Origin of the sequence: Phenylobacterium sp. NIBR 498073, from assembly GCF_027286305.1 — a bacterium.
In the GTDB taxonomy this organism is placed as follows: Bacteria; Pseudomonadota; Alphaproteobacteria; order Caulobacterales; family Caulobacteraceae; genus Phenylobacterium.
Window position 1 is genome coordinate 3870233 of the sequence record NZ_CP114599.1, and the last position, 53782, is coordinate 3924014.

Consider the following 53782-nt stretch of genomic DNA (forward strand, 5'->3'; position numbering starts at 1 on the left):
GGTCCGCGACGCCGTCGCGGCGATGGGCGAGATCGAGCAGAGCTCGGGCCAGATCACCCAGATCATCGGGGTGATCGACGAGATCGCCTTCCAGACCAACCTGCTGGCGCTGAACGCCGGGGTCGAAGCCGCCCGCGCCGGGGAAGCGGGCCGCGGCTTCGCGGTCGTCGCCTCCGAGGTCCGGGCCCTGGCCCAACGCTCGGCCGACGCCGCCAAGGAGATCAAGGCCCTGATCTCCTCCTCGACCGAACAGGTCTCGCGCGGGGTCAAGCTGGTCGGCGCGACCGGCGAGGCCCTGACCGGCATCGTCTCCAAGGTCACCGAGATCGACGGCCTGATCTCCGAGATCGCCATGTCCTCGAACGAGCAGGCGGTCAGCCTCAACGAGGTCAACAGCGCCGTGAACCAGATGGACGAGGTGACCCAGCAGAACGCCGCCATGGTCGAAGAGGTCACCGCCGCGGCCGCCAGCCTCAAGGGCGAAGGCGTCGAGCTGGCCCGCCTGGTCACCCGCTTCCGGACCGGCGCGGAAGCCGCCCGTCCCGCGCCGGAGGCCGCGCGCGAAGGCCGCCACCAGCCGGCCCGCAACCCGGTCCGCCGGGCCCAGGCCCAGATCGCCGCCGCCGCCCAGCAGTGGGAGGAGTTCTGATGACCTCCGCCGGCCTCGAACACGGCGACCGCAAGTTCACCGACGCCCGCTGGACGGCCGGATGCTGAGCCGGCTGGTCGTCACCGCCTAGCGCGCGGCCGCCGCGAAATCGGGGCCGGCCCGCCTTGGCGAGCGCCGGCGGCGGCCCCTGATCCCGGTGGCGTCGGGGGGCGCCCCGGGACATTTCGTTTCCGGCGAAACGTTCCGAAAACAAGCGTGTTTGGCCTAGGCTCCCGACGCGTGCCATGAAGCGCGCCGCTTCGTTTCGCGAGATGCCGACATGCCGATCCCCTTCATCGACCTGCAAGCCCAACGCGCGCGCCTCGGCCAGCCGCTGGAGGACGCGATCCTCAAGGTCGTCCGGTCCGGCGCCTACATCATGGGACCGGAGATCGCCCAGTTCGAAAAGGAGCTCGGCGCCTTCGGCGACGCGCCGTTCGTGCTGTCCTGCGGCTCGGGCACCGAGGCGCTGCAACTGCCGCTGATGGCCTGGGGCGTCGGGCCGGGCGACGCGGTGTTCTGCCCGTCCTTCACCTTCGCGGCCACGGCCGAGGTCATGCCGCTGGTCGGCGCCTCGCCGGTGTTCGTCGATATCCTCGACGACACCTACAACCTCGATCCCGCCGCCCTCGACGCCGCCATCGAAGCGGTGAAGGCGCAAGGCAAGCTGACCCCCAAGGCGGTGATCGCCGTCGACCTGTTCGGCCAGCCGGCCGACTATCCGGCGATCTCGGCGGTCGCCAAGAAGCACGGCCTGAAGCTGATCTCCGACAGCGCCCAGGGCTTCGGCTGCACCCTCGCCGGCCAGCACCCGATCCATTGGGCCGACGTCACCACCACCAGCTTCTTTCCGGCCAAGCCGCTCGGCTGCTACGGCGACGGCGGGGCGGTGCTGTGCAAGGACGAACGCCTGCACGACCTGCTGGTCAGCTTGCGCGTCCACGGCCAGGCGGTGAAATCCGACCTCGAGGGCAAGACCTTCGACCATGACCCCAAGTACCTGAACCTGCGCATCGGCATGAACAGCCGCATGGACACCATCCAGGCCGCGGTGCTGCTGCAGAAGCTGACCATCTTCGCCGACGAGATCGAGGCCCGGAATCGCGTCGCTGACCGCTACGCCGCCGGCCTCGGCGACGTCGTCAAGATTCCGAAGGTGATCGACGGCGGGGTCAGCGTCTGGGCCCAGTACACCATCGAGGTGGACGACCGCGACGGCCTGATCGCCCACCTGAAGGGCCAGGACGTGCCGACCGCCGTCTACTACCCGATCCCGATCCATCGCCAGGACGTCTATTCGGCCTATCCGGCCCCCGGCGGCCTGCCGGTCACCGACGCCAAGTCCAAGGTGGTGATGAGCCTGCCGATGCACCCCTACCTGACGCAGGACGATCAGGACCGGGTCATCGCCGCCATCCGCGCCTATGTGAAGCGCAACGGCTGAGCCGCCGTTAAGATGGCGGACGCGGTTCCTTCGGGACCGCATCCGCCGCCTCGGAGGCCTGGGCCGACCTCCCCCGAAGCCGGCCCAGCGCGCCCGGAGCGCCGCAAGACGCCCCTGACGACCTCGCTCCCGCCCACGGCGCTCGGCCGTGGCCACGCCAGGGGACCGGGACGTTGATCCCTGGCGAAGGACCCTCGACGGTCGCGGCGTCAGACCGCCGCCGTCGAAATCCAGAATCTGATGGGCGAGCCACCCGCTCAGCCTGACCCGCCGCCCTAGCAGACCCTGCGTCGCGACCGCCTTGCATGACGCAAATGCACTATGCGCGCGTCACCGAACGCCGGCGCCGCCCGCCATCTCGCGCAGGATCTCGTCCCAATGCCGCAGGGCCAGGAAATGGCCGACGCCCGGCCGCATGCGCACCTCGCTCACGTGCGAGCCGAGGAACGCCAGCAGCTGCGGCAGCGGCGCCAGGCGATCCTGCTCGCCGTGCCAGACGACCAACGGCGCCATCAGCCCGCTGACGCTCATGTTGCGCCCCCGCCGGAAGGCCCGCAGCTCGTCCGCGGGCCCGCGACTGGAACAGGCCAGCGCCTCGGTCATATAGGCCGCGACATAGGTCGCCGCCTCCGGGTGGGCGGCCAGATAGGCCAGGTCCCCGGGCGACTGGGCGCTGGAGCGTTGCATCACCCGGATCATCATCGCCTGCGACAGCCGCAGCCGCAGCACCGCCAGGAAACTCTCGACCAACCACGGATTGGCTTCGATGCGGCTACGCATCATGGTCAGCGGATTGCGCGCCGGGTCGGGCTGGGCCCGCGGCGGGCGGCCGGAAAAAATCTGCACGCGTGTCACCCGCTCGCCCAGGGCGATGGCGGTCTGGATCGCCGACGGCGTTCCCGACAGCACCGCGGCGATCTGCAGGCGCTCCAGGCCGACCTGGTCGCACAGCTCGACCATGTCCTGGGCCACCCCGTCGAAGCTGTAGTCCGGCCGCGGGTCGGACTGTCCGAAGCCGGGTCGCTCGGCGCAGACCACCCGCAGGCCCAGCCGTCGCGCCGCAGAGTCGGTGCCGGGCGGCAACAGGCTCGAGCCGAGCCCCTCGTGGAAGGTCAGCACCGCCCGTCCGCCGCGATCGCCGTACTCGCGATAGGCCAGCCTGCGCCCGTCGGCCAGGGTGACGAAGCGCACCGGCGGGGCCTCGGCGATCGTCTCCTGCTGGGCGCGGACCGGATCGTCCGCTTCGATCAATCCGGCCAGGGACGACAGTTCGGTCAGGGCCCGGATCAGGTCGCTCTGCCGCTTCAGCCCCATCTTGTCGAAGACCGCCCGCAACTGGTTGCGCACGGTGTTGACGCTGACCGACAGTTCGTCGGCCGCCTCCTGCAGCGAGCGGCCGTCCCGCAGCTTGCGCGCCAGCCGCACCTCGGCCGGCGTCAGGCCGAAGCTCTCCGACAGCGAACTCCACAGTCGCCCGGCCTCGGTCGCGGCCGGGAACATCACTGCGAAGCAGTCCTCCTCGAGCGCCATCACCGGCAGGTCGGCGAGCCCCGGCAAGGACCTCGCCGGCATGACATAGGCGAAGCCCGGGCCCTCCTCGCGGCCGCGTTCCAGTTTCAGGATCACCTGACCGCCCGCGCGTCCGCGCGTCCGCGCCAAGGCGCCGGCCAGGGCCTCGGCGTTGTCGGGATTGGAGAAGGCCACCGCCTGCCCGATCACGAGCCCCGCCACCGCCTCGCCCAGCGCGGTCAGGGCCGCGCCGTTGTGCGCCATCACCTTGCCGCGGCTGCTGAGCAGCAGCCACCCGATGTCCGGGCGGGCGCTGGTCGCCGGCCCCTCGTCGGGGCGGCTGGCCAAGCGGGCGATGTCCTCGCTGAGCGCCAGGCCGCGCAGAATCTCGGGGCCCGGCTCGCGGCCCAGCCCGTCATCTTCGAGCACGTCGATCAGCCGCTCCCATGCCTCGGGATTTGCGGCGACCTGGTACATGGTCTCGATCACCAGCCGCGAGCCGTCCGGCGGCGGCGGGTCGTCTACGCGTTCCTGACTATCGAGCAGGGCCATTGGGATTAACGCCGCGGGCTGAACTGGGTGTGCCGTTCTGGCACAGAAGAACGGGGTTCGCCCTAGCTCCGCAAGCGCGACGCCACGGCATGCACGTCACAGCCTCGTGTGATGGCGGGGATGGCGACCGGACGGCCATGCTTTCCCTTGCGTCGCCCCCCTGGTCTTGGCTAGCGTCCTCAAACAATTGTTTAAAGTCATTTGGAGGAAGCACATGAAGGCGGCGGTCTATTACGAGAACGGCGGCCCCGAGGTCCTGAAATACGAGGACTTCCCCGATCCCGACCTGCATCCGCGCGGCGTGATCATCAAGGTCGAGGCGATCGCCATCGAAGGCGGCGACACCCTCAACCGCTGGCGCGGCCCGCTGATGACCAACCCGCACGTGGTCGGCTACCAGGCCGCCGGCGAGATCGTCGCGGTCGGCGCCGAGGTCACCCATCTGAAGCTCGGCCAGAAGGTCGCCACCGTGAACAACTGGGGCAGCCACGCCGAACTGCGCTCGGTGCCGGCCCGCAACTGCTGGGTCATTCCGGACGGCTTCGACGTCAAGAAGGCCGCCGCGATCCCGGTCACCTTCGGCACCGCCGACGACTGCCTGTTCGAGGCCGGCCGCCTGAAGGCCGGCGAGACCGTCCTGGTCCAGGCCGGGGCCTCGGGCGTCGGCGTGGCCGCCATCCAGCTCGCCAAGCGCGCCGGCGCCACCGTCCTGGCCACCGCCTCGTCGGACGAGCGCCTGGAACGCCTCAAGCCGCTCGGTCTCGACCACGGCATCAACTACGCCCGCGAGGACGTGGTGAAGGAGGTCATGCGCCTGACCGACAAGAAGGGCGTCGATGTGGTCGTTGATTCCGTCGGCGGCCCGACCCTGCAGGGTTCTATCAACGCCCTGGCCTATCGCGGTCGCGTCTCGATGGTCGGCGCCGCCGGCCGCGAGCCGATGGTCGTCGACGTCGGCGCGATGATGGGCGGCAACCGCCAGCTGCGCGGCGTCTTCCTCGGCGCCGAGATCATGACCGACCGGGTGCACGACAACATCCAGCGCCTGATCGACGAGGCCGCCCGCGGCGAGCTGGAAGTCCTGATCGACAAGGTCTTCCCGCTGTCCGACGCCGCCGGCGCCCACGCCTACATCGAAAGCCGCGCCGCCGTCGGCCGCGTGGTGCTGGTTCCGTAAGCCAACAACGGGTGTCATCCCGGAAAGCGCGCAGCGCTTGTCCGGGATGACACTGTAGGTTCGCCCTCGCCCTCCGAGAGAGAAACCCCATGCCCCGCGCCCAGAACGGATCGGTCGAACTCGAGTACGAAACCTTCGGCGCCGAGACGGCGCCGGCCGTCGTGGTGATCAGCGGCCTCGGCTCGCAGATGACCCGCTGGCCGGTCGACTTCTGCGAAAAGCTCGCCGCCCGCGGCTATCGCGTGATCCGCATGGACAACCGCGACACCGGCCTGTCGACCTGGTTCAAGCCGGGCGAGACCTACAGCCTCTCCGACATGGCCGCCGATGTGGTCGCCGTGCTTGACGCAGCCGGCGCGGCCAAGGCCCACGTGGCCGGCGTCTCGATGGGCGGCATGATCGCCCAGGCCGTCGCGATCGATCATCCCGGGCGCGTGCTGTCGATGACCTCGATCATGTCGGCCACCGGCGCGCCGGGCACCCTGGATCCGACTCCCGAAGCCGGCGCCGTGCTGACCGTGGCGCCGCCCGATCCCGCCACCGACTACGAGGCCTTCCTCGCCAACGCCGTGAAGAATTCCGAGATCATCGGCAGCCCGTCCTATCCCTGGCCGCCCGGCGCCCTGCGCCAGCGCGCCGTCGACGAGCACGCCCGCGCCTTCAACCCGACCGGCTCGGTCCGCCAGATGGGCGCCATCCGCGGCGACGGCGACCGCACCGAGCGGCTCGGCAAGCTCAAGGTTCCCGCCGTCGTGCTGCACGGGGCCGACGATCCGCTGGTGCGGCTGGTCGGCGGCGAGGCCACCGCCGCGGCCATTCCCGGTGCAGAGCTTCGGGTCGTCCCTGGCATGGGCCACGACCTGCCGCCGGCCCTGCACGACACCTTCATCGACGCCATCCTCGCCGCCGCCGCGCGCGCCTGACACTTGAGTACAAAGGACACTTCCATGGGACGTCTCTCGGGCAAGACCGCCGTCATCACCGGCGCCGGCTCCGGCATCGGCCGCGCCGCCTCGCTGCTGTTCGCGGCCGAGGGCGCCAAGCTCGTCATCGCCGACAAGACCGACGGCGCGGTCGAGACCGCCCGCCTGGTGGCCGAGGCCGGCGGCAAGGCAGTGGCCCTGACCGGCGACGCCGGCGACGAGGCCTTCGTCGAGAGCCTGGTCAAGACCGCGACCGCCGAGTTCGGCGGCCTCGACGTCGCCTGGGCCAACGCCGGCATCTCCGGCGGCTGGACCGGCTTCGACGAGCAGGACGGCGCCTTCTGGGCCGAGATCCTGCGGGTCAACCTGATCGGGGCCTTCCTGCTGGTGAAGCACGCCTCGCGGGTGATGATCCCGACCGGCAAGGGCTCGATCATCTGCACCGCCTCGGTGGCGGGCATCCGCTCGGGCGCCGGCGGCTCTCCCTACTCGGCCTCCAAGGCCGGGGTGATCAACCTCGCCCAGACCTCGGCCAACGAGTTCTACGGCACCGGCGTGCGCGTCAACGCCATCTGCCCCGGCCTGATCGAGACCGGCATGACCCAGGCGATCTTCGACGGCGCCCGGGCCCGCGGCAACGAGGACAAGATCGGCCAGCTCAACCCTATGACCCGCGGCGGCGTGCCGATCGAGATCGCCAACGCCGCCCTGTTCCTGGCCTCGGACGAAAGCTCCTACGTCAACGGCCAGGCGATCGTGGTCGACGGCGGCCTGTCGTCCTCGCATCCGGTGGTGCGTCGCAAGAAATGATCTACCTGCTGCGTCACGGCCAGACCGACTACAACCGCGACGGCCGCCTCCAGGGCCAGACCGACTCCCAGCTGACCTCGCTGGGCATGGCCCAGGTCCAGGCCATGGCCAACGTCCTGGCCGACCAGATCGGCGACACCGAGGGCTGGCGCATCCTCGCCAGCCCGCTGCGCCGCACCCGCCAGTCGGCGGCCATCGTCTCGCGCACCCTGCGCCTGCCGGTGGAGATCGATCCGGCCCTGATCGAGGTCGGCTGCGGCTCGTGGGAGAACCGCATGTACGCGGACCTGCGCCTTGAGCATCCGGAGACCTTCGCCGGGCGCGAATGGGTGTTCGGCAGCCCGGACGGCGAGCGGTTCGAGGACGTCGACGCCCGGGTCCGCCCCTGGCTGGCCGCCCTGCCGCCGGAGCCGGACCGCAAGATCATCGCTGTCAGCCACGGCATCGCCGGGGTGCTGATGCGCGGCGCCTATCAGGGGCTCTCGCGCGAGGCGACCATGCAGCAGGACACCCCGCAGGACGCGCTGTTCCGCCTCTGGGATGGAACGGTGGAACGCCTGGCCTGCGCGCCGGTGGCCGCGTGATCTACCTCGTCCGTCACGGTGAAACGGCGTTCAACGCCGAGCGGCGTCAGCAGGGGCATCTCGATTCCCCGCTGACGACGCTCGGCCGCGCGCAGGGCGCGGCCATCGGCCGGTTGCTGCGGGACCTGATCGACGAACCTGACGGTTGGCGGCTGATTTCCAGCCCGCTCGGTCGCGCCCAGGCCACCGCCGGCCTGATCGCCGAGGCCCTCGGCCTGCCCATCGAAACCGACCGCCGGGTCATCGAGGTGTCGTTCGGGGAGTGGGACGGGCGCCTGCGCGACGAACTCGCCGCCGAGCACCCGGAGACCTTCGGCCGCGGCGGCTGGCAGTTCGCAGCCCCCGGCGGCGAGAGCTACGAAAGCGTCGAGGCCCGCGTCGGAGACTGGCTGGCCAGCTTGCCGCCGGAACCGCAGCGCAAGGTGATCGTGGTCAGCCACGGCGGCTCGGGCCGCGTCGTCCGCGGCACCTATCTCGGCCTCCCGCGGGCCGAGACCCTGGCGCAGGAGGTGCCGCAGGACGCCGTGTTCCGGCTGGCTAGTGGAGCAGTCGAGAGAATTGATTGCGAAGTCGCGGCTCAATAGTCGTCCGGCGGCTCAGCATTACGAGGCCCAGCGCCGCGACCGCGCCCAGCAGGAAAGCTCCGGCCACCGCCCCGGACAGCGCCGCGGCGCCCACCTGCATCGGCGGACGGTCCATCCAGCGCACCAGGGATCCGGTGGGTTCTTCGTCAATCACGTCGTCGAAGTAGTCGGTCATCGGCTAGGCTCCGGTGTCTGCGCAGGCCTAACCCCTGTGCGGCAAGCAGGTTCCGGCCCCGCTGGCGTTCAAACGCCTCTGGCGCTAGAAGCCGCCCACTGACCTTTCAGAGAAACACATGGCCGGACATTCCAAGTTCAAGAACATCATGCACCGCAAAGGCCGCGCCGACGCGGCGCGGTCCAAGCTGTTCTCCAAGCTGTCGCGTGAAATCACCGTCGCCGCCAAGTCGGGCATGCCCGACCCGGCGATGAACCCCCGCCTGCGCCTGGCCGTGACCAACGCGCGGGCCGAGTCCATGCCCAAGGACAACATCGAGCGGGCCATCAAGAAGGGCGCCGGCGGCGACGGCGAGAACTACGAGGAAGTCCGCTACGAAGGCTTCGGCCCGGGCGGCGTCAACATCATCGTCGAAGGCCTGACCGACAACCGCAACCGCGCGGCCTCGAACATCCGCACGATCTTTTCGAAGAACGGCGGCAACCTCGGCGCCTCGGGTTCGGTGACCTTCCAGTTCGACCGCCTGGGCGAGTTGACCTATCCGGCCAGCGTCGGTTCGGAAGACAAGGTGATGGAAGCGGCCATTGAGGCCGGGGCCCAGGACGTCGAGTCCGACGAAGAAGCCCACATCGTCTACACCGCCTTCGAGGACTTCGCCGAAGTGGCCGCGGCGCTGGAAGGCGTGCTGGGCGAGGCCAAGACCAGCAAGATCGTCTGGCGGCCGAAGACCTACGTCAATGTCGACGCCGAGGCCGTGCCGACCCTGCTCAAGCTGATCGACGCCCTGGACGACGACGACGACGTCCAGAACGTCTACGGCGACTACGACATCTCCGACGAGGACATGGAGAAGTTCGGCTAGGCCGAACCTCTCCGCCGCGGACGGCCCTAGTTGTCCGCGGCCTTGCTCACCACCACGCCGACCCCGGCCCCGACCGCCGCGCCCACCGGCCCGCCGACGATCAGTCCGGCGGCCGCGCCGGTGGCGGCGCGCTGCTCGACATTGTGCCCGCACGCGGCGAGCCCCAGCGCCATGCCGGCGACGGCGAGTACCAAGACGATCTTGCGCACGATTTCTCCAATCCCCCAGCCGCGCTGCGCCCAACGGCGCCGCCTCACGCGGCCATTGCCCTTCGATAACAGGATGTTGGCTGATTTGCGGCGTGGTTTTCACCCCCTGCGAAGCTTAACCGCACCTCGCGCGTTCTGACGTCCATGGACTGGGTGATCGAGTATTTCGCGCCGCTGGCCGGGGCGGTCGCCGCCGGCGGGCTGATCGGCTTCGAGCGCGAGTATCGCGGCCGCGCCGCGGGCGTGCGCACGCACATCCTGCTGTGCCTGGCCTCGGCCTTGCTGATGCTGGCCGCGGTGCACCAGTTCCGCTGGATGGAGGGCACCCCGCACGACGTCATCCGCATTGATCCGGTGCGCATGGCGCATGGCGTCCTGACCGGCATCGGCTTCCTGTGCGGCGGGGTGATCTTCAAGGAGGGATTTTCGGTCCGCGGCCTGACCAGCGCCGCCTCGCTGTGGACCACCGCCGTCCTCGGCGTGCTCTACGGCATCAGCTTCTTCAGCCTGGCGATCGCCGGCACGGTGCTGACCCTGCTGGTCCTGGTCGGCTTCCGGCTGCTGGAGGTGAAGCTCCCGCAGTACCACCACGTCGATCTGGTCATCCGCTACGCCCCCACCGATTACGCGACCGAGGACGAGCTGGTCGCCCTGCTGGGCCGCCACGACCTGGCGCCCGACGTCGTCACCCACCGGCTGCTGGCGAACGGCGAGGGCTTCGAGTTCGCCGCCACCTTCCGCCGCCGAGGCCCCGTCCCCGGCCAGGCGATCGCTGCCGAACTCTGCGCCGACCCGCGGGTCACGGCCTTCGAGCTGGCCCCCCGCCACGAATAGCCGTGCCTCTGCGGGTTTCACCCGATGGCCGAAACTCCGGCGACAAGCTGCGCATTGTCCTCAGTGGGAGTTCTGGAGGGCAGCATGCAAGACGCCGGCGATCGGCCGAAACTGAACCGCCGCCACCTGCTGGCGCTCGGCCTCGTGGTTCCTGCAGCGGGCGCGGCCGGCCAGGCGGCCGCCTGGCCTCGCCGTAAACCCAAGACGCCCGCCCCGCCCGCGCCCGCGCCCGCGCCCGCGCCCGCGCCGGCGCCGGCGCCGGCGGCGACCGCCGCGCCATCGCTGCAGACGCCCTCGGCCGAGTTCGACGACGAGCCGCCGCTGCCGGAAGCTGCGCCCCCGCCGGCGCCGGGAACGCGCCCGCCGCCCGACTGGGGCCGGCTGCGCGCCCAGTGGGACCTCGACTGGAGCGAGGTCGACCTCTCGGCCATGCTGTTCGCCGCCAATCCCCGGCCGGTGCGCGAGGCCATCGCCCGCCACCGCGCCGCGCTCGACCGCAACCCGGTCACCTACCTGGAGCACAACAACAAGCGCGGCCAGAACCTCTCGCGCGCCGCCGCCGGCGCCTATTTCGGCGTGCCGACCGATCACGTGGCCCTGTGCGAAAGCACCACCTCCGGGATCGGCCTGCTCTATGGCGGCCTGACCGTGCGCTACGGTCAGGAAGTGCTGACCAGCGTCCACGACTACTACGTCACCCACGAGTCGCTGCGCCTCTCGGCCATGCGCAACGGCTTCTCGGTGCGCAAGATCACCCTGCACGACGGGGCCGAGACCGCCTCGACGCTCGATATCGTCTCGCGCATCACCCGTGCGATCACCCCGGCCACCCGGGTGCTGGCCCTGACCTGGGTCCACTCCTCGACGGGATTGAAGCTGCCGATCCGCGCCATCGCCGACGCCCTGAGGCCGATCAACGCGACCCGCCAGCCGGCCGACCAGGTCATCTTCTGCGTCGACGGGGTGCACGGCTTCGGGGTCGAGAACACCACACTGCCCGAGCTCGGCTGCGACGTGCTGGTCGCCGGCTGCCACAAATGGCTGTTCGGGCCGCGCGGCACCGGCGTGGTGTTCTTCTCGCCCCAGGCCCTGCAGAAGCTGTCGCCGGTGATCCCCAGCTTCCTGGCCTCGAACGCCTATTCTGCCTGGATCGGCGGTTTCGACCCCGGTCCGACCACCGCCGCGCGGATGACCCCCGGCGGCTTCAAGGCCTTCGAACACGTCTGGGCCCTGGCGGACGCCTTCCAGTTCCATCAAGGGATCGGCAAGGAGCACGTGGCCCGGCGCACCCACGACCTGGCCAGCCAGCTGAAGAGCGGCCTGGCCGCCATGCCCCACGTCCGGGTCCGCACGCCGATCAGCCCGACCATGTCCGCCGGCATCGTCAGCTTCGACGTCGCCGGCATGTCGGCCCGCGGCGTCGTCTCGCGGCTGCGGCAATGGCGGATCATCGGCTCGGACGCGCCCTACGGCGTGTCCCACGCCCGGCTGACCCCCAGCATCCGCAATACGCCCGAGGACGTCGCCTTCGCGCTCAAGGCGGTCGCCGCCCTGGGCTGAGGCCGACCCCGCCCAGCGTCAGGCGCGCGGATAGAGGATGATCTGGGTGCAGCGGAACGCCGCCATCAGCTTGCCGGTGGCCGCGTCCTCGACGGTGGCGTCCCAGACCTGGGTGGTGCGCCCGCCGTGCAGCAGTTGGGCCGTGCAGATCGCCTCGCCCTCGCGCAGGGTGCCGACGAAGTTGGCCTTCACCTCCGCCGTCGTGAAGCCGTTCGCCCCCTCCGGCCAAGCGGTCGAGACGCCATAGGCGCAGAGGATGTCGGCGACCGACAGCACCGCCCCGGCCAGCAGGTAGCCGGTGTGCGCCACCAGGTCCTGGCGCACCTTCAGCCGGCCCACGACCTTGCCGTCGGCGACCTCGGTGATGACCAGGCCCAGGTGCCCGGGCAGCTTGCCCTCGTTGGCCTGGTTCAGCTTTTCAACGCTGGTGTGATTGGTGGTGGCGGGCATGACTTACTCTCTCTGGTCGAGCGATCATGCATGGGTTCGCGCAAACTGCTAGAGCCGGGCCATGAGCACCGCGATCTGGATCCAGACCAGCTACCATCAGGCCTTCAAGTGCGGCGGCTGGGCCTATGTCCGCAGCCACGACAAGGCCGCCTCGGGCCAGGCCGGCGGCGACCGCTACACCACCCCCGAGCGAATGGCCCTGATCGCGCTGCTGGCGGCGCTGAAGGATTTGCCGAAGGGAGTGGCTTCCATCCAGATCGACAACGCCGCGGTCGCCCGCACCGCCGCCCTGATCGCCGCCGGCCGACCGCCGCAGGGCGAAGCGGCGCCGACCGAGAACCTCGACCTCTGGGCCGCGCTCACCGCCGCCCTCGCCGGCCGCCAGCCGACCTTCGCCATCGCCGGCCCCAGCAAGGCCAGCCCCACCGGCTTCGCCGCCGCCTGGGCCGAACTCGCCCGCGACAAGGCCAACGCCCAGGGAGCCTTCGTCTCGGCGATCCCCAAGCCCAACCTCGCCAAGGTCGCGGGCCTGCCACTATAGTCGCGCTCCACAATCGCGAGCCGCCCGTGAGCCTGCCCCGCATTCTCGACCTGCTGGCCCCGCTGCGTCCGGCGGCCGGGCCGTTCATCGTCGGCGTCACCGGCTCGGTGGCCGTCGGCAAGAGCACCTTCGCCCAGGACCTGGCCGACCACCTGGCGGCCGCGGGCTCGGCGCCGGTCGAGATCGCCTGCACCGACGGCTTCCTGCATCCCAACGCGGTGCTGGAGGCGCGCGGCCGGCTCGGCGCCAAGGGCGCGCCCGACACCTACGACCACGCCGCCCTGCGCGCCGCGCTGAGCGCCATCCGCAGCGGCCCCGCCGAGTTCCCGGCCTATTCCCACGTCGTCTACGACATCGACCCGGCCCTGACCCGGCGGCTCGACCCGCCCGACGTGCTGGTCATCGAGGGGCTGACTCTGCGCCATCCCGACACCGGGCCGGCCGGCCTGCTCGACGCCCTGATCTACCTGGAAGCCGACGAGGCCGACCTCGAGCGCTGGTACGTCGCCCGCTTCCTCGAGCTCTGGGAGGCGGCCGAGCATGACCCGTCCTCGTTCTACGCCCGCTTCCGCCACATGACCCGCGAGCAGACCGACGGCCTGGCCCGCATGGTCTGGCGCGACGTGAACCTGAAGAACCTGCACGACCACATCATCCACGCCCGGGCCCGCGCCGACCTCGTGGTCGCCAAGGGGCCGGACCACGCCATCGCCTCGCTGAGCGGCCCGGCCGCCCGGAATCCATGACCCAGGACCAGACCCTCGAACCCCGCCCGGGCGTCAGCCCCAACGCCCTGATCCTGCTGGCCGCTTGGCTGGCCTCGGGCGCCTTCCTGGTCTACGCGCCCAGCGAGCTGGCCGCGCGGCTGGCGACCTTCGTCTTCGTGATCCTCGGATGGATCCTGGCGGTCATGGCCCACGAGTTCGGCCACGCCTTCATCGCCCACAAGGCCGGCGACCACACCATCCGCGCCAAGGGCTACCTGACCCTCGACCCGCTGAAGTACGTCGACGTCGGCGTCTCGATCGTCATCCCGATCCTGGCCGTGGTGCTCGGCGGCATCGGCTTTCCGGGCGGCGCGGTCTATCTGCGCGAGGACCTGATGCGCAATCGCTGGTGGCGGGCCCTGGCCTCGCTGGCCGGGCCGCTGGGCACGCTGCTGGTGCTGATCGTGCTGGTGGCGGCGATCTGGGCCGTGGCGCTCTCGCCGCTCGCCACGACCGGCGCGCGCATGCTCTGCGACGCCCTCGCCTTCCTCGCCTTCCTGCAGGCGACCGCCTTCGTGCTCAACCTGCTGCCGGTCCCGGGCCTCGACGGCTACGGCGTCATCCGCCCGTTCCTGCCCGCCTCGATCCGCCAGGGCCTGCGCAAATTCGAGGGCCTGGCCATGGTTGGGCTGTTCCTGCTGATCTTCCTCGTCCCGGGGGCCTCGGCGATCATCTTCGCGCCCGCCCTGATGCTCACCGACATCGCCGGCCTGCCCCGCGAATTGATCCAGGCCGGTTGGGACGCCTTCCGCGTCTGGCGGTCCTAGGCTGCCCGGTCCCCCGCCCCGGCCGTGATCGGCCCGGCGAAGGTGCTCAGGTGGCGCTTGCCTTGCCAGAGTTCGGCCCCGAAGGCGTGGCGGTTGTGCGCCGCCTTTTCCAGCGCCTCCTCGTCGGAGGCGCACTCCCATTCTTCGACGTCAGCGAACTTGCCGGCCGAGTTCAGCACAAAGAGTCGATAGTCCATGCCGCATCCTTCCTTGCACGAAAGAGGCAACCCTCTGGTCGCATGGACGGTTCCTTCAACTCTCGGCGCCTCAGGCCCCTCCCTCAACGTTTGCTTAACCCTGGCGACGTCCTGTATCCCTCGTTGGAACAGATGACGAACGCGCCGATTCCCATGCCCGCTCCCTTGCGTATCCTCGGCCTCGATCCCGGCCTGCGCCGCACCGGCTGGGGCGTGATCACGGTCGACGGCGCGCGCCTGGCCCATGTCGCCCATGGGGTGATCGCCCCCAAGGAATCCCTGCCGTTCTCCGAGCGGTTGCTGACGCTGTTCGAGGCCATCACCGAGGTGGTCGCCGCCCACGCCCCGCACGAGGCTGCGGTCGAGGAGACCTTCATGAACAACAACGCCGCCTCGGCCCTGAAGCTCGGCCACGCCCGCGCCATGGCGATGATCGTGCCGGCCAGAGCCGGCCTGCCGGTCGCCGAATACGCCGCCACCGTGGTCAAGAAGTCCGTGGTCGGCACCGGCGCGGCCGAGAAGGACCAGGTCGGCTTCATGATCGCCCGCCTGCTGCCCACCGCCGGCAAGACCACCGCCGACGCCGCCGACGCCCTGGCCGTGGCCATCGCCCACGCTCACCATCGCAAGCTGCGCCGCATCGGAGCGGCCGCATGATCGGGCGTCTGCGCGGACTGGTCGCCGAGGTCGGCGAGGAAGAGGCCCTGATCGACGTAGCGGGCGTCGGCTATGTCGTGCGCTGCGGCTCGCGCACCCTCGGCCACCTGCCGGCGCTGGGCGAGGAGACCGTCCTGCACGTCGAGAGCATCTGGTCCGAAGCCCAGGGCATGAAACTCTACGGTTTCCTCGGCCGCGACGAGCGCCGCGCCTTCGTGGTCATGCTGGCGATCCAGGGCGTCGGCCCCAAGGCGGCCCTGGCCGTGCTCGACGTGCTGGCCCCGCCCGACCTCGCCGCCGCTGTGGCCCGCGAGGACAAGGCCGCCCTCGGCCGCGCCAACGGCGTCGGCCCCAAGCTCGCCCTGCGCCTGATCACCGAGCTGAAGGACAAGCAGCTGACCGACGGGCCGGTCGCGGCCTTCCACGCCCAGATTCACGCCCCGGCCGCCCCGCCGCCGCCCAGCGCGGTGGGCGAGGCGGTCGCCGCCCTGCTCGGCCTCGGCGTCGCCGAGGTCAACGCCCGCCGCGTCGTCGAACAGGCCGCCCTGCGGCTCGGCGAAGACGCCGACATCCCCGCCCTGATCAAGGCCGGCCTGCAGGAGCTGGGACGTTGAGGGGAAATCAGTTTCCCTCCCCCCTCCCCCGCTTCGCAGGGGCGGAAAATTCATGACCCGCATCGTCTCGCCCGACGCCCAGCCCTTCGAAACCGGGGTCGTCCACGACAAGGCCCTGCGCCCGCAAACCCTCGCCGAATTCGTCGGCCAGGAGCAGGCCAAGGGCAATCTCAAGGTCTTCATCGAAGCGGCCAAGGCCCGTGAGGAAGCCCTCGACCACGTGCTGCTGTTCGGCCCGCCGGGCCTGGGCAAGACCACGCTCGCCCAGATCGTCGCCCGCGAGCTCGGCGTGAACTTCCGCGCAACGAGCGGCCCGGTGCTGGCCAAGGCCGGCGACCTGGCCGCCATCCTGACCAACCTCGAACCGCGCGACGTCCTGTTCATCGACGAGATCCATCGCCTCTCGGCCAATGTCGAGGAGATCCTCTATCCGGCCATGGAGGACCACGTCCTCGACCTGGTGATCGGCGAGGGCCCGTCCGCCCGCTCGATCCGCATCGACCTGGCGCCCTTCACCCTGGTCGCGGCCACCACCCGCGCCGGCCTGCTGGCCACGCCCCTGCGCGACCGCTTCGGCATCCCGCTGCGGCTGGAGTTCTACACCCACGCCGAGCTCTCCAAGGTGCTGGCCGGGGCGGCCGGCAAGATGGGCCTCAGCCTCGCGCCCGACGGCGCCGGCGAGATCGCCGCCCGCTCGCGCGGCACCCCGCGCGTCGCCGGCCGGCTGCTGCGCCGGGTCCGCGACTTCGCCGCCGCCGACGGGGTCGAGGTGATCGACGGCAAGGCCGCCGCCCGCGCCCTGGCCCGGCTCGACGTCGACCAGGCCGGCTTGGATGCGCTCGACCGCCGCTATCTCCAGGCGATGATCGACAACTACGGCGGCGGCCCGGTCGGGGTCGAGACCATCGCCTACGCCATCGCCGAAGCCCGCGACGCGGTCGAGGACGTCATCGAGCCGTTCCTGATGCAGCAGGGCTTCATCCAGCGCACCCCGCGCGGCCGCGTCGCCTGCGCCAAGGCCTACGCCCACCTCGGCCTGACCCCGCCGCCGCAACCGACCCCCGGCGGCCAGCCGACCCTGTTCGACGAGTAGGGGCCCGGCTCCCCCCACGTGTCATCCCGGTTTGCGAAGCAAGACCGGGACCCATTCGCGCTGGAGCCTCAAGACTTGGCGAGGCTGCGCCGTATCGTGATCCATCCGGTGTTCATGGGGCCCGGACAGCCGCTGCGCGCCTTCCGGGACGACATCTGTAGGAAAACTCACGCCAGCGGCTGCAACGCCACGTCCAGGAACCGCCGCAGCGTCGGCGTCGCGTCGTCCGCCCGCCAGACCAGGCCGCTCTCCAGATAGGGCCCCTCGCCCGGCAGGCTCATGTAGCGCACGCCGGTCCGCGCCAGATGGCGCAGCGAGGCCGGGACCAGCGCCACCCCGATCCCCGCCGAGACCAGGGCGATGATGGTCTGCATCTGGATCGCCTCCTGGACGATCCGCGCCCCGCCGGTCAGCGACTTCAGCGTCTCTATGGCCAGGTCGTAGAACGCCGGCGCCACCCGCCGTGGGAAGATCACGCCCGCGGCCCCGATCAGGGCGCCCGGCGCCAGCCGCCCGTCTTCGTGCGCCAATCGCCCCTCCTCGACCCAACTCTGCGGCACGGCCGCCACCAGCGGCTCGACCAGCAGCCGCCGATAGCTGAGCTGGGCCGGCAGGCCGCCCGGCGGCGGAATGACGATGCCGGCGTGGCCGTGCCCCTCCAGCAGGGCGGCGATCTGCACGTCGCTGGTCGCTTCGCTCAGCGCGATCTCGACCTCGGGGTGCAGAGCCGAATAGCGCCGCACCAGGGTCGGCAGGATGCTGTAGTCGGCAGTGCTGACGAACGACAGCTCCAGCCGTCCGGTCTGGCCGTCGCGCAGCTGGCGGGCGATCTCCAGCAGGCCCTCCAGCTCCTCCAGCGCCGTCTTCACATGCGCCAGCCACTGCTCGCCGAACGGGGTCAGCGCCACCTGCCGCTTGGTGCGCACAAACAGCGGCGCGCCGAGCTCGCGCTCCAGCGCGATGATCGACTGGCTGAGCGGCGGCTGGGTCATGCCGAGCTGCTCGGCCGCCCTGCCGAAATGCAGCGTCTCGGCCACCGCTCGGAAATGTCGAAGCTGGCGGGTGTCCACGCCTGATATCCCACACGACCTAATGGGGTCTGCTTAATATATTTCACGAACTGGTCGCGATTGGCTACGGGTGGGGCGCGCAAACTCGTCAGGACCGACCCCGATGCCGACCTATCGCTCCCGCACCACCACCCACGGCCGCAACATGGCCGGCGCCCGCGGCCTGTGGCGCGCCACCGGCATGAAGGACTCGGACTTCGGCAAGCCGATCATCGCGGTGGTCAACTCGTTCACCCAGTTCGTGCCGGGCCACGTCCACCTGAAGGACCTCGGCCAGCTGGTCGCCCGCGAGATCGAGCGCGCCGGCGGCGTGGCGAAGGAGTTCAACACCATCGCGGTCGACGATGGCATCGCCATGGGCCACGACGGCATGCTCTACAGCCTGCCCTCGCGCGAACTGATCGCCGACAGCGTCGAGTACATGGTCAACGCCCACTGCGCCGACGCCATGGTCTGCATCTCGAACTGCGACAAGATCACGCCGGGCATGCTGATGGCCTCGCTGCGGGTCAACATCCCGACGGTGTTCGTCTCCGGCGGTCCGATGGAGGCCGGCAAGGTGATCCTGAAGGGCAAGGAGGTCGCCCTCGACCTGGTCGACGCCATGGTCGCGGCCGCCGACGACAAGATCTCCGACGAGGAAGTCGCCGTCATCGAACGTTCGGCCTGCCCGACCTGCGGCTCCTGCTCGGGCATGTTCACCGCCAACTCGATGAACTGCCTGACCGAGGCCCTGGGCCTGTCGCTGCCCGGCAACGGCTCGGTCCTGGCCACCCACGCCGACCGCGAGCGCCTGTTCCTCGAAGCCGGCCACCTGATCGTCGACATCACCCGCCGCTACTACGAACAGGACGACGCCTCGGTGCTGCCGCGCTCGGTCGCCTCGTTCAAGGCGTTCGAGAACGCCATGAGCCTCGACATCGCCATGGGCGGCTCGACCAACACCGTGCTGCACCTGCTGGCCGCCGCCTACGAGGCCGGCGTCGACTTCACCATGGAGGACATCGACCGCCTGTCGCGCAAGGTGCCGTGCCTCAGCAAGGTCGCCCCGGCCAAGGCCGACGTCCACATGGAGGACGTCCACCGCGCCGGCGGCATCATGGCCATTCTCGGCGAACTCGACCGCGCCGGCCTGCTGCACACCGACCTGCCGACCGTTCACTCGAAGTCGATGGGCGAGGCGCTCGACCGCTGGGACATCAAGCGCACCAACAGCGAGACGGTGCAGACCTTCTTCAAGGCCGCGCCGGGCGGGGTGCCGACCCAGACCGCGTTCAGCCAGAACCGCCGCTGGGCGGAACTCGATCTCGACCGCCAGGGCGGCGTCATCCGCGAAGCCCAGCACGCCTTCTCGCAGGACGGCGGCCTGGCCGTGCTGTCGGGCAACCTCGCGCAGGACGGCTGCATCGTGAAGACCGCCGGGGTCGACGAGGAGATCCTGAAGTTCAAGGGCACGGCCCGCGTCTTCGAAAGCCAGGACGCGGCGGTCAGCGCCATCCTCACCGGCAAGATCGTCGCCGGCGACGTGGTGGTCATCCGCTACGAAGGCCCCAAGGGCGGCCCGGGCATGCAGGAGATGCTCTATCCGACCAGCTACCTGAAATCGAAGGGGCTGGGCAAAGCTTGCGCGCTGATCACCGACGGCCGCTTCTCGGGCGGCACCTCGGGCCTCTCGATCGGTCACGTCTCGCCCGAGGCGGCCGAGGGCGGGGTGATCGGCCTGGTCGAGGACGGCGACGCCATCACCATCGACATCCCCGAGCGGATCATCCGGCTGGACGTCTCCGACGCCGTGCTCGCCGAGCGCCGCGCCGCGATGACCGCCAAGGGCGCCGCCGCCTGGAAGCCGGCCGAACGCCAGCGCCTCGTCTCCCCGGCCCTGCGCGCCTACGCCGCCATGACCACCAACGCCGCCCGCGGCGCGGTCCGCGACGTCAGCCAGGTCGAGTAGGGAATTCGGTGTCATCCCGGTTTCGGCGCAGCCGAAGACCGGGCCCCATTGTCGCCTGATCGTGCAGAATGGGTGCCGTCCAGCCGCATCCTGACCCATCTGGTGTTCATGGGTCCCGGTCTTGCTGCGCAAACCGGGATGACACGGATTGAGGCTAGGCCCTAAACCTAGGCCCATGCAGACCCCGCTCCCCTCCGCCGGCGTCCTCGACGGGCGCGAACACGTCCTGCCCGTCCGCGTCTATTACGAGGACACTGACTTCACCGGGGTGGTCTACCACGCCAACTACGTCCGCTATTTCGAGCGCGGCCGGTCCGACTTCCTGCGCCTCGCCGGTGTTCATCACGCCGAATTGCTGGACCGCGACGATCCGGCCGCCTTCGCCATCGTGCGCATGGAGCTCGACTTCAAGCGCGCCGCCCGCATCGACGACGCCCTGGCCGTCCGCACCACCTACGATTCCGCCCGCGGCCCGCGGCTCTTTGTCAGCCAGCGGATTACGCGCGGCGAGGAGCTGATCTGCGCGGCCCAGGTCGAGGCCGCCTGCATCGACCTGGCCGGCCGCCCGCGCAAGCCGCCGGCCGGCATGCTCGACATCCTGCGCCCGCTCTTCGCGTAAGGTTTTCGTAAAACCGCCTTCACCATTTCGGCGTTAGACGTCGGTTAACCAGAAGGCATGGCCTTAAGTTCGCCACCGCGGGCGGCTTGAAGTCGTGCGCCCGCCATTCTTACGGAGCCCTACGAGCGCATGGACCCCGCTGCGATCACCGCCGACAGCTTCAGCTTCATCAATCTGTTCATTCGCGCCGACTGGGTCGTGAAGGCGGTGATGATCGGATTGATCCTGGCCTCGCTGTGGTCCTGGACGGTGATCATCGACAAGTCCGTCCGACTGACCAAGCTCAACAAGCAGGCCAGCGACTTCGAAGACCAGGTCTCCTCGGGCCGCTCGCTCGAGGACATCGCCGCCGAGGCCGGCGAGCGCCCGACCCAGGCGCTGCCGCGCATGCTGCAGGGCGCGCTCAAGGAATGGCGCGACGCCCGCGCCCGGGGGCTGGTCTCCGAAAGCCAGACCGCCTTCCTGATCCAGCGCATCGACCGCGCCCTCGACACCACCATCGCCCGCGAGAGCGCGCGGGTTGAGAACGGCCTCGGCTCGCTGGCCATCGTCGCCACCGCCTCGCCGTTCGTCGGCCTGTTCGGCACCGTCTGGGGGATCATGAAGGCCTTCCAGGCGATCGCCGTGGAAAAGTCGACCAACCTGGCGGTCGTCGCCCCCTCGATCGCCGAGGCGCTGTTCGCCACCGCCATCGGCCTGATCGCCGCGATCCCGGCCTACATCGCCTACAACAAGTTCTCGACCGACGCCGGCAAGTACGCCGGCCGGCTCGAAGGCTTCGCCGACGACCTCTCCACCGCCATCCAGCGCCGCCTGGCCGAGCGGGGCTAAGGGTCATGGCGCTTTCCTCCCACGACGCCTTCTCCGCCTCCGGCGGGTCGCGGCGCCGGCGCGGCCGCCGCTCGCGCGGGGCGCTGTCCGAGATCAACGTCACGCCGCTGGTCGACGTGATGCTCGTGCTGCTGATCATCTTCATGGTCTCGGCCCCGCTGCTGACCAGCGGCGTCGAGGTCGAGCTGCCCAAGACCGAGGCCGGCGCCATGGAGGATCCCAAGGAACCGCTGACCGTCTCCATCCGCCAGGACGGCGCAGTGTTCATCCAGGAAGACGCGGTGCCGTTCTCCAGTCTGGCCCCGCGCCTGCGGGCCATGGCGGGCGATGACCATGCCAAGCCGATCTATGTGCGCGCCGACGGCCGCGCCTCCTACCAGATCGTCGCCCAGGTGATGGCCGCGCTGTCGACCTCCGGCTTCACCAGCATCAACCTCATCACCGACACCGGCGGACCGTCTTCGGGCGGCGAGCCGCGCTGAGGCGTCGATGGCCCGCGAACGGTCCGAATTCTCCGGCGCGATGCTCGCCTCCACCCTGCTCCACGCAGGGGTGATCGCGGCCGCCCTGATTTCATGGCCCTGGGCGCGCCAGCTGCCGATGGGCGCAGCCGTGCCGGTCAACATCGTGGCCAACGCCCCGTCGACCAACCTCGCCCCCGCCGAGCAGGGCCCCGAGGAGCTGCCCGCCCAGACCGAGGCGCCGGTTCCCGACGCGCCAGCGCCGCCGGCCGCGCCCGAGCCGACCCCGCAGCCGGTCCCCGTCCCGCCCAAGCCGGCGCCGAAGACCGCGCCCGCCCCGGCTCCGGCCAAGCCGGTCCCCACGCCGAAGCCCGCGCCGGCGCCCGCCGCCCCTGCCCAGAAGGCCCCGGCCAAGCCCGCGCCCAAGGCCGAAAAGGGTCTCGATCTCGACGCCCTGGCCGCCAGCGTGGCCAAGAGCTCGGGCGCCCAACGCTCGTCCGCCGCGCAAGGGCCGTCCCGCGCCGCCACCTCGCAGCAGGCCCGCCCCGACCTCGGGACCGGCCAGGCCGCCGCGGCGCTGGCCGGCATGTCCGAAGAGCTGCAGCGCCGCTGGAACCCGAACTGCGACGTGGAGGGCGGTCGCGACGTCCGCATCCGCGTGGTCTTCACCCTCGGCTCCGGCGGTCAGGTGGTCGGCCAGGTCGACGCCGGCGGCGCCGAGCGCTCCAGTAACCCCGTCGTCCAGACCGCGGCCGAACGCGCGATCCGCGCGGTCTATGCGGCCGCGCCGTTCCGCACCCTGCCGCGGCAGTTCTACGGCGACCGCATCGCGGTCAACTTCAACGCCCGCGAAGCCTGTTCCTAGAGGAGAGACCCCAGACCATGCGCCTGAAGACCCTGGCCCTGGCCGTCGTCGCCGCCCTCATTTCGTCGGCCGCCCTGACGGTTCCGGCCCGCGCCCAGATCGAGGTCGACGTCAACCGCGGCGACATCAAGCCGCTGCCGATCGCCATCCCGGCCTTCGGCGGCCAGCAGGGCGCCGAGATCGCCCAGGTCATCACCGGCAACCTGGAGCGCTCGGGCCTGTTCGCCCCGATCCCGCCCGCCGCGCACATTGAGAAGACTCTGGACGTCAACGTCCAGCCGCGCTTCCCCGACTGGAAGGTGCTCAACGCCCAGGCGCTGGTGAACGGCCAGGTGACCGTCGAGGGCGGCCGGCTGACCGTCAACTTCCGGCTCTGGGACGTCTATTCGGAACAGCAGCTGCTCGGCCTGCAGTTCACCTCCACCCCCGACAACTGGCGGCGCGTGGCGCACAAGATCTCGGACGCGGTCTATGAGCGCCTGACCGGCGAGAAGGGCTATTTCGACACCCGCGTGGTGTTCGTCTCCGAGAGCGGCGACCGCCTGAACCGCCGCAAGCAGCTGGCCATCATGGACCAGGACGGCGCCAACCCGTCCTACCTGACCGACGGCTCCTACATCGTCATGACCCCGCGGTTCTCCTCGACCAGCCAGGAGATTACCTACATGGCCCTGCGGCCGGAGGGCTCGTCGATCTACCTGTTCAACCTGGAGAGCGGCCGTCGCGAGACCCTCGGCAACTTCCCGGGCATGGTCTTCGCCCCGCGCTTCTCGCCGGACGGCGGCCGCGTCGCCTTCTCGGTCGAACGGGCCGGCAACACCGACATCTACGTGATGGACCTGCGCAGCCGCTCGACCAACCGCCTGACCTCCGACCCGTCGATCGAGACCTCGCCGTCGTTCTCCCCGGACGGCTCGCGCATCGTCTACAACTCCGACCGCGGCGGTAGCGCCCAGCTCTACATCATGGACACCAGCGGCGGCGGCGCGCGGCGCATCTCCTTCGGCTCCGGACGCTACACCACCCCGGTCTGGAGCCCGACCGGCGAGTACATCGCCTTCACCAAGCAGGCCGGCGGCCAGTTCCACATCGGCATCATGAAGCCCGACGGCTCGGACGAGCGCATCCTGACCACCAGCTATCTCGACGAGGGCCCGACCTGGGCGCCCAACGGCCGGGTGCTGATGTTCAGCCGCGAAACCCCCGGCGGCGCCCCGCGCCTGTGGACCGTAGACGTCACCGGCCGGATCGAGCGCGCTGCGCCCTATCCGGGCTCCGGGTCCGACCCCGCCTGGTCGCCGCTGCTGAATTAACCAGTGTTTTCAGGTTCAAAATCCCCCCCAACGGACTTTTGAAATGTCCGCCCATGGCAAAGCCGGGTAGAACGAGGAACTGGCTGTGGGGACCGCCGTCGTCGTAACTTATTAATTGGAGAAGCAAACGTGCAAAGCTTCAGTATCAAGCACGCCCTGCGACTGAGCCTGGTTGCAGCCGCCGCCATCTCGGTCACGGCCTGCGCCTCGCGCCCGAAGCCGGCCCCCGCGCCGGAACCGACGCCCGCGCCGGCCCCTGCGCCCGCCCCGGAGCCGGCCCCCGCGCCGCCGCCGACCTCGTCGGTGATCCCCGGTTCGGTACAGGACTTCACGGTCAACGTCGGCGACCGCGTCTATTTCGACCTCGACAGCTACAGCGTCCGCGCCGACGCCGGCCCGCTGCTCGACGCCCAGGCCGCCTGGCTGGTGCGCTATCCGAACGTCCAGATCCGCATCGAAGGCAACGCCGACGAACGCGGCACCCGTGAGTACAACCTCGCCCTCGGCTCGCGCCGCGCCAACTCGGTGCGCGAGTACCTGGTCCAGCGCGGCGTCCAGCCGTCGCGGATCTCGACGGTCTCGTACGGCAAGGAAAAGCCGATCGACGCCGGCGCCAACGAGGAAGCCTACCAGCGCAACCGGAACGCCCACACGGCGATCACCTCGGGCGCTCAGTAAGCGACGTTGCTGAACGTTTGCGGGAGGGGGCCTTCGGGTCCCCTCTTTGCATTTGCGCTCTACTTTACGCCTCCCACCGAACAGCCCCATTTTGGCCGTCCGTTCCTGCAGATGATGTCGACTATGAAGCTTGCCCGTCTCGCCCTGCCGCTCGCCCTCGCCCTGATCGCCTCCACCGCCGTGGCCCAGGTCCCGATGGATCCGCTGGACGCCCGCGACGCCCGCCGCCTCGACCGCATGGAACAGGTGATGCGGGAGCTGCGGGCCATCGTCTTCCAGGGCCGCGACACCGGAAAGCCGGTCGTCGTGCAGCCGGCCGAGACCGACTACCAGCTCCAGGAGGTCAGCCGCCGCCTGGCCGACATGGAACAGACCATGACCCGGATGACCGGCGACCTGGAGAACGCCGGCCGCCAGGCCGAGCTCGCCAAGCGCGAGGCCGAGGCCCTGCGCGCCGAGAACAAGTCGCTTTCCGACCGCATCGCCAATCTTGAGAGCGGGGCGCTGGCGGCGACCGGCTCCGCGCCGGCAGACGGCGGCCTGGCCGGCGGCCCGGCGCCGAACACGGGCCTGTCGGCCGGCGAGGCCTTCAGCCAGTCGCGCCAGGCGATGCTGGCCGGTGACTACGCCGTCGCCGAGGCCGGCTTCCGCGACTATGTCTCGGCCTATGGCGACAGCGCCAAGGCGCCCGAGGCCCGCTACTGGCTGGGCAAGACCCTGACCGCCCGGGGCGCCCACGCCGACGCCGCCGGCTCCTACATCGCGGCCATCCGCGGCTGGCCGCAGACCAGCTGGGCGCCCGACGCGGTGCTGGAGCTCTCGCGCGCCCTGATCGCCCTCAAGAAGCCGGCCGACGCCTGCCAGACCCTGGCCGAGCTGGCCCGGCGTTATCCGAAGGCCTCGACCACCGTGCAGACCCGCGCGGCCCAGGCCCGCACCCAGGCCAAGTGCTCGGGCTGAACGACCTCGCCGCGGTCGTCGGCGCCGTCCTCGACCGCCGGCTCGACCCCGGCTCCGCCGCGCCGATCGCCGTCGCTCTCTCTGGCGGCGGCGATTCCCGCGCCCTGACCCTGATCGCCGCCGACTGGGCCCAGGCCCGCGGTCGCCGGCTGGCGATCCTCACCGTCGATCATGGCCTCAATCCCGACAGCGCCGGCTGGACCGCCGACTGCGCCGCGCTCGCGGTGCGGCTGGACGCCAGCTTCCACCCGCTGTCCTGGACCGGCGAGAAGCCCGCCCAGGGCCTGCCGGCCGCCGCCCGCGCCGCCCGCCACCGGCTGCTGGCCGACGCCGCCCGCGCGATCGGGGCGTCCGTCATCCTGATGGGCCACACGGCGAGCGACCTGGCCGAGGCGGCCGCCATGCGCGCCGAGGGCTCGACTACCCCCTCGCCGCGCGAGTGGGCCCCTTCGCCGGTCTGGCCCGAAGGCCGCGGCGTCTTCCTGCTGCGCCCGATGCTGGCGGTCTCCCGCCAGCAGGTCCGCGACTGGCTGGGCGAGCACGGCGAGAGCTGGATCGACGATCCGGCCAATGACGATCCGCGCTTCGCCCGCGCACGCGCCCGTCTCGCCGGCGCCGAAGCTCCCGCCCCGCCCGAACCGCCGGCGCCGCAGCTGGCCGCCCTCGCCACCGCCGCCGAGGTCGACGCCGCCGGCGTCGTCACCCTGCCCCGCGGCGACCTGCCGCCCCGGCTGGTCGCCGCCGCCGCCCTCTGTGCGGCCGGAACCGCCCGGCCGCCGCGCACCGACCGGCTGGCGCGGATCATCGAGCATCTGGCCCGCGAGGAGCCGTTCATCGCCACTCTCGGCGGCGCGCGGATCCAGGCCAAGGAGGGCAGGGTGCTGTTCATGCGCGAGCCGGGAGAGCTGCTGCGCGCGGGGCTCGCCGGCGAGATGCTGGCGCCGGGCGAGCAGCTGGTCTGGGATGGCCGCTTCGAAATCACCACCGAGCGGGTGGCGGTGATCGCCCCCCTGGCAGGCCACGCGGCCCAGTTGCCGCCCGCTCAGCGCGCGGCCCTGCGCGCAATCCCGGCCCGCGCCCGCGCCGCCCTGCCGGTCGTGCTCGACGGCGCGGCGGTCGCCTGTCCGCTGCTGGAAGAAGCACCGGGCCTGACGATCCGCAGCCTGGTGCGCGAACGACTGCTCGCCGCCTGCGGCGTGGTGGTGCGCGAGCGCTAACGCCCCACCGTCGTCAACACGTGCTCAATCCCGGCGACAATCGGGTCGGCGAACGCCTTGCCCAGCAGGTTGGCGTGGTTGGCGCCGCTGACGTGCTCGACATAGCCGTGCTGCGACAGTTCGGCGGGCACGACCTGCAGCGCCTTCAACCGCGCCTGGGTGCTCGCGCCGCCCGCCGTCACCACCGCCACCGGCAGCTCGGGGGCGAAGCGGCCGGCCTCGCGCCCCTGGCCTGAGGTGCGCGGCCAGTTCTGCACTTCCTCGGCGGCCCAGCGGGTGTGGGCGGCCGAGCCGTAGACCCGGCGCTTTTCCTTGCGCGCCTCGCCCTCCAGCCCGATCAGGTCGCCGATCACCAGCGAGACCGGCCGCATGAAGCCCGCCCCCGACCAGGCGCCGACCAGCTTCATCGCCCCGCGATAGGCATGGATGCCGGCCGCCGCACGGCGAACTTCCAGCATCTCCGGCGTCACTGCGTCGACCAGCACCACGCCCAGCACGCGCTCGCGGTTGCGCGGCACGAACACCCGCGCCATCAGCCCGGCCATCGAGTGGCCGGTGTAGACCACGGGCCCGCCCTCCCCCAGATGCGCCAGCAGCGCCTCCAGGTCGGCGGCGATGGCGCGGCCGTCGCGCGGCTCAGGTCCGGGGTCGGAATAGCCCAGGCCCGCGCGGTCGTAGGCCAAGCTGCGCAGGCCCTTGGCGGCCAGCTTCTCCTGCACCACCGCCCAGTCGGCGGCGCAGCCGAAGGCGCCGCATTCCAGCACGATCAGGGGGCGATCGGTCTGCGGTCCGGCCGGCGTGGCGCGGATCCGCCGTCCGCCAATGTCCACCAACCGGCCCCGGGACGGGTGAAAACGCTGGGCCGTCATCTGCATACCTTGAGCATCCCCCCAATCTAGTCGAGGTTGCCGGCCAAACTAGGAGTCGGAGGGAATGTTGAAGGCGATCTTGCGAACGGCCGTGGGCGTCGTGCTGGGCCTGATCGTCGGCCTGCTGATTATTCTGGCGGTCGAGGGCGTCGGCCACACCATCTTCCCGCCGCCGCCGGGCGTGAACCTGACCGATCCGGCCCAGCTCGACACCGCCATGGCCAGGATCCCGACGCCTGCCAAGTTCGCCGTGCTGCTCGCCTGGTTCCTCGGCACGCTCGGCGGCGCCTCGGCGGCCAACCTGATCGCCGGACGCCGCGCCTGGGCCGGGCGCATCGTCGCCCTGATCGTCCTGGCCCTGTCGATCTTCAACATGACCAGCATCCACCACCCGGTCTGGATGGCGGGTGGGGCGCTCGCGGCGATCCTGTTCGGCGGCTTCGTGGCCGACCGCGCGTTCGGCCGGCGGCGCTAGAGCCCCTTACGATGGACCATCGCGGGACAGGGCCTAGCCGGCGACCCGCACCTTCTTCGGATAGTAGGCCGCCGTCTTCATCGGCAGCTGCTCGGCGGTGGCGAACTCGCGGCCGATGAAGGCCGTCGGATTGAGCGGCGTCTCGCCGCGGCGGATCTCGAAGTGAAGGTGCGGCCCGGTCGAGATCCCGCTCGACCCGATGCGGCCGATGATCGTCCCGCCGCTCACCTGTGTCCCGGCCTTGGCCCCGCGCTCGATGCGCCCGAGGTGAGCGTAGAAGCTGGTCAGCCCGCCCTCGTGCTTGACCTCGACGAAGCGGCCGTAGGACGCGCTGGTCCCGGCCCGCACGATCACGCCGTCCTCGACCGCGGCGACCGGCGTGCCCGACGGCGCAGCGATGTCGACCCCGCGATGCAGTCGCCCGTGGCGCTCCCAGGGCATGCGGCGCAGGCCGAACGGCGAGTTGACCTGGTGGCCGGCCACCGGCTCGCCGAATGTGAACTCCGGCGGCGGGGGCGGCGGCGGCGGAACCTCGGCGATCGCCTTGGCGTAGGCCGGCGGCGGCGGCGCGCGCGGCGTAATCAGCGTGGTCGCATAGGCCGCGGTGACGACGCTCAGGGTCAGGGCGACCGCAAGCAGGCCCTCGACCCAAAAGTGGCGCATGCCGCCATGCGCGGCCAAGCTCATCGAATTCAAGAAGCGACCTCTTCCAGTACAGTCGAGCTATACGAACGGCCACTAGAGGTTATGTGGCCCAGCTGCGACGACGCCCCACGCTGCAGGGAAGCTGATATGCCGCCCTTGTATCCTAAAACTCATCACGCCGATGAACTTCATGTGGCGCACATTGTCGCGCCACGGAACCTTCCACGGATTGCTGCCACACCTATAGGCGATGCTTTTGGACTACTCAGCTTGACTTTAGCGCGCGCCACCCAACGAAAAGGGCGCGCCCATCGCTGGGCGCGCCCCTCCGCAAGGACCTTGATGCTCGACGATCAAAGGCCCTTCAGGATCCCCTCGACCATCTTCTTGGCGTCGCCGAACAGCATCATCGTGTTGTCGCGGAAGAAGAGCTCGTTCTCGACGCCGGCATAGCCCGAAGACATGCCGCGCTTCACGAACAGGACGGTGCGGGCCTTTTCGACGTCCAGGATTGGCATGCCGAAGATCGCCGAAGTCGGATCGGTCTTGGCCGCCGGGTTTGTGACGTCGTTGGCCCCGATCACGAAGGCGACGTCCGCGGTCGAGAACTCGGAGTTGATATCCTCCAGCTCGAAGACCTCGTCATACGGCACGTTGGCCTCGGCCAGCAGCACGTTCATGTGGCCCGGCATCCGGCCCGCGACCGGGTGGATGGCGTACTTCACGTCGACGCCTTCCTCCTTCAGCTTGTCGGCCATTTCGCGCAGGGCATGCTGCGCCTGGGAGACGGCCATGCCGTAGCCCGGGACGATGATCACCTTGGACGCGTTCTTCATGATGAAGGCCGCATCGTCGGCCGACCCTTGCTTGACCGGCCGGGTCTCGACCTTGCCGCCGGCGCCGGCCGCGGCGCTGTCGTCGGCCCCGAAGCCGCCGAGGATCACCGAGATGAAGCTGCGGTTCATCCCCTTGCACATGATGTAGCTGAGGATCGCGCCGGACGAGCCGACCAGGGCCCCGGTGATGATCAGGGTGACGTTCTCAAGCGTGAAGCCCAGCGCCGCCGCGGCCCAGCCGGAATAGCTGTTCAGCATCGACACCACGACCGGCATGTCCGCGCCGCCGATCGGGATGATCAGGGTGACGCCGATCAGCAGCGCCAGGGCGAAGATGCCCCAGAACGCCCAGATCGCCGTGCCGCCGCTCATCACCAGCACCACGATCAGGCCGACGATGGCGAGCGCGATGAGGATGTTCAGCAGGTGGCGGGCCGGCAGCAGGATCGGCGCGCCGCTCATGTTGCCGTTCAGCTTGGCGAAGGCGATCACCGAGCCGGTGAAGGTGATGGCGCCGATGGCCAGGCCGAGGCTCAGCTCGATCAGCGAGGTCATGTGGACGTGGCCGTCGGGCGTGGCGATGCCATAGGCCTGCGGCGTGTGGATGGCGGCGACCGCCACCAGACAGGCGGCCATGCCGACCAGGCTGTGGAAGGCGGCGACCAGCTGCGGCATCGAGGTCATGGCGACCTTGCGGGCGATGACCGCCCCGACCGCGCCGCCGATGGCGACCCCGCCGAGGATCAGGCCCAGGGTCAGTCCGTCCAGCTTGCCCTGCCCCCAGAGGGTGGCGAGCGCGGTGCCGACGGCGATGGCCATGCCGATCATGCCGTTGCGGTTGCCCGCCTGGCTGGTGGTCGGCGACGACAGGCCCCGCAGGGCCAGGATGAAGAGGACGCCTGAGACGATGTAGGCGATGGCGGCGAAGTTAGCGTTCATATCCCCCCGCTCCCCTTACTTTTGCTTCTTCTTGTACATGGCCAGCATGCGCTGGGTGACGAGGAACCCGCCGAAGATGTTGACCGCCGCGAAGGCCGCGGCGACGGCGCCGGCTCCCTTGGAGATCAGCACGTTCTGGGTCAGCTCGCCGTCGGTTCCGCTGGCCGCGGCGGCCAGCAGGGCGCCGACGATGATCACGGACGAAATGGCGTTGGTCACCGCCATCAGCGGCGTGTGCAGGGCGGGCGTCACGCTCCAGACGACGTAGTAGCCCACGAAGATCGCCAGGACGAAGATCGCCAGGCGGAAGACGGTAGGATCGACAGCTTCCATCGGTGCGGCTCCGGTCAGGCGGTCAGGTTGGGATGGACGATCGCGCCGCCCTGGGTGACGAGCGCGGCCTTCAGGATTTCGTCCTCGTAGTCGGGGGCGAACTTGCCCTCCTTGTCGAGGAACAGCCCGGAGAAGGCGAACAGGTTACGGGCGTAGAGCGCGCTGGCGTCGGCGGCGATGCGGCCCGGCAGATTGGGCTTGCCGAGGATCTTGGCGCCGTTGGCCGTGGTCACGACCTCGTCCAGCTTCGCGCCCTCGACGTTGCCGCCCTGCTCGATGGCCAGGTCGACCAGCACCGAGCCCGGCTTCATCGACGCGACCTGCGCGGCGCTGACCAGCTTGGGCGCCGGGCGGCCGGGGATCAGGGCGGTGGTGATGACGATGTCCTGCTTGGCGATGTGGCTGGAGACCAGCTCGGCCTGCTTGGCCTGGTACTCGGCGCTCATCTCCTTGGCGTAGCCGCCGGCGGTCTGGGCGTTCTTGAACTCCTCGTCCTCGACCGCCAGGAACTTGGCGCCCAGGCTCTCGACCTGCTCCTTGGTGGCCGGGCGCACGTCGGTGGCGGTGACCACCGCGCCCAGGCGCCGGGCCGTGGCGATGGCCTGCAGGCCGGCGACGCCGACCCCCATCACGAACACCTTGGCGGCCGCGACCGTGCCGGCCGCGGTCATCATCATCGGCAGCGCCTTGCCATAGGCCTCGGCGCCTTCGATCACGGCGCGATAGCCGGCGAGATTGGCCTGCGACGACAGCACGTCCATGACCTGCGCGCGGGTGATCCGCGGCACGAACTCCATGGCGAAGGCGGTCGCGCCCTTGGCGGCCAGAGCCTTCAGGGCGTACTTGTCGACATAGGGATTCAGCGTGGCGGCGACGATCGCGCCGGCCTTCAGCGCGGCGATCTCCTCGTCGACGGGGCTGCGCACCTTGAACAGGATGTCGGCTTGGCCGATCGCGTCCTGGGCGGTCTTGGCCAGGGTCGCGCCGGCGGCGGCGTAGTCGGCGTCGGGATAGCTGGCGGCGGTTCCCGCGCCGGCCTCCACGGTCACCGCAAAGCCGGCGCCGATCAGTTTCTTGACGGTCTCGGGGGTCGCGGCCACGCGCGTCTCCCCCGCGCGGCGTTCCTTGGTGACGGCGATTGTCGTCATGCGCCCCTTATCCCCCTACTCGTTCCCTACCTGACGGGGACCATAGAGGCCGCCGCCAGCCGTTGTCCAGCGACCGCAGCGCAACATTCAAACAATTGTTTGGCGACGAACCCCTTTGGCTTTCAAGGTTTGTCGATGGCTCGTCGCCTCCCGTCGAACCGCCGTCCGCGCCGGTCGAAGCGCGGCTGACGGGCCCCCTCATCCGCGTCACCGGTTCACCGCTCAAACCAGAAAAAGTCGGTGACCTGTGAAAAGAACTGCACTTGTCCTATCGGCCGCGCTCTCGCTCGCGGCCGCCGCCGCCCCGCCCGCCCTGGCCGGCGGCGCCATCCGCCCCGGCGACGAGGCGCTGAGCTGCGAGGCCCTCTCCGCCGAGGTCGGCAAGCTGGAGGACGCGCAGGCCCGCCGCGCCCAACGCGCCGAATCCGGCCGCAAATTCATGGGCTTCGCCGGCTCGACCCTGGCCGCCGTCGGCCCGTCGATGATCGCCCGCGCCGACGCCGGCGAGGCGACCCTCCTCGCCCAGCACGCGATGCGGGCCGCGGGCGCGCAAGCGGCCTCGGCTTCCGGCGACAGCGCCCCGCCGCCGGCCGGGCCCCAGGCGCGCCGTCTGGAGCGCGTCCGCTCCCTGATGACCGAGAAGGGCTGCTGACCTGTGCGCCGGCTCCTCCTGACCGCCGGCGCCCTCGCCGCCGCCAGCCCCGCCCTGGCCGAGCAGAGCCCGGCCTCCGCCGCCGCCAAGGGCCGCATCGCCCCGTTCAGCGTCCAGGTGATCGGCGCCCTGCCGCCCGCCGAGGTGAAAGCCTTCACCGCCAAGGCCGGGACGATCGTCGACAAGGTGCTGGCCACCCCGACCTTGCACCAGCCGCGCGGCTTTTCGATCACCCGCTCGCTGACCATCGACAGCCCGCCCAGCGAGCAGCCGCAGGGTCAGCCGTTCCTCGGCCGCGTCACCATGATCCCGCAGATGATCAATCTGGAGGCCGGGGCCAAGCCCGACGCGGCCGGAGCCTATATGGGCCGGCTGGAGGGCCCGACCTTCCAGATCCGGTTCAATAACCTGGCGGCCATCTACCCCAACGACAACGGAGACCGCCTCGACCAGCCGCGCGACCTGCCGCTGAAGATGGCCTCGATCCAGGGCTTCCCGGTATTCCAGGTCGGCATCCGCCAGGTGATCCTGATCGCCAAGCGGGGCCGCCAGCCCTATGCGCCGATGACCAAGGGCCAGTACCTGGATTGGCTGGCCAAGGAGATCCCTGGCGACACGCGCCTGGCGCCGACCCGGGCGTCCCTGACCGGGCCGCAGCTCGCCGCCCCGGCCTGCGCCAGCTCGCGCCTGCGCGAGGTGTTCGGCGACTGCGCCAAGGGCGCGGCGCCCTATGTCCGCCTCAACCCGGACTATTTCGACAAGGGCGCGCGCAAGGGAGCCGTCCAACTGGTGGCGATCTCGACGCCGATCCCCGGCGGCCACGGCCACAAGATCCTGGAGCCCAAGCTCAAGGCCGCCGCCGCGGAGCTGGACCTGGCCTCGATCCAGGCGCTGCTGGACTAGCTCACGAACGCAAAAAAGCGGACGCCGTCGCCGGCGCCCGCCTTTTTCAGATCAGACTGGTGAGTCGCCCTTAGTGGGCGTCGTCGCCGCCGTGCTCGCGCAGCACCAGGAAGCCGCCGACCGAGATGATCACGCCGACCGCCAGGGCGCCGACGAAGCTGGTCGGGGTGCAGAACACCAGCACCAGGAACACCAGCAGCGCGGCCAGCGACAGCGAACCCCACTTCGTCAGCATGACGAACAGGTGGTAGGTCGAGGTCTGCTCGTGGATGTCCATGTCGCCGCGGTGGTATTCGGAAGCCATGGCGGGGCCGTCTCTCTCTTCGAAAATTCTGTTGTCGCCGGACCTACACGAACCGTAGGCCGGCCTCAAGGGTTCCTGGCGCGGCCTGTGTCAGCCCGGCCACACCGCCAGCAGCGAACGCAGCGCCGCCACCAGCGCCAGCGGCTGGTCGACCATGACGTGGTGGGCCGAGTCGGGGATGGCGATTTCCAGGATGTCGTCGGGCAACGGCGTGGTCTGGCCCTCGACCTTGCGAGTGATGATCACCGAGCGGTCGCCGAAGATGTGCGCCAGCGGCACGTCCACCTTGGGCTTCCCGCCGACCATCATCTGGTTCATCGCCGTACGGTCGAGCTTGTTCCACATGTTCGGGTCGAACCGCCAGGTCCAGCCCTCGCCCGAGCCGTCCTCCATCGGCGCGCGCTTCAGCGAGCGACGGGCGATGAAGTCGGCGATGAACAGGTTGCCGGCGGCCTGCGGCGGCATGAACCGGAAGCGGGCCAGCGCCGCCTGGATGGTCGGATAGACTTTCTGCGCGCGGTCCGGGGTAGGGATGTTGGCGACCCGCTTGGCCTGCTCCTCCATCATCCGCTTGCCTTCGGGGCTGTCGGCCGGCGGCCCGCCGAAGCCGACGTCGACCATGACCGCCGCCTTCATCCGCTCGGGATGGGCCGCGGCGGCGAAGAACACCTGGCTGCCGCCGAACGAGTGGCCGACATAGACCGGCTTGCCCGCCGCATAGAGCCCGGCCGCCTGGGCGCAGGCCTCGGCGTCCTCGGCGAAGTCCTGGAAGGCGTAGGTCTCGCGCCAGTCCGAAGCGCCCATGCCGGCCAGCGACATCGAGGCCACGCGGTAGTCCTTGGCCAGGTAGGGCGCGATGAAGCTCCACCAGTCGGCGTGGGCCGAGTTGCCGTGCACCAGCAGCAGGCCGGGCTTGCCGACCTCGCCCCAGGTCAGCAGTTCGAGCTTGCTGCCCTTGGAGGTAACGAAGCTGCGCTCCGGCTCCTGGGCGATGGCGTCGAGGAACCAGGCCGGTGCGTCCGGCTCGCGGCCGCGGAACGGCAGCAGCGGGGCCTGGACTTCCGGCGGCAGGCTGCCGGGCTCGCTCGGAACCGGGCGATCGTCGTCATAGTAGCCGACCGGCGCGCCTTCCTTGATCGCGGGATCCATCGCCATGGCCTTACTCGCCCCTCTTTTCCCGCTCGCCCGCTTTGCGCTGGATCGAGCGGATGCCCTTGTAGACGCCGGTGCCGGTCATCAGCGTGCGCTCGGCGCACCAGATGCGGCCACGGACGGTGAACACGTCGTCCTGTTCGGCGATGATCTCGCTGGAGCCCTCGATCCACTCGCCCATGTGGCCGCCGGAGAGGAAGTCGGTGGTCAACCGCACCGTCACCCAGCCGATCTCGCGCTGGTTGGAGATCACCCGCCCCCAGGCCATGTCGGCGAAGCTCATGAGCATGCCGCCGTGGCAGTTGCCCATGCCGTTGGCGTGGTGCTCCTCGACCCGGAACGCCATGATCTCGTCGTTCGTGACCGGGTCGCGCTTGGAATAGAACGGGCCGACGGTGCGGCCGAAGCCGCGCTGCCAGAGGTTGATTACAAAGCCGTCGGGAACGACGGCGGCCTGCACTTCGGTCAGATCGTCGGACATCGTGCGATGCTGATGAACGGGCGTTTGAAAAATGGCAAGCGCCGAAACACCCGAGCCGCGCCGCATATTCCGTGGCGCCATGGTCGCGCTTCGTGCGTTGTGGCTTGGCCGATGCGCCCTGGGGGTGGTCGGACCAACATGGAGAAACGCATGCGTATCGCACTCAGCCTGGCCCTGGTCGCCGTCCTGGCCGCCGCCTGCTCCAAGAAGGAGGAAGCCGCCAAGGCCCCGGAGGCCGCCGCCCCCGCCGCGCCGGCCGCGCCGGCCGCTCCCGCCCTCGCCGCCGCTGACCTGGAGGGCCCCAAGCCCGGCAAGTGGAAGATGACCACCACCCTGTCGGCCGCCCCCAAGCCGGTCACCGTCGAGACCTGCGTCGCCCAGACCAGCTTCAAGGACATGGACGCGGCCAAGCAGAAGGCCGGCGTCACCTGTACCGAGCAGTCCTATCGCCGCGATGGCGCCGACATCGTCGGCCACAGCGTCTGCACCATCCAGGGCGGCATGAAGGTGATCACCGACAGCCGCATCTCCGGCGACTTCACCAGCCGCTACACGGTCGACGCCAAGACCGTCATGGACCCGGCCCCGACCCCGGCCATGAAGGAAACCACCATGAAGATCACCGCCGAACGTATCGGCGACTGCTGACCAACAAGCGTGTCATCCCGGTTTGCGAAGCAAGACCGGGACCCATTCGCACCTGACCTTCGGGTTGCTTGGCGCGGCTGCGCCGCATCCTGATCCCTCCGGCGTTCATGGATCCCGGTCTTCGGCTGCGCCGAAACCGGGATGACGCCTCAAGCGAGGAAAACCCGCCCCCGCCTCGCCCGGCTTCGTCGTAAATTCGTCCGCCCAGCCTTCCCCGCGGCGCAGGTTCCGTCCTATCGTCCGCGCCAGTTCGTAGGGGATGGGTTCCTTCAAGATGAGAGTTCTGACGACGGCGGTCGCGGTGTTCGCGGCCGCGGCCCTCAGCGGTTGCGCCACCACGGCGGCGACCTCCATCAAGCCGGCCGCCGGCGACGCCGCCAAGGCCAGGTCCCTGCCCAAGGGGCTGGATTCCGGGCGCGGCGAGGACGCCTACGCCTCGACCTACCGGCCGCTGCCCAGCCGCCCGACCGCCCTGGTGGGCGCGACCATCTTCACCGGGACCGGCGAGAAGATCGATGGCGGCGTGGTGCTGATCCGTGACGGCAAGATCGAAGCCGTCGGCGCCGCCATCGTTCCCCCGGCCAGCTACGACGTGATCGACGCCGCCGGGAAGTTCGTCACCCCCGGCCTGATCGACGCCCACTCGCACCTGGGCGTCTATCCCTCCCCCGCCGTGCCGGCCCACTCGGACGGCAACGAGCTGACCGACCCCAACACCGCCGGTGTCTGGGCCGAGCATTCTGTCTGGCCGCAGGACCCCGGCTTCAACCTGGCCCGCGCCGGCGGCGTCACCACCCTCCTGGTGCTGCCCGGCTCGGGCAACCTGATCGGCGGCCGCTCGGTCACCCTGCGCAACATTCCGGCCCGAACCGTCCAGGACATGAAATTCCCCAACGCGCCCTACGGCCTGAAGATGGCCTGCGGCGAGAACCCCAAGCGCGTCTACGGCAGCCGCAACCGCGCCCCGTCGACCCGCATGGGCAACGTCGCCGGCTACCGCAGCGCCTGGATCAACGCCGCCGACTACGCCCGCAAGTGGGACGACTACCGCGCCAAGGCTGACCGCGGCGAAAAGGCCGAGCCGCCCAAGCGCGACCTGCAGCTGGAAACCCTGGCCGGCGTGCTCAAGGGCGAGATCCTGGTCGAGAACCACTGCTACCGGGCCGACGAGATGGTCCAGATGATCGGGATCGCCAACGAGTTCGGCTACAAGATCACCGCCTTCCACCACGCGTTGGAGGCCTACAAGATCGCCGATATCCTGGCCAAGGAAGACATCTGCGTCGCCACCTGGGCCAACTGGTGGGGCTCCAAGCTGGAGGCCTGGGATGCGGTCGAGGCCAACGCCCCGATGATCCACGCCGCCGGCGGCTGCGCGATCATCAAGTCTGACGACCCCGACGTGATCCAGCGGCTGAACCAGGAGGCCGCCGAGGCGCTCGCCGCCGGTCGCGCCGCCGGCTACCAGATCACCGAGGGCGAGGCGATGAAGTGGATCACCCTCAACCCGGCCAAGGCCATCGGCCTGGAGAAAGAGACCGGCAGCCTGGAGCCCGGCAAGCGGGCCGACGTGGTGCTGTGGGACAAGAACCCCTTCTCGATCTACGCCAAGGCCGAGCGCGTCTATCTGGACGGCGGCCTCGCCTATGACCGGCGCGACCCGCGCTACCAGCCCAAGTCGGACTTCGAACTCGGCCAGGGAGCGGGCCGCTGATGCGTGAGCTTTTCGTTAGCCTGGCGGCGCTGGCCGCCGCCGTCGCCGGCCCGGCGCTCGCGCAGAGCGTGGCCATCACCAATGCCCGCGTCCTCACCGCCGGTCCGGCCGGCGAGATCGCCCACGGCCTGGTGCTGATCGACAAGGGCAAGATCACCGCCGTCCTCGACCAGACCACCGTCCGGTTGGCGTTCGCGCCTGGCACGCAGGTGATCGACGCCCAAGGCGGCGTCGTCACGCCCGGCTTCATCGCCCCCAACGCCCTGCTCGGCGCCGTCGAGGTCCGCTCGCTCGGTGACGACGTGGTGGCCAACAATCCCGACATCGGCGCGGCCTTCGACGTGCAGTACGCGCTGAACCCGGCCTCGACCCTGATCCCTGTGGCGCGGATGGCCGGCATCACCCGGGCCGTCGTCACCCCGATCTCGGCCGGCGGCGGAGGCGGCGGCGCCGACTTCCACGCCGACGACGGCGAGGAGCTGATGACCGCGGGCGGCGGCGGCGGCACGAAGTCCGCGGCCCTGTTCGCCGGCCAGGCCGCCGTCATCCACCTGGGCGAGGCGACCGACATCCTGGTCAAGCCCAAGGTCGGCATGGTGGTGCCGTTCGGCGACGGCGGGGCCAATGTCGCCGGCGGCGCGCGCGGCGCCGAGATCGTCGCCCTGCAGACCGCCTTCCGCGACGTGCGCGACTACATACGCAACCGCGCCGCCTACGACCGCGCCGGCGTGCGCGACCTGGCGCTGTCCAAGACCGACCTTGAGGCCCTGATTCCGGTGGTCGAGGGGCGGATGCCGATCATCGCCGTGGTCCACAAGGCCTCGGACATCCGCGCGGTGCTCAAGTTCGCCCGCGAGGAAAAGATCAAGGTCATCCTCTCCGGCGCCGAGGAAGGCTGGATGGCGGCCCGCGAGATCGCCGCCGCCGGCGTCCCGGTCATCGTCGACCCGTTGTCGGACCGGCCCGAGACCTTCCAGACCCTAGGCGCCAGCCTGGAGAACGCCGGCAAGCTGCACGCGGCCGGCGTCACCGTGATCCTGCAAGGCAGCGGCGGTGCCCACCGCATCCGCGAGCTGCGCTACAACGCCGGCAACGCCGTGTCCTACGGCATGCCCTACCAGGCGGCGCTGGCGGCGATGACCATCAATCCGGCCAAGGTGTTCGGGCTCGCCGACCAGGTCGGCTCGCTGGAGCCGGGCAAGGACGCCGACCTGGTGATCTGGACCGCCGACCCGTTCGAGCCGCTCAGCCAGCCGACCGCAATCTTCATCCGCGGCCAGGCCCAGCCCCTGACCTCTCGCCAGATCGAACTGCGCGACCGCTACAAGGACCTCTCGGGCCCGTACCCGGTCGCGTATCCCAAGCCCTGACTGTCATCCCCCCGCTCACCCCGGCGAAAGCCGGGGCCCAAGCTGGATTGCAGCTCGCGATACGGCCAGGCCGCTTGGATCCCGGCTTTCGCCGGGACGAGCGGAGGAAGGGCCGCCGTCAGATGCCCCCCTCTGCGGGAGGAACTAAGTTCCCCGCCCCCGCTCGGCATGGATGAAGTCGATGAACGCCCGCAGCGGGGCCGGCACATGCCGGCGGCTCGGATAGTAGAGCGACGGTCCCGGAAACGCCGGCGGCCAGTCCTCCAGCAGGCTGACCAGCCGGCCGGCCTCGATGTCCTCGCGCACATAGCCCTCGAACGCCGCCCAGAACCCGACCCCGTCCAGGGCGGCCCGCCGCTGTAGCGCCACCTGGGTCGAGACCAGCCGCGGCGCGAGATCCATCCGCACCACCTGGCCGTGGCCGAGGTCACCGTGTTCGGCGTGCCGGACGAGCGGCTGGGCGAGGAGGTCGGGCCCTTGTGCTGCTGCACGTTCGGGAACGAGGTCGGCAGGGTCTTCCCCTCGACCGGCGGGCCGAAGATCATGCCCGGGATCTCCGGGCGGACCAGGTCGGCGACGTCGCGGGGGAAGCTGATCGGCAGCCGGCCCGAGGGATTCACCTCGCCGAACAGCACGCGGGCGATGGCCTCGCCGCCGCGCGCGCCCGGATACCAGGCCTGCAGCACCGCCGCGACGCGGCGCGCCGGAACATCGAGACCCTGATGGCCGCCGGCCACCTGCCGCGCATGGAGCCGCGACGGCTGATCTACATGATCGCCGCGGCGGCGCAGGCGCCCTTCACCCTGGCGGGCGAGTTGCGCCTAGCCTACGGCGTCGACCCGATGACCCCGCCCGAAGGCGAGGCCCACGCCGACGCCGTAGTCGCCGCATTCGTCCGCGACTAGGTCGCCCGCGTTGGGTCAGAGCGCCTTTTCGGGGTTCAGCGTCTCGCGCAGCTGGCGCTTGAGGAACTTTCCGCTGGCGTTGCGCGGCAGCGGGTCGTTCATGAACCACAGGTAGCGGGGCACCTTGTGCTTGGCCATCAGGCCGATCAGGTGCTCGCGCAGCTCCTCGGGCGAGACCATCGCGCCGGGGCGCAGCAGCACTGCGGCCCCGACCTCCTCTCCCAGCCGCTCGTCCGGCACGCCGAACACGGTGACCTCGGCCACCGCCGGATGGCGGAAGATCCCGGCCTCGACCTCGGCGCAGTAGACGTTCTCGCCGCCGCGCAGGACCATGTCCTTCTTGCGGTCGACGATGAAGATGAAGCCGTCCTCGTCGATCCGCGCCACGTCGCCGGTGTGCAGCCAGCCGTCGGTGATCGACTCGGCGGTCGCCTCGGGGCGGTTGATATAGCCCTTGATGACCGGCGCGCCCTTGACCCACAGCTCGCCGACCTGGCCGGCCGGCACCGCATTGCCGTCGTCGTCGACGCACTTGGCTTCGAAGGCCGGCATGGCCGGGCCGCAGCTGTCGGGCTTGTCGACGAAGAAGTCGGCCGACACCGCGGTGATGATCCCGCACGTCTCGGTCATGCCGTAGCCGGTGTTCGGCCGCGCGGTCTTCACCGCCCCGTCGATCTTGGCCACCAGGTCGGGCGGCAGCTGCGCGCCGCCGCCGCCGAGGGTCAGCAGGCTGGAGGTGTCGGTCGTCGCGAAGTCGGGATGGTTGATCACCTCGCGGGCCATGGTCGGCACGCCGCTCATGGCGGTGATCTTCTCCTTGGCGATCAGGCGCAGCGCCTCGCCGGCGTCCCAGCGGTACATCAGGACAAGCTTGCCGCCGCCGGCGGTCACGGCGTAGGCGCCGCAGTTGTTGGCGGTGACGTGGAACAGCGGCGTGGTGATCAGCGCCGCCGGGATCGGCGCGTCCTCGGGGTTGGGGACCACGCCGGTGGCCTTGGCCACGGCCAGCGCTTGGACCTGGCCCGAGAAGCCCATGTTCATCAGGTTGGCGATGCAGCCGCGATGGGTCAGCTGCGCGCCCTTCGGATTACCCGTGGTGCCGGAGGTGTAGAAGATGCAGGCGTCGGCGTCCGGATCGACGCTGACCTGCGGCATCGCCCCGCCGCCGGCGATCACCTCGGCATAGGGAATAACGCCCGCCGGCGCCTCGGTGCGCACCGCCACCAGCTTTGCGCCCTGCGCCATGGCCGGGCGCTCGAGAATGCGGGCCAGGCGCTCGACGTCGGCGAAGATCACCTTCGGCGCGGAGTCCTTGATCGCGTACTCCATCTCGTCGGTCACCCACCAGGCGTTCATGCCGACCGCTGCGACGCCGATCGAGAGGCAGGCCCAGTAGAGCAGCATCCATTCGGGATAGTTGCGCATGGCGATCGCCACGCGGTCGCCGGGCTGGACGCCCTGCGCGAACAGCCAGGCGGCGATGGCGTTCACCTGGGCGTGGGCCTGAGCGTAGGTCAAGCGGTCGTTCTCGTAGACCAGGTAGTCGCGGTCGCCATAGGCGGCGGTCGAGAGCCACAGCTCGCGCACCGACGGCGGCGCGTTCTTGTACATGCGGATGTTATTGCCGCGCACCGGGATCTCGACGATCTCGAACGGGGCGCCGGGCGCCGTCAGCTCAGACCAGGCCTGCTTCAGCTCTCGATAGTGCATGGACTCCCCAATTGTTTGATCACCGGCCGCGTCGAGGCGGACGGCGGGACTTGCCTTACGACACGACAAGCGCCGACGCTGCGGAACGCAAGGACAAAACAGGGAGATAGGCGCCGTGGCGATTGATTTCGAGATTCCGGAAGATGCGAAGGCCGTCCGCGCTCGCGTCCGCGAATGGGTGGAGCAGGAGTGCATTCCCGCCGAGGCCCGCCTGAAGGACAAGGAGTCGTTCCAGGCGGTGCTGGCCGAGCTGCGGACCAAGGCCCGCGCCCAGGGCCTGTGGCTGCCCTTCATCCCCACGGAGTACGGCGGCATGGGGCTGGGCCCGCTGGCCAACGCCCTGGTGCAGATGGAGCTCGGCCGCAGTCACCTCGGCGCGCTGTCGATGAACAGCCAGGGTCCCGACGACGCCACCATGCTGACCCTGCTGGCGCACGGCACCGAGCTTCAGAAGGAAAAGTTCCTCAAGCCGCTGCTGAACGGCGACAAGCGCGTCTGCTACTCGATGACCGAGAAGGCTTCGGGCGCCGACGCCACCGGCATGCGCACCACCGCGGTCAAGGACGGCAACGAGAACTACGTGCTCAACGGCGAGAAGTGGTTCTCCTCGGCCGCCAGCGCCGCCGACCTCGCCGTGGTCATGGCCCGCACCGACCCCGACGCCCCGCGCCACCAGCAGTTCTCGACCTTCATCGTCGAGCTGCCCAACCCCGGCTACGTCATCAAGCGCGACATCAAGACGATGGCCGTGGAGGGCCCACTGTCGCACATCATGGGCGGCGGCCATTCCGAGATCGAGATCAAGGACCTGGTGATCCCGGCCGAGAACCTGCTCGGCGGCGAGGGCCAGGGCTTCAACATGGGCCAGCACCGCCTGGCCTACGGGCGCCTGCGCCACGGCATGCACAACGTCGCCATGGCCCAGCGGGCGCTCGACATGGCCACGGCTCACGTCACCCAGCGCTCGACCTTCGGCAAGCCGCTGGCCGAGCGCCAGGCCGTCCAGTTCATGCTCGCCGAGTGCGCCAGCGAGCTCTACATGGCCCGCCTGATGCTGCTGCACATCGCCTACAAGGCCGAGCGCGGCATGGACCTGCGGCAGGAGAACTCCATCGCCAAGGTGTTCCTCGCCCACATGGTGCACAAGGTGGTCGACACCGCGATCCAGCTGCATGGCGCGCTCGGCTACAGCCAGGATACGCCGCTGGCCAGCTGGTACACCCACATCCGCTCCCAGCGCCTGGTGGACGGGCCGGACGAGGTGCACCGCTGGACCGTGGGCCGCAACGTGATCAAGGCCTACCAGCAGTTCGGCACCACCGCCTCGGCGGCCGGCGGCGACCTGCTCTAGAGTCGGCATTTTTCGAGGGTGTCATCCCGGCAAGCGCCCAGCGCTTGTCCGGGCCCCATTCGCGCCGTGTAGAAGATGCGGCGACGTCTTGCCGGAGACGGCGTGATCAGGTGTTCATGGGGCCCGGACTTCCGCGGCTGCGCCGCTGCATCCGGGATGACAGCATGTTGGAGAGTCCATGACCGACACCGCCACTCCGATCCGCATCGTCGGACTGGCCGGCAGCCTTCGCTCCGGCTCGTTCAACGCCCAGCTGCTGCGGGCGGCCGCACGGGTCGCGCCGGCGGGCGTGCAGATCGAGGTCGAGACCATCCGCGGCGTGCCGCTCTACGACGGCGACGTCGAGGCGGCCGAAGGCCTCCCCGCTCGGGTCACCGAGCTGAAGGACAAGATCGCCGCGGCTGACGGCCTGTTCCTGGTGACCCCCGAGTACAACAACTCGATCCCCGGCGTTTTCAAGAACGCCATTGACTGGCTGACCCGGCCGGCCAGCGACATCCCGCGGGTGTTCGGCGGCAAACCTGTGGCCTTCATCGGCGCCTCTCCCGGCGGCTTCGGCACCATCCTCAGCCAGGAAGCCTGGCTGCCAGTGCTGCGCACCCTTGGAACCCAGCCATGGTTCGGCGGCCGGCTGATGGTTTCGCGGGCCCACAAGGTGTTCGACGAGGGCGGCGCGATCCTCGACCCGGCCATCGAGGAGGCGCTGAAGTCATACGTCGCCGGCTTCGGCGGCTTCGTGCGCGAGGTGAAGGCCGGGCGCGGCTAACAGCTGCGTGGCACGCCAGGCGCGCCGAACGCGCACTCCAACTCGGCCCGCGGCCAGTCGCCGGCGTCGGCGGCCGCGACATAGGTCGAGATAAGAAATTCGGCGAGCGCCGCGTCGGGATCCGGCGCCGACCGCACGGCGTCGTAGGGCAGGACGAACTCGCCCAGCCCCTCGTGGAACGCTGCCTGCGCCGGCCGCACCTTGGCCTCGCGAAACCCCTTCGGCTCCGGGTAGGCGTAGGCATAGAAGGCCGGGTGTTCCACCAGACCCCCGCCGGGCCAGAAGCCGGCGCTGGCGACCTCGTGCGAGTAGGCTTCGCGCGTGACGCTGTCTGGCAGGTGCGGGATTCCGCCCGGATGCGGCGGCGCCGTCCGTCCCGAGAACCGCGTCACCGCCAGGTCGAACGAACCCCAGAACAGGTGCACCGGGCTGACCTTGCCGAGGTATCCGGTGCGGAATTCCTGGAACACCCGCTCGATCCGGATCAGCGCCTGCCACAGCCTCCAGGCCGCGTCGGCGTCATAGACCCGGATCGCCGAGTCTTGAAGGAACGGGACCGGGTTGGGGATCTCGTTGGGGACGCCGTTGATGCGTACCGGCGCGCCGGTGCGCGACAGCATCTCCTCCACCGCCCGATAGACGTGCGCGATACTCTGCCCGGCCAGCGGGATTTCGCCGAGAAAGCCGTTGCTGGCCCGGCAGCGCAACTGGTGCTCGACGAAGTCGAACTCCAGGTCGAACAGGCCCCCGGCGTTGGGGACGGGCGAGGTGGTGAGCCCGCGCGGCGAGACGTAGAGCGCCACCTGCCAGCCGTGATTGACCCAGGGCGCGCAGGCGGTGCGCGCCTTTCCGACGATCTGGCTCATCAGGTGCAGGGTCTCGAAGGTCGCGCGATCCTGCGTGTAGTCGAGGGCTGGCCAAGGGTTCGATGTCGCCTCGGCCATGGCCCGCTCCTCACACCAAGTCGTCGAACTCGTCGACGAGCCGCTCCAGCTGGCTCATGCCCGCGGCCCAGAAAGCCTTCTCGCGCGGGTTCAGCCCAAACGGCTTTAGCGCCTCGACATAGGTCCGGGTTCCGCCGGCGGCGAGCAGGTCCTCATAGAGCGGGGCGAACGCGACCGGGTCCTCGCGGCGCTTCTCCATCAGCCCGCGCACCAGCAGGTCGCCGAACGCGTAGGCATAGACGTAGAACGGCGCGTGCACGAAGTGGCTGACATAGGCCCAGTAGTGCTCGTAGCCGGGGTTCAGCTTCACCGCCGGGCCGAGGCTCTCGGCCATGACTTCCAGCCACAGGGCGCTGATGTCCTCGGGCGCCAGTTCGCCCTCCTGGCGCATCGCGTGGAACTGGGTCTCGAAGCGATGGAAGGCGATTTGCCGGACCACCGTGTTGAGGCCGTCCTCGATCTTGCCCGCCAGCAGGCCCATGCGCTCCTGCTTTGAGGCGCCGGCCAGCAGCCGCTCGAAGACCAGGCCCTCGCCGAAGATCGAGGCGGTCTCGGCCAGGGTCAGCGGGGTGTCGGCCAGCAGGGTGCCCAGCGGCGCGCACAGCGTCTGGTGCACGGCGTGACCCAACTCGTGCGCCAGGGTCAGGACGTCCCGCCGCTCGCCCATGTAGTTCATGAACACATAGGGGTGCCGGTCGGCGGTGACCGGGTGCGAATAGGCGCCGGACTGCTTGCCCGGGCGCGGCCGCGCGTCGATCCAGGGATGGGTGAAGAAGGTCTGGGCCGTGTCGGCGAACTTCGGCGCCAGGTCGGCGAAGCTTTCCAGCACCATGCCGCGGGCCTCGTCCCAGCCGTAGGTCCGCGGGGCGGCGGTGTCGAGCGGGGCGTTGCGGTCCCAATAATCCAGGGTCTTGCGGCCCATGACCTTGGCCTTCAGCGCATAGTAGCGATGGCTGACCGAAGGATAGGCCTCGACCACCGCGGCCTCCAGCGCCTGGACGGCGTCGGCGTCGACCTCGTTGGCCAGGTGCCGCGAGGCGGCGGGATCCGGGTACTTGCGCCAGCGGTCCTCGACCTGCTTTTCGAAGGCCAGGGTGTTCATGGACAGCGCCAGAACCGGGGTGCGTTCCTCCAGCGCCTTGGCCAGGCCCTGGGCGGCCTGCTTGCGGCGCGCGCCGTCGGGATCCGACAGCCGGTTCAGCGCCTCCGACAGGGTCAGGTTCTCGCGTCCGACCTTCGCCGTCAGCCGCGCCAGGGTCTCGTCGAACAGGCGCGTCCAGTTGGCGACCGCCGGGCCGCGATCGATCAGCAGCCGCTCCAGATCGGCGGTCAGCTCATGCGGGCGCGACAGCCGCACCCGCCGCATCCACGGCCGCCAGCGGGCGGCGGGCGGATGGGCCTTGAAGGCCATCTCGATCTCGCTGTCCTCGAGTTGGTTGAGCTCGAGCGTGAAGAACAGGCTGTCGGCGGCGATCTGCGAGGAGCGCGCCCGCAGGTCGGCCTCGAACTTGGCCCAGGCCGGATCGTCGCGCGCCACCGACGCCGAGAGCGCCGCATAGGCGCCGACGCCCCACAGGCCGTTGGTGGCCTTTTCGTACAGCCCGATGCCGTGGTCGAGCACCTCGCCCAGGTGCCGCGGGTCGGTGCGCAGGGCGGTGAAGCGTCCCTTCAGCTTGACCAGTTCGTCATTGGCCGCCTTTGCGGCGGCCAGGTCGGCCTCGATCTTCGGATCCTCGCGCCCGGCATACAGGTCGGCGAGGTTCCACTCGGGCAGGGTGTCCAGTTTCACGGGAGCGTTCATGCGGGCACAGATAGACCCTCGGCGGCAGGGTCGCCACCTCCACTCGTCATACTAGGCCTTGTGCTTAGGATCCCTCTCTCAGCGACACCGGCTCTGCAGTTAAAGCGGCGACGCCGCCGCCTGTTTCCCGATTGCAGCAGAAGCGGCGCAAGGGATCCTAAGCACAAGGCCTAGGATGACGAGGATTCAGGCGAGGCTGTCGCAGGGATCATCCCAATGCGGGTTCTCCCGCTCGATGAGATTGATCTTCCACTGGCGCGGCCAGCGCTTGAGCGATCTCTCCCGCTGGATCGCGTTCGAGATGTCCTCGAACGGTTCATACCAGACGAGCCGCTAGCTTGGTGAAGCCGTTATTGAGGCCCTCGCGATGCTCCCACATGCGGCGTGACAATTGGCTTGTCACGCCGATGTAGAGCGTGCCGCGCATGCGACCGATCAACATGTAGACGGCGATGTAGGCGTCGCGGCCGACCATCCTAGCTCTTGGGCGCGGCTCCTCCCTTGGTCGCCTTCGCCTCGGCCTGCACGTTGCGGGCTTCGGTCAGCACGTAGGCGCGCAGGTCCTCGGCGCCCTTGGCGTCGAAGAAGCGGCTGAAGCTGGCCATGCCGCGCTCGGCCAGCGCTCCGTCGATCAGCACCGACTTCCAGCTGTCGGCCGACAGCAACATCTGCGAGCGGCGCAGGTCGGGCAGATAGGTCCCGGTGGCGTTGGGACCGTGGCAGACCTGGCAGTTCTGGTGGAACAGGGCGAAGCCGCGCTTGGCGTCGCCGGTCGAGGTCACGCCGGTCAGGTCGAGCTCGAACTTCTCGGGACGGACGTAGGCCGGCGCCGTCGCCTTGCCGCCCAGCTTGAAGACCAGCAGCCGGCCCGGCAGCCGCGGGCGGTCGGGCAGCACGAACGGCGCCGATAGCGCCCCGGCGCCGCCGTAGCCGACCATCTGGGCGACGTACTGCTCGCCGTCGATCTCGTAGGTCATCGGCGCGGCGATGACGCCGTTGTCGGTCTGGTAGGACCAGAGCTTCTTGCCGTCGGCGGCGCTGTAGGCGGCGAACTCGCCCTGGGCCGCGCCCTGGAAGATCAGGCCGCCGCCGGTCGACAGCACGCCGGCGTTCCAGAAATAGGGGTGCTGGATCGTGAAGCGCGCCTTCTGGGCGACCGGGTCCCAGGCGATCAGCTCGCCCTTCACCATCGCCTTGAGGGCGGCGATCTGGGCCTTGTCGGTGGGCAGGGCGTTGGCCAGGAAGTCGGTGCCGACGTTCCAGCCGCCGGCGCGGTAGCTGTAGCCCTTGTCCGGCGTGTAGGCGAACGGGATCACCTGGGCCGGGATGTAGACCAGGTTTTCCTTCGGATTGAAGGCCATCGGGTGCCAGTTGTGGGCGCCGAACGGCGCGGGCACCTGCAGCGAGGGCGCGTTCTCATAGCGCACGCCGGAGTTCTCGATCGGGCGGCCGGTGGCCGGATCGACGCCCTTGGCCCAGGTGATCGGCACATAGGGCTTAGCCGAGATCAGCTCGCCGTTGGTGCGGTCGAGGACGTAGAAGAAGCCGTTCTTGGGCGCCTGCATCAGCACCTTTCGGGCGGCGCCTCCCACATTCATGTCGGCCAGGATGATGTGCTGGGTGGCGGTGTAGTCCCAGCTCTCGCCCGGCGTCGTTTGATAGTGCCAGACGTACTCGCCGGTGTCGGGCTTCAGCGCCAGGATCGAGGACAGGAACAGGTTGTCGCCCTTGCCGTCCGAGCGCTTCACGTGGTTCCAGGGCGTGCCGTTGCCGACCCCGGCATAGAGGATGTCGAGCTCGGGGTCGTAGGCCATGGCGTCCCAGACGGTGCCGCCGCCGCCGGTGGCCTTCCAGCCCTCGCCGAACCAGGTGGCCGCGCCCTTCTCCTTCATGACCTTGTCGGAGGCGGCGTTGTCGGGCTGCCCGTTCGGATTGGGCGTGGTGTAGAAGCGCCAGACCAGCTTGCCGTCATTGGCGTTGTAGGCCGACAGGTAGCCGCGCACGCCGTACTCGCCGCCGCCGTTGCCGATCAGCACCTTGTCCTTGATGACCCGCGGCGCGCCGGTGATCGTGTAGGGGCGCGAGGTGTCGGTGGTCTGGACCGACCAGACCGGCTTGCCGGTGGCCGCGTCGAGGGCGATCAGGCGGCCGTCGAGGGCGCCGACATAGACCTTGCCCTTCCAGACGGCGACGCCGCGGTTGACCACGTCGCAACAGGCGTCGAAGCCCTTCTTGCCGTCGACCTTGGGATCGTAGGACCACTTCAGCGCGCCGGTCTTGGCGTCGAAGGCGAAGACCTTGGACCAGGCGGTGGTGGTGTAGAGCACGCCGTCGACCATGACCGGCGTGGCCTCCTGGCCGCGGTCGGTGTCGAACTCGTGCATCCAGGCCAGCCCCAGCTGGCCGACGTTGCTGGCGTTGATCTTGTCGAGCGGGCTGTGGCGCTGCTCGTCATAGGTCCGCCCGTAGGAGAGCCATTCGCCGTTGCCGGCGGCCGCCGCGATCCGATCGCCGTCGACATTGCCGGCCTTGCCTGTCTCGGCCTTCTGACTGCATGCGGCCAAGACCGCCGCCACGGCGATGACCGCCGCCAGCTTCAAGCTCTTCATTGGTGCGCCTCCCTGCGGCCGTCGTCGCGCGGCCGTTTGGGAGGACTATGCGCCGATCTTCGTCGCGGACAAGGCGCCGCTAGGTGAGCCGACGCGGGCGATCCAGGGCGAAGGCGATCAGCCCCAGGACGAGGTAGACGGCCAGGGCCGCGCCGCCCACGCCGGCCGCGTCGCCGGCGCCGTCGCCCGGCATCACCATCGCGATGATCTGCACGGCCAGCAGGATGGTCATGAACACGAGCACCGGCCACAGCGAGCGCCCTTGCCGCCCCCGCACGAAGGCCCAGGCCGCCGCCCCCAAGCCCAGCAGGCCGATCTCCACCGCCTGCTCGGGAACCGGATAGTTCCAGAGCCCGAACCCGACCTTGGTCCCGCCGAGCCAGATCTGGAGGTCGGGCCGGTGCACCAGCAGGTCGCCCAGCCAGTGCGAGAACACCACCAGGGCGATGGCGATCGCCGCATCCAAGGGCAGCCGCGCGGCCCGCGCCAGCAACAGGCCCGCCAGCGACCACAGCACCACCGCCGGCAGGCTGTGGGTGAAGGGCATGTGGTAGAGGTCAAGCGTGCTGCCCGGCAGGCTGGGGTCGATGCGGGCCTTCTCAACCCCGGCCATGAGCAGCCCGGCCCAGCCGATGTCGATGGCCTGGGCGGCGATCACGTAGCTCCACAGCGGGGCGCGCGGCTCGATAGCCTTGGCGGCGAGAGAGGCGGCGTAGTGACCGACGAACATGGCGCGTGGCTCCAGTGGACCTGGCCGCCAAGGTCGAGCTTGGAGGCCGCCGGCGCAACCGCTCAAATCCAAACCCCGGCCATTCGAAAACGACTAGGCGAGGAACTCCGCCAGGGCCGCGGCGAACTGCGGCGCGGCCACAACGCCGCGGTGGTCGCCGGGCGCCAGCCGCAGCCGGGCTCCCTTGATCGCAGCGGCCAGCCGCTCGGGTCTGGCGGCCAGCGGATCGGCGTCCAGCCCGCCGCCGACGCGTCCGCCCAGGATCGGGATGAACCGCCGCCCGTGCGGCGAGGCGTCGATCGACACCAGGGCTCAAACCAGCACCTCCAGCGTCATCAGCGGGGACAGTTCCGGGTCATGCTTGCGTCTCCTCGCGGCGCAGTCCGGTCAGCACCTTGTACCGGGCGGCGATGGCCTCCAGCTCGCCGTCCGCGAACACGTCCTCGATGCGCTCGAAGCCCTGCGGCGCGCGCTCATGGGCCAGCTGCATGCATTGCTCGGGGCCGTTGCCGCGGTTGGCCACGACGATGGCGGCGGTCGGCGCCAACCGCGCCCGCTCATAGGCGGCCAGGCCGCTCTCAGGGTCCTCGGCTCCGGCGATCGCAAGAGCCAGGGCGCGGGCGTCGAGGATCGCCTGGCTCGCCCCGTTCGAGCCGATTGGATACATCGGATGGGCCGCATCGCCGAGCAGGGTCATCGCGCCATGCGTCCAGCGCGGCAGCGGATCGCGGTCGACCATCGGGTACTCATAGACCGCCTGCGCGCCGGTGATCAGGCCGGGCACGTCCAGCCAGTCGAAGCGCCAGTCCGCGAAGCGCGGCAGGAAGTCGGCCAGCACGCCGCGGCGGTTCCAGTCTTCGCGGCGCAGGCGCGCGGGCAGGCTGAGCTCGGCGATCCAGTTGATCAGCTGGCGGCCGTCGGGTTGGACCGGCCCGATCGGATAGGCGACGAACTTCTGATCCTGCCAGCCCGCCATGATCATGCTGGCGCCGCTCAGGAAGGGCGCGGCCAGGGTGGTGGCGCGCCACAGCGTGCGGCCCGAATAGACGGGCGGCCCCTCGCCCGGGAACAGCGCCGCGCGGGCGGCCGAATGGATGCCGTCGGCGGCGACGAGGATGTCGCCCTGCACCTCGAACGCCTCGCCCGAGGCCGAGATGAAAGTCACGCTCATCATGCCGCCGTCCTGGGTGAACCGCGCCAGGCGCCGATCGCAGACGATCCGCTCGGCGCCCAGCCGCGCCCGCGCCGCCGCCAGCAGCGTCGATTGCAGTGCGCCGCGCGGCAGCGAGAGCTGCGGCGTCGCGTGGCCGGCGAAGCGGCCGCGCGGCTCGCCCCAGATGCGCTGTCCCAGCCGGTTGAAATAGACCAGCTCGCGCGTGGCCACGCCCAGGGCGGTCAGCTGGTCCATCAGGCCGAGTTCGGCCAGCACCTCGCCGGCGTGCGGCAGCAGGTTGATCCCGACGCCCAGCGGCAGGACCTGCGGCGCGGCCTCGTAGACGACGACCTCGGCCCCGACGGCGTGCAGCGCCAGGGCCGCGGCCAGACCGCCGATGCCCGCACCGGCCACGATCACCTTCATCGCCATCCTCTCCGGCGCAATTTGTTATACACAATAACAATGTGGTTTTGGGCTTCAACGGCGCCGCGCGACGGGCGATGAACGCCCGTGGGGAGGCCGATACGATGAGGTCGAAGCGATGAGCCAGGACGGACGGTTCGAACCGCGGCGGCCGGGCGTCGACTACGGCGTGCTGGACGAGCTGACCGGCTACGCGCTGCGCCGGGCTCAAATCCGGATGACCGAGGCCTTCGACGCTCGCCTCGGCCCCGAGCGGATCACCACCCAGCGGTTCTCGGCCCTGGTGCTGATCAACGCCAATCCTGGCCTCAAGCAGACCCGACTGGCTTCGCTCATGGGGATCGCGCGCTCCGGCGCGCTGGCGATCGTCGACGCCCTGGCCGCCCAGGGCCTGATCGAGCGGAGACCCGCGCCGGGCGACCGCCGCGCGCAGGCGCTGCATTTGACCGACCAGGGCCGCGCGCGGCTGCCGCAGATCATGCGGCTGGTGCGTGAACACGACCGCGAGCTGACGCAGGGTTTCAGCCCCGAGGAGATCGCCGTCCTGCGCGCGCTGCTCGAGCGCATCCGCACCTAGCGGCTACGAGCTCGGCGCTGGGGCGGCGGCCGGCGGGGCGTTGGATTGCAGGGCCGTGCGCATCTCGCGATCGTCGGCCTCGACCTCGCGGATCATCGCGCGGAAACGCGGGTCTGAGCGGATCTGCGCCATCATCGGATAGGCGTCCAGCCGGATGAACAGGTCCAGGTCGTAGATCGAGCGATAGCCGCTATCGATGGCGGCGCGCAGTTCGGCCAGGGCCCGATCGCGGTCGTCCAGCATCACATAGGCTTTCACCCGGGCGATCCGCCGCGCATTGGGCTGGCGCAAGCCGGGCTTGGGCTCGGTGGCGACGAGCATGGCCAGGAGCACGCGGCGGGCCTGCCCCTTGTCGCCGGTCCGGTCGATCACGAAGGCCGCGTCCACCGCCTCGTTGGCCAGCCGCGTGGAGACCTTGGGCGACGGAGTGAACAGCTCGGGCGACATCACCAACCACTGCGCCCGCGCCTGGTCGTACTGGCCCAGCTGCGAGGAGGCGAGCGCCAGCCCGCTGCGCCAGAGCGGATCGGCCTCCGGCTCGGCCAGCTTGGCGCGCGACAGGGCCGCCAGCCCCTCGAAGTCGCCGGCGACGATCAGGCGTACGGCCTGGGCCACCGGCCCCACCACCGGATGGCCCGTCCACGGCGCCAGCGCCCCGTCCGCCTCGGCCGGCAGGCCGAGATTATAGTAGAGGTTGGCGAGCTGGATCGACGACGACGGGTCGGTCTGCGGCGCGGCGGCCATGCGGTACCAGATCACCGCCTGGTCCAGGCGACCCTGCTCGATCAGCACGTCGCCGAGCTGTTCCTTGGAGTCGACGAACTCCGGGAACAGTTCGATGTTGGCGCGCAGCCGCTGCTCGGCCTCGTCCAGGCGCCCGGTGGCCGCCAGCGACCCGGCCAGGGCGTTGTTGGCGATGCGGTCGAGCGGGTCGATCTCCAGAGCCCGGCGCAGATAGGTCACCGCCTCCTGCGGTCGCCGCGCGGCGATGTAGTCGCCATAGAGGCTGAGCGCCTCGGGATCGCGCGGCGCCAGGTCGGCGGCGCGCTTGTAGGCGGCCTCGGCGTCTATTTCGGCTTGCGCAGAGCCTTCGCGGATGAAGCGGATCGCCCCGACCATGCCCTTGGCGATGTACGCGGTCGACGACTGGGGATCGAGCTCCAGCGCCTTGGCGATCTGCGCCTCGGCGCTGCGCACGGCCGGCGTGAAGTCGCCCTCCAGGTGGTTCTGGGCCAGATAGGCGGTGGCGTAGGCGTAGGCCGCGCGGACCTCGGCGTTGTCCGGCTCCATCTCGATCAGCCGGCGATAGATCGCCTGCGCCGCCATCACGTGGTCCTTGCCGCGCCGGCGCAGCTGGCCCTTGGCGACCACTTCCAGACGATAGGCTTCCGGGTCGCGCAGCGCCTGCCGCCCGCTCG

General features: G+C 70.2%; 58 protein-coding genes and 2 pseudogenes (2 of these 60 cut by a window edge). 35 read left to right on the forward strand and 25 right to left on the reverse strand.

All coding sequences use genetic code 11. The features are described from left to right. Positions 1-649, forward strand: partial view of a globin-coupled sensor protein gene (locus O4N75_RS19200; protein WP_269627038.1) — the final stretch only. 929 nt of this gene lie to the left of the window's left edge; only the last 649 of its 1578 coding nucleotides appear in the window; the start codon falls outside the window, past its left edge; the stop codon is at positions 647-649. Between the two features lie 280 nt (positions 650-929). Next, a complete protein-coding gene (locus O4N75_RS19205) occupies positions 930-2093 on the forward strand; it encodes a DegT/DnrJ/EryC1/StrS aminotransferase family protein (protein WP_269627039.1) in 1164 nt (387 codons plus the stop codon). A gap of 330 nt (positions 2094-2423) precedes the next feature. Here the strand turns inward: O4N75_RS19205 and O4N75_RS19210 are convergent, their stop codons facing one another. Beyond that, positions 2424-4154, reverse strand: coding sequence for an alpha/beta fold hydrolase (locus tag O4N75_RS19210; protein ID WP_269627040.1), 1731 nt, complete (start codon positions 4152-4154; stop codon positions 2424-2426). A gap of 214 nt (positions 4155-4368) precedes the next feature. Between O4N75_RS19210 and O4N75_RS19215 the strand changes: the two genes are divergently transcribed. From O4N75_RS19215 to O4N75_RS19235, 5 genes are all read left to right on the forward strand, one after another. Continuing rightward, positions 4369-5331: a zinc-binding alcohol dehydrogenase family protein gene (locus tag O4N75_RS19215; protein ID WP_267231156.1), complete on the forward strand. Its 963-nt coding sequence runs from the start codon at positions 4369-4371 to the stop codon at positions 5329-5331. An 89-nt stretch (positions 5332-5420) separates the two neighbouring features. Beyond that, the gene (locus O4N75_RS19220) at positions 5421-6254 is read left to right on the forward strand and encodes an alpha/beta hydrolase (protein WP_269627041.1); all 834 of its coding nucleotides are present in this window, start codon (positions 5421-5423) and stop codon (positions 6252-6254) included. A gap of 24 nt (positions 6255-6278) precedes the next feature. After that, the gene (locus O4N75_RS19225; protein WP_269627042.1) at positions 6279-7064 is read left to right on the forward strand and encodes an SDR family NAD(P)-dependent oxidoreductase; all 786 of its coding nucleotides are present in this window, start codon (positions 6279-6281) and stop codon (positions 7062-7064) included. Then, the gene (locus O4N75_RS19230; protein ID WP_269627043.1) at positions 7061-7648 is read left to right on the forward strand and encodes a histidine phosphatase family protein; all 588 of its coding nucleotides are present in this window, start codon (positions 7061-7063) and stop codon (positions 7646-7648) included. The genes O4N75_RS19225 and O4N75_RS19230 overlap by 4 nt, the downstream gene beginning before the upstream one ends. After that, the gene (locus tag O4N75_RS19235; RefSeq protein WP_269627044.1) at positions 7645-8232 is read left to right on the forward strand and encodes a histidine phosphatase family protein; all 588 of its coding nucleotides are present in this window, start codon (positions 7645-7647) and stop codon (positions 8230-8232) included. The genes O4N75_RS19230 and O4N75_RS19235 overlap by 4 nt, the downstream gene beginning before the upstream one ends. On the opposite strand, the gene O4N75_RS19240 is transcribed toward O4N75_RS19235, so the two are convergent. Further along, positions 8186-8407 carry a hypothetical protein gene (locus tag O4N75_RS19240; RefSeq protein WP_267231150.1) on the reverse strand — a complete coding sequence of 74 codons (222 nt, stop codon included), beginning with the start codon at positions 8405-8407 and terminating at the stop codon, positions 8186-8188. The two genes, O4N75_RS19235 and O4N75_RS19240, sit on opposite strands and share 47 nt — an antisense overlap. A 118-nt stretch (positions 8408-8525) precedes the next feature. Between O4N75_RS19240 and O4N75_RS19245 the strand changes: the two genes are divergently transcribed. Next, positions 8526-9269, forward strand: a complete 744-nt coding sequence (locus O4N75_RS19245; RefSeq protein ID WP_267231149.1) for a YebC/PmpR family DNA-binding transcriptional regulator — start codon at positions 8526-8528, stop codon at positions 9267-9269. A gap of 26 nt (positions 9270-9295) precedes the next feature. On the opposite strand, the gene O4N75_RS19250 is transcribed toward O4N75_RS19245, so the two are convergent. Continuing rightward, entirely contained in the window at positions 9296-9478 is a 183-nt protein-coding gene (locus tag O4N75_RS19250) for a hypothetical protein (protein ID WP_269629439.1), read from the reverse strand. Positions 9479-9622: 144 nt separating this feature from the next. Here O4N75_RS19250 and O4N75_RS19255 point away from each other — a divergent pair, with 144 nt between their 5' ends. Both O4N75_RS19255 and O4N75_RS19260 read left to right on the forward strand, forming a co-directional pair. Further along, entirely contained in the window at positions 9623-10312 is a 690-nt protein-coding gene (locus O4N75_RS19255) for an MgtC/SapB family protein (RefSeq protein ID WP_269627045.1), read from the forward strand. Between the two features lie 84 nt (positions 10313-10396). Continuing rightward, positions 10397-11872: an aminotransferase class V-fold PLP-dependent enzyme gene (locus O4N75_RS19260; RefSeq protein ID WP_269627046.1), complete on the forward strand. Its 1476-nt coding sequence runs from the start codon at positions 10397-10399 to the stop codon at positions 11870-11872. A gap of 18 nt (positions 11873-11890) precedes the next feature. Here the strand turns inward: O4N75_RS19260 and O4N75_RS19265 are convergent, their stop codons facing one another. Continuing rightward, entirely contained in the window at positions 11891-12322 is a 432-nt protein-coding gene (locus O4N75_RS19265) for a PaaI family thioesterase (protein WP_269627047.1), read from the reverse strand. Between the two features lie 61 nt (positions 12323-12383). Here O4N75_RS19265 and O4N75_RS19270 point away from each other — a divergent pair, with 61 nt between their 5' ends. From O4N75_RS19270 to O4N75_RS19280, 3 genes are read left to right on the forward strand one after another with little or no spacing between them, the layout of a single operon-like run. Continuing rightward, entirely contained in the window at positions 12384-12863 is a 480-nt protein-coding gene (locus tag O4N75_RS19270) for a ribonuclease H (protein WP_269627048.1), read from the forward strand. Between the two features lie 26 nt (positions 12864-12889). Beyond that, the gene (locus tag O4N75_RS19275; protein WP_269627049.1) at positions 12890-13609 is read left to right on the forward strand and encodes a hypothetical protein; all 720 of its coding nucleotides are present in this window, start codon (positions 12890-12892) and stop codon (positions 13607-13609) included. Next, complete coding sequence (locus tag O4N75_RS19280) at positions 13606-14397, forward strand: site-2 protease family protein (RefSeq protein ID WP_269627050.1); 792 nt, start codon at positions 13606-13608, stop codon at positions 14395-14397. The genes O4N75_RS19275 and O4N75_RS19280 overlap by 4 nt, the downstream gene beginning before the upstream one ends. On the opposite strand, the gene O4N75_RS19285 is transcribed toward O4N75_RS19280, so the two are convergent. Beyond that, positions 14394-14594, reverse strand: coding sequence for a hypothetical protein (locus O4N75_RS19285; RefSeq protein ID WP_269627051.1), 201 nt, complete (start codon positions 14592-14594; stop codon positions 14394-14396). The genes O4N75_RS19280 and O4N75_RS19285 overlap by 4 nt on opposite strands. 153 nt (positions 14595-14747) lie before the next feature. On the opposite strand from O4N75_RS19285, the gene ruvC reads away from it, so the two are divergent. The 3 genes from ruvC to ruvB are packed head-to-tail and all read left to right on the forward strand — an operon-like array spanning position 14748 to position 16958. Then, positions 14748-15251 carry a crossover junction endodeoxyribonuclease RuvC gene (gene ruvC / locus O4N75_RS19290; RefSeq protein ID WP_269627052.1) on the forward strand — a complete coding sequence of 168 codons (504 nt, stop codon included), beginning with the start codon at positions 14748-14750 and terminating at the stop codon, positions 15249-15251. Then, entirely contained in the window at positions 15248-15865 is a 618-nt protein-coding gene (gene ruvA / locus O4N75_RS19295) for a Holliday junction branch migration protein RuvA (RefSeq protein WP_269627053.1), read from the forward strand. Before ruvC ends, ruvA begins: the two co-directional genes overlap by 4 nt. A gap of 52 nt (positions 15866-15917) precedes the next feature. Next, positions 15918-16958 (forward strand): Holliday junction branch migration DNA helicase RuvB, encoded by a 1041-nt coding sequence (gene ruvB, locus O4N75_RS19300; RefSeq protein WP_269627054.1) that lies wholly within the window; start codon positions 15918-15920, stop codon positions 16956-16958. Positions 16959-17125: 167 nt separating this feature from the next. On the opposite strand, the gene O4N75_RS19305 is transcribed toward ruvB, so the two are convergent. Beyond that, a complete protein-coding gene (locus tag O4N75_RS19305) occupies positions 17126-18028 on the reverse strand; it encodes a LysR family transcriptional regulator (protein ID WP_269627055.1) in 903 nt (300 codons plus the stop codon). Between the two features lie 103 nt (positions 18029-18131). Here O4N75_RS19305 and ilvD point away from each other — a divergent pair, with 103 nt between their 5' ends. From ilvD to tilS, 9 genes are all read left to right on the forward strand, one after another. Next, on the forward strand, positions 18132-19979 hold the full coding sequence (gene ilvD, locus O4N75_RS19310; protein WP_269627056.1) for a dihydroxy-acid dehydratase: 1848 nt from the start codon (positions 18132-18134) through the stop codon (positions 19977-19979). Positions 19980-20154: 175 nt separating this feature from the next. After that, on the forward strand, positions 20155-20598 hold the full coding sequence (gene ybgC, locus O4N75_RS19315) for a tol-pal system-associated acyl-CoA thioesterase (protein WP_269627057.1): 444 nt from the start codon (positions 20155-20157) through the stop codon (positions 20596-20598). A gap of 129 nt (positions 20599-20727) precedes the next feature. Further along, a complete protein-coding gene (tolQ, locus tag O4N75_RS19320; RefSeq protein ID WP_269627058.1) occupies positions 20728-21429 on the forward strand; it encodes a protein TolQ in 702 nt (233 codons plus the stop codon). Between the two features lie 5 nt (positions 21430-21434). Continuing rightward, positions 21435-21911, forward strand: coding sequence for an ExbD/TolR family protein (locus tag O4N75_RS19325; protein WP_269627059.1), 477 nt, complete (start codon positions 21435-21437; stop codon positions 21909-21911). Between the two features lie 7 nt (positions 21912-21918). Next, positions 21919-22755: an energy transducer TonB gene (locus O4N75_RS19330; RefSeq protein WP_269627060.1), complete on the forward strand. Its 837-nt coding sequence runs from the start codon at positions 21919-21921 to the stop codon at positions 22753-22755. 17 nt (positions 22756-22772) lie between these two features. Beyond that, positions 22773-24068 (forward strand): Tol-Pal system beta propeller repeat protein TolB, encoded by a 1296-nt coding sequence (gene tolB, locus O4N75_RS19335; RefSeq protein ID WP_269627061.1) that lies wholly within the window; start codon positions 22773-22775, stop codon positions 24066-24068. A gap of 129 nt (positions 24069-24197) precedes the next feature. Next, entirely contained in the window at positions 24198-24746 is a 549-nt protein-coding gene (pal, locus tag O4N75_RS19340) for a peptidoglycan-associated lipoprotein Pal (RefSeq protein ID WP_267234422.1), read from the forward strand. 123 nt (positions 24747-24869) lie between these two features. Next, positions 24870-25706, forward strand: a complete 837-nt coding sequence (ybgF, locus tag O4N75_RS19345) for a tol-pal system protein YbgF (RefSeq protein ID WP_269627062.1) — start codon at positions 24870-24872, stop codon at positions 25704-25706. After that, positions 25703-26923: a tRNA lysidine(34) synthetase TilS gene (gene tilS / locus O4N75_RS19350; protein ID WP_269629393.1), complete on the forward strand. Its 1221-nt coding sequence runs from the start codon at positions 25703-25705 to the stop codon at positions 26921-26923. Before ybgF ends, tilS begins: the two co-directional genes overlap by 4 nt. Here the strand turns inward: tilS and O4N75_RS19355 are convergent. Further along, positions 26920-27753 carry an alpha/beta hydrolase gene (locus O4N75_RS19355; protein ID WP_269627063.1) on the reverse strand — a complete coding sequence of 278 codons (834 nt, stop codon included), beginning with the start codon at positions 27751-27753 and terminating at the stop codon, positions 26920-26922. The two genes, tilS and O4N75_RS19355, sit on opposite strands and share 4 nt — an antisense overlap. Positions 27754-27856: 103 nt before the next feature. Here O4N75_RS19355 and O4N75_RS19360 point away from each other — a divergent pair, with 103 nt between their 5' ends. Then, positions 27857-28267 (forward strand): hypothetical protein, encoded by a 411-nt coding sequence (locus O4N75_RS19360; protein ID WP_269627064.1) that lies wholly within the window; start codon positions 27857-27859, stop codon positions 28265-28267. A 33-nt stretch (positions 28268-28300) separates the two neighbouring features. Here the strand turns inward: O4N75_RS19360 and O4N75_RS19365 are convergent, their stop codons facing one another. The 4 genes from O4N75_RS19365 to O4N75_RS19380 form a co-directional block, all read right to left on the reverse strand. After that, positions 28301-28954, reverse strand: coding sequence for a M23 family metallopeptidase (locus O4N75_RS19365; RefSeq protein ID WP_269629394.1), 654 nt, complete (start codon positions 28952-28954; stop codon positions 28301-28303). Positions 28955-29265: 311 nt separating this feature from the next. Beyond that, positions 29266-30687 (reverse strand): NAD(P)(+) transhydrogenase (Re/Si-specific) subunit beta, encoded by a 1422-nt coding sequence (locus O4N75_RS19370; protein WP_269627065.1) that lies wholly within the window; start codon positions 30685-30687, stop codon positions 29266-29268. Between the two features lie 15 nt (positions 30688-30702). Next, complete coding sequence (locus O4N75_RS19375) at positions 30703-31020, reverse strand: proton-translocating transhydrogenase family protein (RefSeq protein ID WP_056022909.1); 318 nt, start codon at positions 31018-31020, stop codon at positions 30703-30705. A 14-nt stretch (positions 31021-31034) separates the two neighbouring features. Beyond that, positions 31035-32168, reverse strand: a complete 1134-nt coding sequence (locus O4N75_RS19380) for a Re/Si-specific NAD(P)(+) transhydrogenase subunit alpha (protein ID WP_269627066.1) — start codon at positions 32166-32168, stop codon at positions 31035-31037. 247 nt (positions 32169-32415) lie between these two features. Between O4N75_RS19380 and O4N75_RS19385 the strand changes: the two genes are divergently transcribed. Beyond that, positions 32416-32820 (forward strand): hypothetical protein, encoded by a 405-nt coding sequence (locus O4N75_RS19385; protein ID WP_269627067.1) that lies wholly within the window; start codon positions 32416-32418, stop codon positions 32818-32820. Positions 32821-32823: 3 nt separating this feature from the next. Beyond that, a complete protein-coding gene (locus tag O4N75_RS19390) occupies positions 32824-33723 on the forward strand; it encodes a hypothetical protein (RefSeq protein ID WP_269627068.1) in 900 nt (299 codons plus the stop codon). A gap of 70 nt (positions 33724-33793) precedes the next feature. Here the strand turns inward: O4N75_RS19390 and O4N75_RS19395 are convergent, their stop codons facing one another. The 3 genes from O4N75_RS19395 to O4N75_RS19405 form a co-directional block, all read right to left on the reverse strand. After that, positions 33794-34027 carry an aa3-type cytochrome c oxidase subunit IV gene (locus O4N75_RS19395; RefSeq protein ID WP_267234007.1) on the reverse strand — a complete coding sequence of 78 codons (234 nt, stop codon included), beginning with the start codon at positions 34025-34027 and terminating at the stop codon, positions 33794-33796. A 90-nt stretch (positions 34028-34117) separates the two neighbouring features. Next, entirely contained in the window at positions 34118-35182 is a 1065-nt protein-coding gene (locus tag O4N75_RS19400; RefSeq protein ID WP_269627069.1) for an alpha/beta hydrolase, read from the reverse strand. 4 nt (positions 35183-35186) lie between these two features. Beyond that, on the reverse strand, positions 35187-35660 hold the full coding sequence (locus O4N75_RS19405; protein ID WP_269627070.1) for a PaaI family thioesterase: 474 nt from the start codon (positions 35658-35660) through the stop codon (positions 35187-35189). Between the two features lie 150 nt (positions 35661-35810). Between O4N75_RS19405 and O4N75_RS19410 the strand changes: the two genes are divergently transcribed. From O4N75_RS19410 to O4N75_RS19420, 3 genes are all read left to right on the forward strand, one after another. Further along, entirely contained in the window at positions 35811-36308 is a 498-nt protein-coding gene (locus tag O4N75_RS19410) for a DUF3617 family protein (protein WP_269627071.1), read from the forward strand. 274 nt (positions 36309-36582) lie between these two features. Next, positions 36583-38022, forward strand: coding sequence for an amidohydrolase (locus tag O4N75_RS19415; protein WP_269627072.1), 1440 nt, complete (start codon positions 36583-36585; stop codon positions 38020-38022). Then, complete coding sequence (locus O4N75_RS19420) at positions 38022-39392, forward strand: amidohydrolase family protein (RefSeq protein ID WP_269627073.1); 1371 nt, start codon at positions 38022-38024, stop codon at positions 39390-39392. The genes O4N75_RS19415 and O4N75_RS19420 overlap by 1 nt, the downstream gene beginning before the upstream one ends. A 144-nt stretch (positions 39393-39536) precedes the next feature. On the opposite strand, the gene O4N75_RS19425 is transcribed toward O4N75_RS19420, so the two are convergent. Both O4N75_RS19425 and O4N75_RS19430 read right to left on the reverse strand, forming a co-directional pair. Beyond that, positions 39537-39803 (reverse strand): LysR substrate-binding domain-containing protein, encoded by a 267-nt coding sequence (locus tag O4N75_RS19425; protein WP_348649507.1) that lies wholly within the window; start codon positions 39801-39803, stop codon positions 39537-39539. Positions 39804-39973: 170 nt separating this feature from the next. Beyond that, positions 39974-40090 (reverse strand): annotated as a pseudogene (locus tag O4N75_RS19430) (glycoside hydrolase family 3 C-terminal domain-containing protein); the annotation flags it as partial. Between the two features lie 24 nt (positions 40091-40114). On the opposite strand from O4N75_RS19430, the gene O4N75_RS19435 reads away from it, so the two are divergent. Next, positions 40115-40297, forward strand: a complete 183-nt coding sequence (locus O4N75_RS19435; protein ID WP_269627075.1) for a hypothetical protein — start codon at positions 40115-40117, stop codon at positions 40295-40297. A gap of 15 nt (positions 40298-40312) precedes the next feature. Here O4N75_RS19435 and O4N75_RS19440 read toward each other — a convergent pair whose 3' ends face one another. Beyond that, entirely contained in the window at positions 40313-42007 is a 1695-nt protein-coding gene (locus O4N75_RS19440) for a class I adenylate-forming enzyme family protein (protein WP_269627076.1), read from the reverse strand. Positions 42008-42122: 115 nt separating this feature from the next. Here O4N75_RS19440 and O4N75_RS19445 point away from each other — a divergent pair, with 115 nt between their 5' ends. Next, complete coding sequence (locus O4N75_RS19445) at positions 42123-43358, forward strand: acyl-CoA dehydrogenase family protein (RefSeq protein ID WP_269627077.1); 1236 nt, start codon at positions 42123-42125, stop codon at positions 43356-43358. Positions 43359-43536: 178 nt separating this feature from the next. Then, positions 43537-44124 carry an NADPH-dependent FMN reductase gene (locus O4N75_RS19450; protein ID WP_269627078.1) on the forward strand — a complete coding sequence of 196 codons (588 nt, stop codon included), beginning with the start codon at positions 43537-43539 and terminating at the stop codon, positions 44122-44124. Here O4N75_RS19450 and O4N75_RS19455 read toward each other — a convergent pair. The 7 genes and pseudogenes from O4N75_RS19455 to O4N75_RS19485 all read right to left on the reverse strand — a co-directional run bounded on the left by O4N75_RS19455 (position 44121) and on the right by O4N75_RS19485 (position 51787). Then, a complete protein-coding gene (locus O4N75_RS19455) occupies positions 44121-45068 on the reverse strand; it encodes a DUF5996 family protein (RefSeq protein WP_269627079.1) in 948 nt (315 codons plus the stop codon). The genes O4N75_RS19450 and O4N75_RS19455 overlap by 4 nt on opposite strands. Positions 45069-45078: 10 nt before the next feature. Next, the gene (locus tag O4N75_RS19460; protein ID WP_269627080.1) at positions 45079-46869 is read right to left on the reverse strand and encodes a M3 family oligoendopeptidase; all 1791 of its coding nucleotides are present in this window, start codon (positions 46867-46869) and stop codon (positions 45079-45081) included. A gap of 186 nt (positions 46870-47055) precedes the next feature. After that, positions 47056-47344, reverse strand: a pseudogene (locus O4N75_RS19465) (GIY-YIG nuclease family protein). Between the two features lies 1 nt (position 47345). Continuing rightward, entirely contained in the window at positions 47346-49478 is a 2133-nt protein-coding gene (locus O4N75_RS19470; RefSeq protein WP_269627081.1) for a PQQ-dependent dehydrogenase, methanol/ethanol family, read from the reverse strand. Positions 49479-49557: 79 nt separating this feature from the next. Next, entirely contained in the window at positions 49558-50208 is a 651-nt protein-coding gene (locus O4N75_RS19475; protein WP_269627082.1) for a metal-dependent hydrolase, read from the reverse strand. A 93-nt stretch (positions 50209-50301) separates the two neighbouring features. Continuing rightward, the gene (locus O4N75_RS19480) at positions 50302-50514 is read right to left on the reverse strand and encodes a hypothetical protein (RefSeq protein ID WP_269627083.1); all 213 of its coding nucleotides are present in this window, start codon (positions 50512-50514) and stop codon (positions 50302-50304) included. A 49-nt stretch (positions 50515-50563) separates the two neighbouring features. Further along, the gene (locus O4N75_RS19485) at positions 50564-51787 is read right to left on the reverse strand and encodes a flavin-dependent oxidoreductase (RefSeq protein WP_269627084.1); all 1224 of its coding nucleotides are present in this window, start codon (positions 51785-51787) and stop codon (positions 50564-50566) included. Between the two features lie 118 nt (positions 51788-51905). Here O4N75_RS19485 and O4N75_RS19490 point away from each other — a divergent pair, with 118 nt between their 5' ends. After that, positions 51906-52364, forward strand: coding sequence for a MarR family transcriptional regulator (locus O4N75_RS19490; RefSeq protein WP_269627085.1), 459 nt, complete (start codon positions 51906-51908; stop codon positions 52362-52364). 3 nt (positions 52365-52367) lie between these two features. Here O4N75_RS19490 and O4N75_RS19495 read toward each other — a convergent pair whose 3' ends face one another. Then, positions 52368-53782, reverse strand: partial view of a tetratricopeptide repeat protein gene (locus O4N75_RS19495; protein ID WP_269627086.1) — the 3' portion only. 790 nt of this gene lie beyond the right edge of the window; only the last 1415 of its 2205 coding nucleotides appear in the window; its start codon lies off the right edge, out of view; it ends in the stop codon at positions 52368-52370.

Excerpts from the sequence above, each read along its gene's own strand:
- O4N75_RS19205 (WP_269627039.1), top strand. The coding sequence starts at position 930 with ATGCCGATCCCCTTCATCGACCTGCAAGCCCAACGCGCGCGCCTCGGC.
- O4N75_RS19210 (WP_269627040.1), bottom strand. The coding sequence starts at position 4,154 with ATGGCCCTGCTCGATAGTCAGGAACGCGTAGACGACCCGCCGCCGCCG.
- O4N75_RS19215 (WP_267231156.1), top strand. The coding sequence starts at position 4,369 with ATGAAGGCGGCGGTCTATTACGAGAACGGCGGCCCCGAGGTCCTGAAA.
- O4N75_RS19220 (WP_269627041.1), top strand. The coding sequence starts at position 5,421 with ATGCCCCGCGCCCAGAACGGATCGGTCGAACTCGAGTACGAAACCTTC.
- O4N75_RS19225 (WP_269627042.1), top strand. The coding sequence starts at position 6,279 with ATGGGACGTCTCTCGGGCAAGACCGCCGTCATCACCGGCGCCGGCTCC.
- O4N75_RS19230 (WP_269627043.1), top strand. The coding sequence starts at position 7,061 with ATGATCTACCTGCTGCGTCACGGCCAGACCGACTACAACCGCGACGGC.
- O4N75_RS19240 (WP_267231150.1), bottom strand. The coding sequence starts at position 8,407 with ATGACCGACTACTTCGACGACGTGATTGACGAAGAACCCACCGGATCC.
- O4N75_RS19245 (WP_267231149.1), top strand. The coding sequence starts at position 8,526 with ATGGCCGGACATTCCAAGTTCAAGAACATCATGCACCGCAAAGGCCGC.
- O4N75_RS19255 (WP_269627045.1), top strand. The coding sequence starts at position 9,623 with ATGGACTGGGTGATCGAGTATTTCGCGCCGCTGGCCGGGGCGGTCGCC.
- O4N75_RS19260 (WP_269627046.1), top strand. The coding sequence starts at position 10,397 with ATGCAAGACGCCGGCGATCGGCCGAAACTGAACCGCCGCCACCTGCTG.
- O4N75_RS19265 (WP_269627047.1), bottom strand. The coding sequence starts at position 12,322 with ATGCCCGCCACCACCAATCACACCAGCGTTGAAAAGCTGAACCAGGCC.
- O4N75_RS19270 (WP_269627048.1), top strand. The coding sequence starts at position 12,384 with ATGAGCACCGCGATCTGGATCCAGACCAGCTACCATCAGGCCTTCAAG.
- O4N75_RS19280 (WP_269627050.1), top strand. The coding sequence starts at position 13,606 with ATGACCCAGGACCAGACCCTCGAACCCCGCCCGGGCGTCAGCCCCAAC.
- O4N75_RS19285 (WP_269627051.1), bottom strand. The coding sequence starts at position 14,594 with ATGGACTATCGACTCTTTGTGCTGAACTCGGCCGGCAAGTTCGCTGAC.
- ruvC (WP_269627052.1), top strand. The coding sequence starts at position 14,748 with ATGCCCGCTCCCTTGCGTATCCTCGGCCTCGATCCCGGCCTGCGCCGC.
- ruvA (WP_269627053.1), top strand. The coding sequence starts at position 15,248 with ATGATCGGGCGTCTGCGCGGACTGGTCGCCGAGGTCGGCGAGGAAGAG.
- ruvB (WP_269627054.1), top strand. The coding sequence starts at position 15,918 with ATGACCCGCATCGTCTCGCCCGACGCCCAGCCCTTCGAAACCGGGGTC.
- ilvD (WP_269627056.1), top strand. The coding sequence starts at position 18,132 with ATGCCGACCTATCGCTCCCGCACCACCACCCACGGCCGCAACATGGCC.
- ybgC (WP_269627057.1), top strand. The coding sequence starts at position 20,155 with ATGCAGACCCCGCTCCCCTCCGCCGGCGTCCTCGACGGGCGCGAACAC.
- tolQ (WP_269627058.1), top strand. The coding sequence starts at position 20,728 with ATGGACCCCGCTGCGATCACCGCCGACAGCTTCAGCTTCATCAATCTG.
- O4N75_RS19325 (WP_269627059.1), top strand. The coding sequence starts at position 21,435 with ATGGCGCTTTCCTCCCACGACGCCTTCTCCGCCTCCGGCGGGTCGCGG.
- O4N75_RS19330 (WP_269627060.1), top strand. The coding sequence starts at position 21,919 with ATGGCCCGCGAACGGTCCGAATTCTCCGGCGCGATGCTCGCCTCCACC.
- tolB (WP_269627061.1), top strand. The coding sequence starts at position 22,773 with ATGCGCCTGAAGACCCTGGCCCTGGCCGTCGTCGCCGCCCTCATTTCG.
- ybgF (WP_269627062.1), top strand. The coding sequence starts at position 24,870 with ATGAAGCTTGCCCGTCTCGCCCTGCCGCTCGCCCTCGCCCTGATCGCC.
- O4N75_RS19360 (WP_269627064.1), top strand. The coding sequence starts at position 27,857 with ATGTTGAAGGCGATCTTGCGAACGGCCGTGGGCGTCGTGCTGGGCCTG.
- O4N75_RS19365 (WP_269629394.1), bottom strand. The coding sequence starts at position 28,954 with ATGAGCTTGGCCGCGCATGGCGGCATGCGCCACTTTTGGGTCGAGGGC.
- O4N75_RS19370 (WP_269627065.1), bottom strand. The coding sequence starts at position 30,687 with ATGAACGCTAACTTCGCCGCCATCGCCTACATCGTCTCAGGCGTCCTC.
- O4N75_RS19375 (WP_056022909.1), bottom strand. The coding sequence starts at position 31,020 with ATGGAAGCTGTCGATCCTACCGTCTTCCGCCTGGCGATCTTCGTCCTG.
- O4N75_RS19380 (WP_269627066.1), bottom strand. The coding sequence starts at position 32,168 with ATGACGACAATCGCCGTCACCAAGGAACGCCGCGCGGGGGAGACGCGC.
- O4N75_RS19395 (WP_267234007.1), bottom strand. The coding sequence starts at position 34,027 with ATGGCTTCCGAATACCACCGCGGCGACATGGACATCCACGAGCAGACC.
- O4N75_RS19400 (WP_269627069.1), bottom strand. The coding sequence starts at position 35,182 with ATGGCGATGGATCCCGCGATCAAGGAAGGCGCGCCGGTCGGCTACTAT.
- O4N75_RS19405 (WP_269627070.1), bottom strand. The coding sequence starts at position 35,660 with ATGTCCGACGATCTGACCGAAGTGCAGGCCGCCGTCGTTCCCGACGGC.
- O4N75_RS19410 (WP_269627071.1), top strand. The coding sequence starts at position 35,811 with ATGCGTATCGCACTCAGCCTGGCCCTGGTCGCCGTCCTGGCCGCCGCC.
- O4N75_RS19415 (WP_269627072.1), top strand. The coding sequence starts at position 36,583 with ATGAGAGTTCTGACGACGGCGGTCGCGGTGTTCGCGGCCGCGGCCCTC.
- O4N75_RS19420 (WP_269627073.1), top strand. The coding sequence starts at position 38,022 with ATGCGTGAGCTTTTCGTTAGCCTGGCGGCGCTGGCCGCCGCCGTCGCC.
- O4N75_RS19435 (WP_269627075.1), top strand. The coding sequence starts at position 40,115 with ATGGCCGCCGGCCACCTGCCGCGCATGGAGCCGCGACGGCTGATCTAC.
- O4N75_RS19440 (WP_269627076.1), bottom strand. The coding sequence starts at position 42,007 with ATGCACTATCGAGAGCTGAAGCAGGCCTGGTCTGAGCTGACGGCGCCC.
- O4N75_RS19450 (WP_269627078.1), top strand. The coding sequence starts at position 43,537 with ATGACCGACACCGCCACTCCGATCCGCATCGTCGGACTGGCCGGCAGC.
- O4N75_RS19455 (WP_269627079.1), bottom strand. The coding sequence starts at position 45,068 with ATGGCCGAGGCGACATCGAACCCTTGGCCAGCCCTCGACTACACGCAG.
- O4N75_RS19460 (WP_269627080.1), bottom strand. The coding sequence starts at position 46,869 with ATGAACGCTCCCGTGAAACTGGACACCCTGCCCGAGTGGAACCTCGCC.
- O4N75_RS19470 (WP_269627081.1), bottom strand. The coding sequence starts at position 49,478 with ATGAAGAGCTTGAAGCTGGCGGCGGTCATCGCCGTGGCGGCGGTCTTG.
- O4N75_RS19475 (WP_269627082.1), bottom strand. The coding sequence starts at position 50,208 with ATGTTCGTCGGTCACTACGCCGCCTCTCTCGCCGCCAAGGCTATCGAG.
- O4N75_RS19485 (WP_269627084.1), bottom strand. The coding sequence starts at position 51,787 with ATGAAGGTGATCGTGGCCGGTGCGGGCATCGGCGGTCTGGCCGCGGCC.
- O4N75_RS19490 (WP_269627085.1), top strand. The coding sequence starts at position 51,906 with ATGAGCCAGGACGGACGGTTCGAACCGCGGCGGCCGGGCGTCGACTAC.